The organism is Streptomyces sp. NPDC042364 (assembly GCF_056437585.1).
Window position 1 is genome coordinate 1 of the sequence record NZ_JBWKAJ010000036.1, and the last position, 52,044, is coordinate 52,044.

Sequence of the window (52,044 nt, forward strand, 5' to 3'; positions counted from 1 at the left end):
CACCTGGCACATCGCACCGGCCAGTACATGACTGGAGGGGCTGTCCGGCCTGACGGCCGGACAGCCCCTCACCAAGATCTTCATCGACCTTCTAGCGGCGGCCGTTCGGCCGCTTGTCCGGGCCGCCGGTCAGCGCGGGCGGGTGGGCGGCACCCGCCTCCAGGAACGATTCCGCGCTCGCCACCGCCTCCCGGGCGGGCAGGGCGCGGAACACCCAGGTGCGGTACGACCAGAACCGGAAGAGGGTCGCGACGCCGATGCCGAGGAACTTGAAGATGTTGCTCTGCAGGGGGCTGTCCCAGCCGAAACCGTAGGTCGCGGTGTAGAGGACGCCGTTCTCGATGACCAGCCCGACCACGCTGAACAGCAGGAACAGGCTCAGCTCCTTCGTGCGGCCGCTCTTGTCCCGGTCCCGGTAGGTGAAGTAGCGGAACCCCACGTAGTTGAAGGCGATGGCGACGACCGTGGCGATCACACTGGCCCGGACGACCTGGAGGTCGGTGAGGTGCCGGACGAGGTTGAACACGGCGAGGTTCACCAGCAGCCCCGCACCGCCCACCGCGCCGAACTTGGCGACCTCACGGACGAGGAGGTCGATCCGTCGGCGCAGGACGCCGCGGGGCTTCGCGTGAGGCCCCGAGGTGGTACTTCCCATCGTCTGCCGGCCCCCGTCGCTCGGTGGTCTGTTCGTACCTCGGTCGGTACCAGGTCGGTGCTGTCGGTCCGAAAACAGTTGATCTTCGATCGAAAACAACTGGTTCCGCCATGCTAACCAGCGCCCCTGGCCATCGCCTGTGCAGCACGTCTCCGGCGCGGCCCGTGCCGTGACCGGGGCGGGAGAAGGGTACGGAAACCGGACACCGGGGAGTGGCCGATTCCGTGGCCGATACTCTGGGGGTGTGACGTTCCCGGTAGTCGGCATGGTCGGCGGCGGTCAGCTCGCTCGTATGACACACGAGGCTGGCATCCCGCTCGGCATCAGGTTCAAGCTCCTCAGTGACACCCCTCAGGACTCCGCGGCCCAGGTCGTCGGTGATGTCGTCGTCGGCGACTACCGCGATCTGGACACGCTGCGTGCGTTCGCGCAGGGCTGCGACGTGATCACCTTCGATCACGAACATGTACCCACCGAGCACCTACGGGCGCTGGAGGCGGACGGCATCCCCGTCCGCCCGGGCCCGGACGCCCTCGTGCACGCCCAGGACAAGGGCGTGATGCGGGCGAAGCTCGACGCGATCGGCGTGCCCTGCCCGCGGCACCGCATCGTCGCCGACCCGGCGGACGTGGCGGCCTTCGCGGCGGAGCTCGAAAGGGGCGGGCCCGAAGGGCCCTCCGGCAAGGGTGGTGGGGGGCGACGGGCGGGCGGGTTTCCGGTCATCCTCAAGACCGTCCGCGGCGGCTACGACGGCAAGGGCGTGTGGGTCGTCCGCTCCGCCGAGGACGCCGCCGAGCCGTTCCGTGCCGGAGTCCCGGTCCTCGCCGAGGAGAAGGTCGACTTCGTACGGGAGCTCGCCGCCAACGTCGTACGGTCGCCGCACGGCCAGGCCGTCGCCTACCCGGTCGTCGAGTCCCGGCAGGTCGACGGGGTCTGCGACACCGTGATCGCCCCGGCGCCCGGCCTCGACCGGGCCCTCGCCCTCCAGGCGGAGGAGATGGCCCTGCGCATCGCCAAGGAACTGGACGTCGTCGGCCACCTCGCCGTCGAGCTGTTCCAGACCCGCGACGGCCGCATCCTGGTCAACGAGCTGGCCATGCGCCCCCACAACTCCGGCCACTGGAGCCAGGACGGCGCCGTCACCTCGCAGTTCGCCAACCACGTACGGGCCGTCCTCGACCTCCCGCTGGGCGACCCGCGCCCCCGCGCGAAGTGGACCGCCATGGTCAACGTCCTCGGCGGCGACTACCCGGACATGTACTCCGCGTACCTGCACTGCATGGCCCGCGACCCCCAGCTCAAGATCCACATGTACGGCAAGGACGTGAAGCCCGGCCGCAAGGTCGGTCACGTGAACACCTACGGCGACGACCTCGACGACGTGCTGGAGCGCGCCCGTCACGCCGCCGGATACCTGAGAGGCACGATCACCGAATGAGCCCGGTCGTAGGCATTGTCATGGGGTCGGACTCCGACTGGCCCGTCATGGAGGCCGCCGCGCAGGCCCTCGACGAGTTCGAGATCGACTACGAGGTCGACGTGGTCTCCGCGCACCGCATGCCGCGCGAGATGGTCGCCTACGGTGAGGAGGCCGCGGACCGGGGCCTCAAGGTGATCATCGCCGGCGCGGGCGGCGCCGCCCATCTGCCCGGCATGCTCGCGTCCGTGACCCCGCTGCCGGTCATCGGCGTGCCCGTACCGCTGAAGTACCTCGACGGCATGGACTCGCTGCTGTCGATCGTGCAGATGCCGGCCGGTGTGCCCGTCGCGACCGTGTCCGTGGCCGGCGCGCGCAACGCCGGACTGCTCGCCGCCCGCATCCTCGCCACTCAGGACGAGGAACTTCTGGGCCGCATGCGGGAGTTCCAGCAGGAGCTGAACGACCAGGCCACCGAGAAGGGCAAGCGGCTGCGCACCAAGGTCGAGGGCTCGGGCAACGGCTTCGGCTTCGGCAAGTGACGGGCGCGTGACCGCGAGAGCCGCGACGACCCGGGCGACCGGGAGGACGGGGGAGCACGGCAAGTGACGGGGACGACGGGGGAAGAGGAAGTGACCGGGATGACGGGGACGGCTTCGCTGGAGGAGGCACGGGAGCTGCTGCGCGAGTTCCCGGTCGCCGACGGGCACAACGACCTGCCGTGGGCGCTGCGCAAGCAGGTCCGCTACGACCTGGGCGCCCGCGACATCGCCACCGACCAGAGCGCCCATCTGCACACCGACCTCGCCCGGCTGCGCTCCGGCGGCGTCGGCGCCCAGTTCTGGTCCGTGTACGTGCCCTCTGACCCGGCCTTCCTCCCCGGCGCCGTCCCCGCCACGCTCGAACAGATCGACTGCGTACGGCAGCTGATCGACCGTTACCCGGCGCACCTGCGGTCCGCGCTGACCGCCGCGGACATGGAAGCGGCCCGCGCGGAGGGCCGCATCGCCTCCCTGATGGGCGCCGAGGGCGGTCACTCCATCGACAACTCCCTCGCGACGCTGCGCGCGTTGTACGCGCTCGGCGTCCGCTACATGACGCTCACCCACAACGACAACATCGCCTGGGCGGACTCCGCCACCGACGAACCGGCGGTCGGCGGCCTGTCCGCCTTCGGCCGCGCCGTCGTCCGGGAGATGAACCGCGAGGGCATGCTCGTCGACCTCTCCCATGTGGCCGCGACCACGATGCGAGACGCGCTGGACGCCTCGGCCGCACCGGTGATCTTCTCCCACTCCTCGTCCCGGGCCGTCTGCGACCACCCCCGCAACATCCCGGACGACGTCCTGGAACGCCTCCCCGCCAACGGGGGCGTGGCCATGGTGACCTTCGTGCCCAAGTTCGTGCTCCAGGCCGCCGTCGACTGGACCGCCGCCGCCGACGAGAACATGCGCGCCCACGGCCTCCACCCCCTCGACACCACCCCCGAGGCCATGCGGGTCCACCGCGAGTTCGAGGAGCGCAACCCGCGCCCCGTCGCCACGGTCGCCACGGTCGCGGACCACCTGGACCACATGCGCGAGGCCGCCGGCATCGACCACCTCGGCATCGGCGGCGACTACGACGGCACCGCCTTCACACCGGACGGCCTGAACGACGTCTCCGGCTACCCCAACCTGATCGCCGAACTCCTCGACCGCGGCTGGTCCCGGACCGACCTCGCCAAGCTCACCTGGCAGAACGCGGTACGCGTCCTGGGCGCCGCGGAGGACGTCGCCCGCGACCTGCAGTCCCGTACGGCCCCCTCGAACGCGACCCTGGAGCAGCTGGACGGGTAACACCCGGCCGGCGGTACGGCCCCCGTCCGGCGGGGCGGGGCGACATACCCCCGAACGCGCCACCCACCAGGAATCCGGGCGGCCCCCGTGGCACGGTGACGGTACTGCGTTCACCGATCGGCTACGGAGGTCCGCCATGGCAGACCTGCAGGACGAAGTGCAAGCGACGACGGAGGCGGGGCGGCTCGACGGGCCGCCCGCCGCTCCCGCGAAGCGGAAGCCGAAGCCGAGTCGTCGCTTCCGTCCGGCGGAACCGATAACCCGGCCGGACGCCACCACGGCGCACGACACCGCCGACGCGGAGGGCCCGGGCACCTCCGAGCGTCCCGAGGGCCCCGAGCGCCCCGAGCGCCCCGCGGAGCCCGACGGGCTGGAGCAGGCACACGCCCTGCTCACCGACCATCCCGTGGCCGACGGCTACAGCGGGCTGCCCCGCGCGCTGCGCCACCTTTCCTGGTACGACCTGGAACTCGGCGAGCACGCCGTGGACACGGATGTGCCGCGCATGCGCAAGGGGCACATCGGGGCCCTGTTCTGGTCCCTGCACCTCTCCGAGCCGCTCACGGGCGACCGGGCCGTGGGCGTCACCCTCGAACAACTCGACCTGGCCCGGACGGTGGTCCACGACCACCCCGAAGGCCTGCGGCTCGCCCGCACGGCGGGGGAGATCGCCGACGCCCGCCACCACGGCCGCGTCGCCATCCTGCTCGGCCCCGCCGGCGCCCCCGCCCTCGGCGACTCCCTCGCCATCCTGCGCGCCCTGAGGACGCTCGGCCTGACCGCCCTCACCCTCGCCGGGGTCTCCTGGGCGGGCGAGACCGGGCTCAGCAGGTTCGGCGAGGAGGTGGTCCGCGAGATGAACCGCGTGGGCGTCCTCGCCGACCTCTCCGGCGCCTCCGAGCCGACCGTCCGCCGGACCCTCGTCGTCTCCCGCGCCCCGGTGCTGTGCACCCGCTCGGCGGCCCACGCCCTGCGCCCCCACCCCGCGAACCTCACCGACGAACTCCTCGCCGCGCTGGGGAAGGCCCACGGCCTGTGCATGGTGCCGCTCACCGCCGAACAGACCGGTCCGTCCGTCCGAGACGTCGCCGACCACCTCGACCACGTCCGCTCGATCGCCGGACCCGAGTGCGTCGGCCTCTCCGGCAGCTACGACTCCGGCGCCGTCCACCCCGAGGACCTCACCGACGCCTCCTGCTACCCCCGCCTCGTGGCCGAACTCCTCCGCCGCGGCTGGTCCGCCGCCGACCTCGCCCTGCTCACCTGGGGCAACGTCCAACGCGTCCTGCGCAGCGCCGAGTTCACGGCGAAGGCGGCCCGGGAACGCCGCCCCGCCTCGACGGCGAAGATCACCGACCTGGACGGCTGACCCCGGGCCCGGCCGGCGGGCTCAGGCCCGGCACAGGCAGAACGGATGCCCCGCCGGATCGGCGTACACCCGGAACCCCCGCTCCCGGTCCGCCGCGTCCAGCGGCTTCGCCCCGAGCGCCAGCACCTCCTTCTCCGCCGCGTCCATGTCCTCCACGTTCACATCGAGATGGAACTGCTGCGAACGCGACGGCGACGGCCACTGAGGCGGCACGAAGCCCGGCGCCTTCTGGAACGCCAGCCGGACACCCCCGTCCGGCACCCTCAGATCCACCCAGTCGCCCTCACCGGAGACCTCCCCGCCGACCAGCTCGGCGTAGAACCCGGCGAGCGCCGCCGGGTCGGGACAGTCCACGACGACGACATCCAGCTTGGCGATGGCCATGACCGCTCTCCTTCGCTCTGCGACCTGGTTACCTGTAGAGGCGGGTAACCAGTAACGGTTACTGCATGCTTCCCTATTGGCGGTAACGTCGCAACCATGAGTGAGAGAGCACCCGCCCCCGGCGGCCTGGCCCTCATCGAGAGCCTGGTGAACACGCTGGACCTGGAGTCGGGTGCCGACGCCCTCGACACCCCGCAGGGCCGGGCACGTCTCGCCCTGACGGCGGCAGAGGACCTCGCGGACGTGCGGGAGCTGCGCGAGTCCCTCCGGGCCGTCTGCCTCGCGCACGCGGGACACCCGCCGCACCGAGCGGTGACCCCGCTCGGCGACCTGCTGGCCGCGGCACCGCTCCTCGTCGACGTCTCCCCAGGCGACGGCTCGGCCACCCTGCGCCCCGCCGCCGACCCGGCACCGCTCCTCGCCCGGGTGGCCGCGGCCGTCGCCGAGGGCCTCACGGCGGGCACCTGGCAGCGCCTCAAGGCATGCGAGGCCGCCGACTGCCACTGGGCCTACTACGACCGCAGCCCCGCCGGACGCGGCCGCTGGTGCTCCATGCAGGTGTGCGGAGCCCGCGCGAAGATGCGCCGCTACCGCGCCAAGTGAACGGGATGAGCCGGAGATCACCCCCTGAGCCACCGGCGAAGTAAGCGCTTCGCACCCGTCGGCGGCCCGAACGGTGGAGAATGAGGACAGACGCCGTTCCGGCCGACTGAGCCTCGGCCGGAACGGCGTCGCCCGCTACCGGCTCGGGACGGCGTCGCCCGCTACCGGCCGGCCCGGAACGGCGTCGCCCCCTACCGGCCGACCCGGGACGCGCCGCCGTCCGGCCCGCGCGTCAGGCGGTCGGCCGCCCCATCGCCCGGTACGTCCAGCCGGCCCGCCGCCACAGCTCCGGGTCCAGCGCGTTGCGCCCGTCCAGCACCAGCCGCCGCGCCGCGACCTCGCCGAGCGCCTCCGGGTCCAGCTCCCGGAACTCACGCCACTCCGTCAGGTGCAGCACGATGTCGGCGCCCCGCACCGCCTCCAGCGCCGAGTCGGCGTACCCGAGCGTCGGGAACAGCCGGCGCGCGTTGTCCATGCCCTTCGGGTCGTACACCGTGACCTGCCCGCCCTGGAGGTGTATCTGCCCGGCCACGTTGAGCGCGGGGGAGTCCCGCACGTCGTCGGAGTCCGGCTTGAAGGTCGCGCCGAGCACCGCGACCCGCCTGCCCAGGAAGGGGCCGCCGCCCAGCGCCTGCCGGGCCAGCTCGACCATCTGGCCGCGCTGGCGCATGTTGATCGAGTCGATCTCCCGCAGGAACGTCAGCGCCTGGTCCGCGCCCAGCTCGCCCGCCCGCGCCATGAACGCCCGGATGTCCTTCGGCAGACAGCCGCCGCCGAACCCGATACCGGCCCGCAGGAACTTCCGCCCGATCCGGTCGTCGTGCCCGATGGCCTCCGCCAGCTTGGCGACATCGCCCCCGGCGGCCTCGCACACCTCGGCCATGGCGTTGATGAAGGAGATCTTGGTCGCGAGGAAGGAGTTCGCGGACGTCTTCACCAGCTCGGCGGTCGGGAAGTCCGTGACCACGAACGGAGAGCCCTCCGCGACCGGTGTGGCGTACACCTCGCGCAGCAGCTTCTCCGCCTTCTCGCTGCGCACACCCACCACGATCCGGTCCGGGTGCAGCGTGTCGTTCACCGCGAAGCCCTCACGCAGGAACTCCGGGTTCCAGGCCAGCTCGGCGTCCGCCCCCGCGGGTGCGTGCTCGGCGAGGTAGGCGGCCAGCCGGTCGGCGGAGCCCACGGGCACCGTCGACTTGCCCACGACCAGCGCCGGGCCCGTCAGATGCGGGGCGAGCGAGGCGAAGGCGGCATCGACGTACGACATGTCGCAGGCGTACTCGCCGTGCCGCTGCGGGGTGTTCACACACACGAAGTGGACGTCGCCGAAGGCCGCGACCTCGGCGTAGTCCGTCGTGAAGCGCAGCCGCCCAGTGGAGCCCTCGATCCCGGCGACGTGCCTGCGCAGCAGCTCCTCCAGACCCGGCTCGTACATCGGGACCTCGCCCCGGCGCAGCATGTCGATCTTCTCTTCGACGACATCCAGCCCGAGGACCTCGAATCCCAGCTCGGCCATGGCCGCGGCGTGGGTCGCGCCGAGATAGCCGGTGCCGATCACGGTGATCTTGAGGGCCATGGATGCTCCTGGGATGTACGGCCGTAGGGGCGCTGCAAAATGCACGGCGAGTGCGCTGCCTGAGCATAGTCGGGGCGTGTCCGGGCCCCTCACCGGGCAGATTCCCCCTGGCAGCCCCGCCCGTCCCCGGACCTGTCGCCAAACTCACGTATCTCTCGGGTGGGCAAGCCCTTTAAAATTTGAGTTACTTAACGGTAGTTAGCATCGGGAGCGTGAGAGACCTTGGCCGGATCGGCTGATTTCGACCTGTACCGCCCGTCCGAGGAGCACGACATGCTCCGCGACGCCATCCGTTCCCTCGCCGAGGCGAAGATCGCGCCCTACGCGGCCGCGGTCGACGAGGAGGCCCGCTTTCCCCGCGAGGCGCTCGAAGCGCTCGTCGCGAACGACCTGCACGCCGTGCACGTGCCCGAGGAGTACGGCGGCGCCGGCGCCGACGCCCTCGCCACGGTCATCGTGATCGAGGAGGTGGCCCGCGTCTGCGTCTCCTCCTCCCTCATCCCGGCCGTCAACAAGCTCGGCTCGCTCCCGGTGATCCTCTCCGGCTCCGAGGAGCTGAAGAAGAAGTACATGGCCCCGCTCGCCAAGGGCGAGGGCATGTTCTCGTACTGCCTCTCCGAGCCCGACGCGGGCTCCGACGCGGCCGGTATGAAGACCAAGGCGGTCCGCGACGGCGACCACTGGATCCTCAACGGCGTGAAGCGCTGGATCACCAACGCCGGCGAGTCCGAGTACTACACGGTGATGGCCGTCACCGACCCGTCCAAGCGCTCCAAGGGCATCTCCGCCTTCGTCGTCGAGAAGTCCGACGAGGGCGTCTCCTTCGGCGCCCCGGAGAAGAAGCTCGGCATCAAGGGCTCCCCGACGCGCGAGGTCTACCTCGACAACGTCCGCATCCCCGCCGACCGCATGATCGGCGAGGAGGGCACCGGCTTCGCCACGGCGATGAAGACCCTGGACCACACCCGCATCACCATCGCGGCCCAGGCCCTCGGTGTCGCCCAGGGCGCCCTCGACTACGCCAAGGGCTACGTCCAGGAGCGCAAGCAGTTCGGCAAGCCCATCGCCGACTTCCAGGGCATCCAGTTCATGCTCGCCGACATGGCCATGAAGATCGCCGCCGCCCGCGCCCTGACCTACCAGGCCGCCGCCGCCTCCGAACGCGGCGACAGCGACCTCACCTTCCAGGGCGCCGCCGCCAAGTGCTTCGCCTCCGACGTCGCCATGGAGGTCACCACGGACGCCGTCCAGCTCCTCGGCGGCTACGGCTACACCCGCGACTACCCGGTGGAGCGCATGATGCGCGACGCGAAGATCACACAGATTTATGAGGGCACGAACCAAGTTCAGCGGATCGTGATGGCAAGGAACCTTCCCTAGCAGGGTTTTTGCAGGTCAGGAGCTGTTTCGAGCGTCCGGAGGGGCCCCCTCGGCTTTCAGCCCGTTGCGGCCCGATCAAGGCCGTTCCTGGGCGTCATGCTGGGGAAATCCTGGGCAGATGCCGGGCTGAAAACAGCCACTGACCTGCACAAACAACACAGCCCCCGGCGTGCTGCCGGGGGCTGTTGTCGTACGTGGATCAGGCGACCTCTGTCGCCTCCGTGGGGTCGTCCGCGCCGGGCGTCAGCATGGTTGCGATGGCTGCTCGGCCGCGCTGCTCGGCCCCTTCGAAGATGTAGTGGTAGTGCTCCCTGAGCACGTCAGTACTGCTGTGGCCCATCCAGTCGGCGACGTCGTTCTCGGGGACTCCGGCGTACAGCAGCCGCGACCCGTAGTAGTGCCGGAGCGAGTGAGCCTTGCAGTACTTCACCTGCCCCTTGCCCAGAGCCTCCATCCAGATCTTCGGGTAGAAGTACGACGCGTAGAGGTACCCAGTCCGCGTCACGTTGGGGAAGAGAAGCCGTTCCGGCCCCCATACGCCGTGGTTCTTGATGTGCCGCCGAAGCTCGAAGGCGACGTTTGGCGGGAGGGGGACGGAACGCCCTGGCTCGCCTTCGTCACGAGCCTTGATGTGCCGACGCTGGATGGCGCTGTTCTTCCCCGATGCGGTGTCTCCGTCCTCCGCAATCTGGAAGTCGACGCGAAGCGTCTCGGCCTTGAAGTCGATCTGATCGCGGGACACCGCCATGGCCTCACCCAGTCGCAGGCCGCACCCGGCCATGAGCCACAGCATCGCGCGGTATCGCGGAGGAGCGGCATCGAGCATCGCCAGGACTTCCCGCGTCGTGAGTCGCCGCGCGGTGCTCTTGTGCTCCCGGATCTCCTTGGCGCGGCTGCCCGCGCCCTTGACCTTCTTGCAAGGGTTCCGGCCGATGATCTCGTTGACGACAGCCCAGTCCATCATCCCGGAGAAGAACGAGAACCGCTGACGCCGTGTGCGAGCGGACAGCTTCCGGTCCTGCTCCATCCACAAGAGCCACTGCTCAACGTCAGCGACCTTCAGGGACACGATGGAACGGGCCTTGAAGAACGGCTCAAGAGTCGTCTTCTGGATGGACCGGTACTGCTTCTTGGTGCTGTTCTCCAGCTTCCTTTGATTCGTCCACTGCTCCCACACGGCCGTCACGGGCTGCTTGCCCAACCGGTCGTCCAGGTAGGTCCCGGCGTCGAGTGAACCGCCCCGGGTTTGATGGAGACATCGAAGACCCGGAAGGATGCCGATCATGGCTGCTCCCCGTAAGTACCCCGACGAACTGCGCGAGCGTGCGAAGCGGTTGGCGATCGAGGCCCGCAAGGATCCGGCCGGCCGTGCCGGTGCGATCAAGCGGATCGCCGATCAGCTGGACGTGCACCCCGAGGCCCTGCGCGGTTGGGTCAAGCGCGCCGAGACAGACGAGGGCATCGTTCCCGGCACCACCAGCACGGATGCCGCCCGGATCGCGGAGCTGGAGCGGGAGGTGAAGGAACTGAGGCGGGCGAACGCGATATTGAAGTCCGCCTCAGCTTTCTTCGCCGCGGAGCTGGACCGTCCACTGCGATGAAGGTCGCCTACATCGACCAGTACAAGGAGACGTTCGGCGTCCAGCCGATCTGCGATGTCCTCGCCGAGACGGACGCGCCGATCGCGCCGAGCACCTACTACGCCGTACGCAACCGCCCGGCCTCGGCCCGCAGCCTGCGAGACGAGGAGATCACCAGGGAGATCCGCCGGGTCCACGAGGCCAACTACGGCGTCTACGGGGCCCGCAAGGTCCACGCCGCCCTCCGGCGCGAGGGATTCGAGGTGGCTCGCTGCACGGTCGAGCGCCTCATGCGCGCGGCCGGTCTGCGTGGGGTGATCCGGGCCAAGAGCCCACGCACCACCCGCCCCGCACCCGAGACCGACCGGCCCGCCGATCTGGTCGAGCGGCAGTTCACCGCGAGTGCGCCGAACCAGCTATGGGTCGCGGACATCACCTACATCAGAACCTTTTCCGGCTGGGTCTACGCCGCCTTCGTCATCGACGTCTTCTCCCGCATGGTCGTCGGCTGGCAGGTCGCCACCTCCCTCTACACCGACCTCGCCCTCGACACGCTGGAGATGGCGATCTGGCGCCGCCGGCACACCGGCGCCGACCTCACCGGCCTCACGCACCACTCGGACCGCGGAGTCCAATACCGAGCTCTGCGCTACACCGAACGCCTCGAACATGAGGCCGCCGTGGCCTCGGTCGGCTCCAAGGGCGACTCGTACGACAATGCCCTGGCCGAGGCGTTCAACAGCCTGTTCAAGGCCGAGCTGATCCGCAACAAGGGACCGTGGACCGGCATCAACGACATCGAGATCGCGGTCGCCGAGTACATCGACTGGTTCAACCAGCGCCGCCTCCACGGCGAGCTCGGCCACATCACCCCCGCCGAACACGAGGCCGCCCACTACCTCGCGGCCGAACCCCCTACGTCACTCCAGAAAACCAGCTAACGCAGTCTCCACGAAACCCGGGGCTTGACAGGCCGTCGCAATGCTTCCTGGTCGAAACGCTCTTTCGGGCCGGTCCACAGATAGCCGTGGTGGTGCAGCTGTTGTTCCCGTTCGGTGTCAGCGGTCGGAGGACCAGCCGGGCCCGACCCAAGAAAGCGGTCGGGCCCGACTGGCGGGGGAGGGGGATCAGACGTTCAGGCCGAACCGCGCCGGGTCGATACCGGCCGCGTCCAGCTCCTCCGTGGTGAACCGCAGCGGCTGCGCGTCCGGCCGCTTGCTGTCACCGAGGGCCCAGGCGTCCTCGCCGATCCGGGCCAGCGTCACGCACCCCTCGGAACAGGGGCCGCCGCACGCCTGGACGAACGCGGCCCCGTTGATGTCGAGCGCGTACAGGTCGGTTCCGTTCTGCATCACTGCACCTTCCTGCTCAACTAATCGCGGCCATGGCTGACCGCCGCCGCCCATACCGGACGGGAGTCTGTTCCCCTAGGTCAGTTGGGGACCGTGCGCGGAGAGGTCAATGGGGAGCTGTCGCGTGTCGTTGGGATGCCCGTAACGCTTGTGCAGCCGCATCGCCTCGACGGTCTCCAGCGCCTTGGCCGGATTTCCGGATCGATTGGCCGCGCGAACCCGCTTGCGGAGCGTTGCGCATTGGACGCACGACGCCGGGTCCACCTGACCTGTCCGGGGTGCAAGCAGGTTCAGCAGATCCTGAACGGACACGGAGTTCTCCCGAGTGATCTGGGGTTTCAGGCGCGCGTTACTTGTTGCGGAGGGGCCAACCACTCTCTTCCGCCGCCCTCGGGCCACAGGAAGGCAACAGAGCGCTTCTGCCGTTCGCCCGGCAGCTCCCCAGGGTCCTCGTAGTCCCCCATCACGTCGCGGAGGATGCCGATCCTTCCGGAGGCGTCCTGGACCCGCTTACCGATGTCCTCGGCCGTGACGCTCACGGCTGGTTCCCCGCGTGCTCGTCTCTCTGGTGCTGACGCATCCTCACGTTGGCGTCAGATACGGCGCTGTAGTCACCGCCCGAGCGGGCGTTCTCGCGGGCGACCGAGTGAGAAAGGCACGCGGGGCAGCCGGGCACGGGTGACGGCTCGCGCGGCAGCTCCGACAGGCACGTCCCCGCCGTGGGTTCGGTCGCAGGACCGGACGTTCTCTCTTCGCTCTCCATGCCGCCATCTTCGGCGGGTCATGGATGCATCTCTAGCCTGTTTCCTGTTCCTTCAAAAAGTCGTTCCGGATACCCTCGATCAGATTCCGCATATCCGCGCCGGCCAGCGCCACCTGCTCGAATCTTTCGAACTTATCAACGTACAGACTTACATCCCGGGGGTCTGTGACGACCACCTCTGCGTGAACCGTTTCTATAGTGACCATTCGGTCGTCACGGATGACGAACGCGTGATTAGCGATGTCCTGCTGCTGAATCGCCAGCGGAACTACACGGATGTCCACATGGGGTAGTCGAGATATGGAAGCGATGCGGTCCAGCTGTGCAGCCATCATCTGTGCCGGGACGATTCGCCAGCGTAGAACTGGCTCCGTGATAACGAACCGGAGCGACTTGGCGTTGTCGTAGAGAATCGCTTGTCGTTCAAGTCGTCCGTTGATTGTCCGCGTGAGGGCGTCCTCGCTCAGATCGTGGCGTTTCAGAATGGCCCGGATGTATTCGGGCGTCTGGAGTAGTCCAGGCACGAGTGCGGGTTGGAACAGCCGCAGCGTCGACATCTGGGCTTCCAGGGCCTTGGCGGCCTGCTGGCCCTTGTGAACCCCGATGCGCTTCAGGAGCCGCCACGCTGTCGCCTCGGTTGCCGATGCTCGGGCCGCCTCGGTGTATTCGGCCTTGACCTCATCCGATACGCCGATGGCTGTCAGGATGCGCTCAACGTCCGTTGCGCTGGGTGCCAGCTTGGCATTTTCGATCTTCGATAGCTTGGACGGAGACATGAGAGCGCTGCGGGCCACCGCTTTGGCTTCCTTTCCGGATGCCACTCGCAGCGCCCGCAGTGCGGCCCCAAGCTGTGCTCTGTTCACGTCCCGTACTTGGCCCACCATTCGGGAAAGGGCTCCGCGTGGGCAAGTGCCGCGTCACGGTACCGCGCGAATTCCGCCGTTCGTTCTGACGGCAGCACTTCCGAGCCGAGATACTTCCCGTTTCCGTCGTAGTTCATCACGGCGACGGATGCCGAGTCGAAGAACCAGAAATCCGGGACGTTCTCCAGAGGGTTGGGCTTCTCGGTGATGTCGAGAATGAAGAACTCTTCGCCACCGGTCATGTTCTTCCGGTACCCCCACCCAAGTTCGAACCTAAGATAGTCCGAGAGCGGGCGGGTCAGAATGTGGACCCGGTAGACCCTCTTGCCGTTTTCGGTGTGTGAACGGAGTTCTTCGACCCAGCCCGCGTTGTACTCGTCCGGCTGCGGCTGCCCGGCCAGGAACGCGTGATAAGCGTCCACGCTCCCGGACTTGCTGTAGTCGTCCAGGGTTTCCAGGCGGAATGCCTCACGCTCGAACGAGTCGAAGAGGTCACCGAGGGTCTTAGATGAGGTTGTCACGAATGGCCTTCTGGATCAGTTCCATCGGGATCTCGACCAGGGTTTCGTGTGCGGGAATCTGAAGCCCGTGGTCGGTCGGTGTCTCGCCCTGAACCAGGAAGGTGCCGCGATCCGTCGCGTAGATCGTCGGACAGTCCTTGATGTCGCACGTGCTGACTAGCTTGGTGACCTTCATGGTCCGGGTTCCCCTCTCCCGTGCCGCTGCCAGTGCCTCGCATCTGGGTTGATGCTCCCGAGGGTGAGACACGCGGGTCAAGCGATCACGGTTGACGGAACAGGAAACCGCGTAACCTGCGCCGAGCTTGCTCATCTACCGCGCGGCCGGTGGTGGTGCCTCCAGCGCGGCCCCTACCTGGGCAGACCGTAGACGATCATGGGGAAATGCTGGGTAGGGCCCTCTGGCAGGGGTGTTCGTGCAGGTCAGAGCCGTATGACCTGTAAAGCACCCAGATTTACGAAGGCACGAACCAGGTCCAGCGGATCGTGATGGCCCGCAACCTGCCGTAACGGCTGCGGCGCGACCTTGTGAACGGCCCCCGGCACCCTGCCGGGGGCCGTTGACATGTGGGGTGAATGGTGCGGATTGTTTGCGTCCGCCCGATGGCGGGCGGGAGCGGGGAGGCGTAGGACGGAAGTGCACGGGGTCCGCCCCGGACCCCGCTCCCACCCCTGGAGGAGCCATGCAGGAGACCGGAAGCATGACCGCGATGAGCAAGGAGATGCAGGAGTGCGTCAACGCGTGCATGTCCTGCCACACCGTGTGCGAGGAGACCATGAGCTCCTGCATGCAGGCCGGCGGTCAGGCCCAGATGCAGATCATGCGCGCGCTGATGGACTGCGCCGAGATGACCCGTATGTGCGCGGACATGATGATGCGCCGCTCCCCGATGAGCGCCGAGATGTGCGCGATGTGCGCCCGCGCCTGTGACATGTGCGCCGAGGCGTGTATGTCCATGCCCGACGATCCGCAGATGATGCGCTGTGCCGAGGCGTGTCGCCGCTGCTCCGAGATGTGCCGGGCGATGTCGGGCGCGACGGCCTGAGACGAGGCCGGTACGACCCCCACGACCGAGGGGCACCCCGTACGGGATGCCCCTCGGCCATGTCGTGTCGTGAGACGGTGGGTCAGTTGCCCGACACGGTCACCGTCTCGTCGCTCTTCAGCTCCTCCACCAGCTTCTTCACCTTCGCGGTGTCCCACTGGAGGTTGCCGTTGGCGGCGTTGCCCGAGATCGGCATGTTCATGGACTTGCCGTCGCCGCCCGTGACGCCCTTCATCGCCCAGAACATGTCGGCCAGGTCGAACAGGCTCATGTCCTCGTCGACGATCAGCGTGTCGAGGCCGGCGCTCATCGTCGGGTACAGCTTGAAGGGGTTCAGGACCGTGCTCGGCGTCGCCGTCTGGCTGGCGAGGGCCGCGAGGAACTTCTGCTGGTTCTTCGTACGGTCGAGGTCGCTGCCCGCGAGGGCGTAGCGGGTGCGGACGAAGGCGAGGGACTGCTCGCCGTTCAGCGTCTGCCTGCCCGCCTCGAAGTCGGCACCGGACTTGGTGTCCTTCAGGCCGCCCTTGGGGATGTCGATCTCCACACCGCCGACCGCGTCGACGATGTTGGCGAAGCCGGCGAAGCCGATCTCCACGTAGTGGTCGATGCGCAGTCCCGTGTTGGCCTCGACGGTCCTCACGAGCAGCTCCGGCCCGTCCTCGGCGTACGCGGCGTTCAGCTTCACCTGGCGGCCGGTGCCCTTGTAGGTCTTGCCGGACTCGGAGCCGACGAATGTGGGGATCTCCACATTGGAGTCGCGGGGCAGCGAGATCAGCGTCGGGCCGCCCGAGCCCGTGTGCAGGATCATCATCGAGTCGGTGCGCTTGCCGTCGGCGGACCCGGTGTGCAGTTCCTTCTTCTGCTCGGCCGACAGGCCAGCGCGGCTGTCGGAGCCGACGATCAGGTAGTTGGTGCCCTCGCCCTCCTCCGGCCGTTCGATGACCTTCGACAGGTCGACCTCGCGGTTCAGCTTGGAGTCGGCCCAGAAGTAGGTGCCGATCGTCGTGCCCAGCAGCACGACGGTGACGGTGATCGCCGTCCACTTGATACGGCGCCGCCAGTTCGGCGCCGGGCGCTCACCCCGGCCGTCGTAGCCGCCGGGACCGCCCGCACCGCCGCCGCCGTACACCTGGCCGGTGTTGTAGCCGCTGTCGTACGCGTTGCCGTACGGGTCGTGGCCGCCGCCGTGGTTGTCGTACGCGTCGCCGTACGCCGGCTGCTGTGGCACGCCGCCCTGAGGGGGTGCCGACGGGCCGCGACGGACCTGGCGCATCACGCGCGGCCCGTCGGGGTGTGCGCTGGCGCTTCCTTGTCCGTACCCGCCGCCGCGGTTGCTGTCGGACCATCCCTCGGGCCAATCGTTCATGCGCCCCAGTGTGCCGGGCTCCCCCGTGGGCCGTACAAGGGTCCTCGGAATTTCGCAGCGGTGCTGTTGCCAAGCTGATGCAAAGCGGACCTTACGAGGTCACGCATAAGGTGGAGGACATGACAGAGCAGGCCCCCGCAGCGGAATCCGGTATACCCGGCAAGCCGACCTCGGCGTCCCGGACCACCCTGAGCCACATCATGACCCACAACGACACCAACCTGCTGGGGACGGTGCACGGCGGCGTCATCATGAAGCTGGTCGACGACGCGGCGGGCGCGGTGGCCGGGCGCCATTCCGGTGGGCCCGCCGTCACCGCCTCCATGGACGAGATGGCCTTCCTGGAGCCGGTCCGCGTGGGCGATCTGGTCCATGTGAAGGCGCAGGTGAACTGGACGGGGCGGACGTCGATGGAGATCGGTGTCCGGGTCCTGGCGGAGCGGTGGAACGAGTCGACGCCGCCGCAGCAGGTGGGGTCGGCGTATCTGGTGTTCGCCGCGGTCGACGCCGACGGCAAGCCGCGCCGGGTGCCGCCGGTGCTGCCGGAGACGGAGCGGGACCGGCGGCGCTACCAGGAGGCACAGATCCGTCGGACGCACCGGCTGGCCCGGCGCAGGGCCATCCTGGAGCTGCGGGAGAAGAGGATCGCGGACGGGCTGGGGGACTGAGCCGTCGCCGGCCGACCGGGGCCCGAGGGCTCGGGGGCCTCGCGGAGGGCTCGTGCGGCGGGGCGTGTCCCCGGGCTCGTGAAGCTCCGTCGGGAATCCCTCAGGAGCAGGCGACCTCGTCACCCTTCACCACACCGGACTCTCCCTGGCCGGCGTCCTCGGCCCGTACCTTGCGGACCTTCTTGAAGTCCGTGCCGGCGATCACCTTCAGGACGGGGCCCTGCCCCGGGGCCTCCCGCAGCTCCGCGCCCGGCAGGGCCGTCGCCAGGGACCGGGCCGAGCGGTCCCAGCGCGGGTCGTGGAGGACGATCGTCCGGCGGACGTCGGTGCGCTCGGCGTTCACGGGCTTGCGGGTGGTGCGGAAGCCGGTGGCGGCCAGTTGGCGGTCGACCTCGCGGCCGAGAGCGGCGACGGCGGTGCCGTTCTCGACCTGGACGCGGATCTGCTGCGGGGCCACCTCGACCAGGACGCGCTTGCCCCGGGCCCGGTAGGGGGCGAGGGGGCGGTCGTCGCGGAGGGCCTTGAACAGGCGGCGCGACTTGGCGGCGTCCCACAGGAGGGTCGAGCCGAGGCCCTTGACGACGTGGCCCATGCGGCCGATGGGGACGGTGGTGAACTCGGAGGAGGCGGGGGTGAGGCTCCGCATGGCCCGGCCGAGGTCGATCAGCTCGCCGGTGCCGAACTCCTTGTCGGCGCGGACCGAACCGAGGACGGCCCGGGTGATGTCACGGAACTTCATCGGGTTGAGGAGCACCCCGGAGGACGTGGCCTGTGCCATCAGGGCGGCCATGAATCGCTGCTGGCGCTTCATACGGCCCAGGTCGGAGGAGCCGTCGGCGTGGCGGGAGCGGACGTACTGGAGGGCCTGTCCGCCGTCGAGGTCGTGGGAGCCCGCGGGCAGGTCGAGGCCGGTGTAGGAGTCCTTCAGGGGGCGGGCGGTGCAGATCCTGACGCCGCCGAGGACGTCCACGGTCCGCATGAAGCTGGCGAAGTCGACCTCGACGTAGTGGTCGATCTTCACCTTGGTCATGCGCTCGACCGTGCGGACCGTGAGCTGGGGGCCGCCCTCCGCGTACGCGGCGTTCAGTTTGATCGGGTGGGCGGGCCGGGTCTTCCCGGTGGTGTGGTCGGTGTGCGCGGGCGCCTCGGCGTAGGAGTCGCGCGGCAGGCTCACGACGCTGGCCCGCTCCCGGTCCTCCGAGATGTGGACGATCATCATGGTGTCCGTGCAGTGGCAGGGGGCGCCGCCGAGCCGGTAGGCGCGCCGCTCCGCCTCGGTGATGCGGTCGCGGCCGTCGGTGCCGACCAGCAGGACGTTCGTGCCGTGGCCGGCCTCGGGGCGGTTCTTCATGTCCTTGAAGGGGTCGACGCGGGCGATCTCCTCGTCGAGGCCGGTGACCACCGCGTGCCCGATGCCCGCGGCGGCCAGCACCACCACCGACAGCGTTGTCGCCGCCCGCATGGCCCAGCTTTGTTTCCCGGGGCGCACCGGGGGCCTGGGCTGCCGCGGACGCGCGGGGCGGCGGGGCGGTGTGGGCACGGGGGACACCTCCGCGGAACCGGTCGGGGCAGACGTGGGAACGCTGAGCACCGTAGGCGCAGTCGCTCCGCGGCCCGTACCGGCGACCGGGCGGCGCGCGTCGCTGTCCCCCGTTCGCGGTAACGTGAGCCCCCTATGAACGCCAAGCCCGACGTGCGGCTCCCCGCCGTGTCTGTGATCATGCCCGTCCTCAACGAGGAGCGGCATCTGCGCGGGGCCGTCCAAGCGATCCTCGCGCAGGAGTACGCCGGCGAGATGGAGGTCGTGATCGCCCTCGGTCCGTCCACGGACCGTACGGACGAGATCGCGGCCCAGCTCGTGGCCGAAGACGCGCGTGTGCACACCGTGCCGAACCCCACCGGTCGTACGCCCGCCGCGCTGAACGCCGCGATCAAGGCCTCCCGGCATCCGATCGTGGTGCGTGTCGACGGCCACGGCATGCTCTCGCCGAACTACATCGCCACCGCCGTGCGGCTCCTGGAGGAGACCGGCGCGCAGAACGTCGGCGGCATCATGCACGCCGAGGGCGAGAACGACTGGGAGCGCGCGGTCGCGGCCGCCATGACCTCGAAGATCGGTGTGGGCAACGCCGCCTTCCACACGGGCGGGCAGGCCGGTCCGGCCGAGACGGTCTACCTGGGTGTCTTCCGGCGTGAGGCGCTGGAGCGGCAGGGCGGCTACAACGTGGAGTTCATCCGTGCCCAGGACTGGGAGCTGAACTTCCGGATCAGGGAGGCGGGCGGCCTCATCTGGTTCTCGCCGGAGCTGAAGGTGTCCTACCGGCCCCGGCCCAGCGTGAAGGCGCTGGCCAAGCAGTACAAGGACTACGGGCGCTGGCGCCATGTCGTCGCCCGCTATCACCAGGGCTCCATCAACCTGCGCTACCTCGCCCCGCCGACCGCCGTGTGCGCGATAGCCGCCGGTCTGCTGGTGGGCGGGCTGCTCACGCCGCTCGGCTTCATCGTGCCGGGAGGCTATCTCGCGGCGATCGTCGCGGGCTCGGTCCCCGCGGGCAGGGGTCTGCCGGTCAAGGCGCGGCTGCAGATCCCCGTCGCCCTCGCCACGATGCACATGTCCTGGGGCTTCGGTTTCCTGACCAGCCCGAAGTCGCTGGCGAAGAAGGTCATCGCGTCCCGCCGCCCGGCCGTGCTCACCGAGAGCTGAACCCGACCACACACATGTGGGGCCTCTCCCGGGGTTCGGGAGGGGCCCCACACTCGTTCACCGTTCACCGTTCACCGGGTGAAGCCGGCTGCCGGGCGACGTGGGACTACCAGGTGAAGTTCGGGTTGACCTTCATGCAGGCCTTGTCGTCCGCGCCGTTCATCGCGTCCGCCGACTTCGGGGTCTTGTCGTCCCGCTTCTCGGCCTTGTACGCGTCGCCCTCGCGCCAGTCGGCGCCGACGACGAGCGTGACGCCGCTGACGTTCGTCGACTTCTCCACCTGGCTCAGCGGGATGCCGAGTGCCCTGGCGACCGCCTGGGCGTCGCCCTCCAGTTCGGCGCTCGGATAGCGCACGACCGTCTTGTCCTCGGTGATGGCGGTGGTCGCGTCGGCCGAGGCCTTGGCGAAGCCCTCCTCGACGAGGAGCCCGGACACGGTGTGGGCCCGGCCGGGGGCCGCCCCGAGGGTGGAGGTCAGGGTGCCGTTCTGCACCAGTACGCCGATCTCGTCGTCCGGCGCCGCCGGATCGTCGGAGGTCAGGTCCTCCGTGGTGGCCTTCTTCGCGTCCTTGCCGTCGAGCGCGATGTCCTCGCGCACCAGGCGGAAGAGCTTCTCCGCGTCGCCCTCCTTGGGCACCACGCGCGCGCCGACGTAGGTGAACGGCATCGTCGTCATCGTGATCCGGGCCGGCTCGACCTTGCGCAGTTCCTTGCTGAGGTCGTAGAGCTTCGCCACGTCGCCGAGGCCCTCGTCGACGGTGAGCGCCCGGGTGGCCTCCTCGGCCAGCCTGCGCAGCTTGTTCGGGCTGCTGAGCGTGGCGTTCTCACGCAGCTCGCGGACCATCGAGTTCATGTACATGTGCTGCGCCTTGGCGCGGGCGATGTCGCTGCCGTCCTCGAAGCCGTAGCGGGTGCGCAGCCACTGCAGGGCCTGCTCGCCCTTGATGGACGTGGTGCCCTTCTCCAGCTTCAGGCCGGAGCCGTGGCCCTGGCTGTCCCGGGACTCGATGTTGTCGGTGACGCACACGGGTACGCCGCCGATCGCGTCGGCCATCGAGACCACACCGGCGAAGTCGACCATCATGAAGTGGTCGATGTGGATGCCGGTCAGCTCCTGCCAGGTGGCGACCGTGCAGCCGGGTCCGCCGCGGCCCAGGGACTCGTTGGTCATCGTCCGGCTGGTCGCCCCGTACACCTTGCCGTCGTCCGGGTCGGTGCACTTGGGGATGTCGAGCAGGGTGTCGCGGGGCATGCTGATGACCGACATGTTGCTGCGGTCGGCGGACAGGTGCAGCAGCATCTGGACGTCGGCGAGCGGAGGGCCGCCGAAGGTCTCCCGGGCGCCGCCGAGCTTCTGGTTCTCCTCGGTGTCCCGTGCGTCGGAGCCGATGAGCAGGATGTTCAGCGGGGTCTGGCCGGCCGCGTTGGGGGTGGGCTCGGCGATCTTCGTGTCGCCGAGGTTCAGCTTCTCCTTCTTGATGTTGTGGTTCAGGTGCCGGTAGTAGAGGTAGCCGGCCCCCGAGGTGCCGAGTATCACGACCGCCAGCACCGTCGCCGACCAGCGCAGCACCCGCCTGCGCCTGCGCGGCGCGGGCGCACCGGCCCGTCTGCGCCCTGCGGCGCCGCCCTGACTGCCACCGTCGCGCCCCCGCTGTTCCGGGACTCCGGCGTTCCCGTCGTCGCCGGACGAGCCGTCCGCCGATCCGAGGCCACCGCCCCGCTCGCCGGGTTCCTCGACGCGCGGCCGCCCCCCGTCCCCGCGCACGTCGCTCCGTACCATCTCCCTGCCCCTCCCCACCCTGCTGTGCCGACGGGGCCGCCCCCGCCTCCTGTTGGACTTCCGAGACCCCGACTGGGATGTACGCATGCTCTTGTGAACCCGTCATGCGTCCCGCCCGGATGACATCGGGTACCCGCAGACGCCGACCGGGACCGCGTTCGTGTGCCCGGTCGAACACCGGGTGTGGACACGGACACGGGCCGGTACGGCGGCGGGTGCCGTCGTATGACAACCGGAACCCGCCGGGTGGGCGCACCCTCGCGCCAACCCGGCGTTCTCACTGCACGTGCGCCCTGATAGACGCGGGAAGACCCCGTCAGGTCATCAGCCGGCGCACTTTTCCTTGTCCGCGGTGTTCTTCTCGACATCGAGGTCCGCCGCCGACGCACCGCTCAGCTTCACCCCGGCGCCCTTGAAGTCCTCGCCCAGGGTCAGCACCATCGCGGGCAGTCCCTGGGAGTTTGCCTCGCTGTTGCCCTCACCGGGCTTCAGCGCGGACGCGGACAGCCCCATGAGGTCGGCCAGCTTGCGCGCCTGGTCGGCCTGGTCGGGGTCGTACTCGAGGGTCGTCTTCGACAGGGTCTTGCCGGCGTTGCCGAGCTGGCTCGACTTCGTCACGCCGACCTCGTTCTGCAGCCAGCTGAGCGTGGCCTGCGCGCTGCCGGCCTTGGCACCGCCGTTGTAGACGTTGACCCGGACGTCGGAGGCCTTGGCGCGCGCGCCCTTGAGCTTCGCGGCCTGCTTCTCCTTGGCCTTCTTCTTCACCTCGCTGAGCGAGACGTCGTCGCGGATGAGCTGGAACAGCTCCTCCGCCTTGCCCGGTGTGGGCAGCACGGTCGCGCGGTCGGTGTTGTCGACGACCGGCACCGTGGTGAAGGTGATGTTCTTCGTCTCCACCTTGCCGACCTCCTTGCCGAGCGAGCCCAGCTTCTGGATGTCGGCGATCTGCGAGTCGACGGACAGCGCCTTGGTTGCGGCCTCCGCCAGGTCGATGACCTTGCCCGCGTCGGTGAGGGTGTCCTCGGACTTCATCTGGCGGATCATCGAGCTGAGGAACTGCTGCTGCAGCTTGATCCGGTCCAGGTCGCTGCCGAAGCCCACGCTGTAGCGGGTGCGCAGGAACGCCAGTGCCTGCTCGCCCTCGATGACGTGCTTGCCCTCGGAGAGGTCGAGCTTCGACTTGGTGTCCTTGATGGGCTTGGCGAGGCAGACCTCGACGCCGCCGATCGCCGTGGAGAGCGTCTTCACGGCGTTGAAGTCGGCGACCATGAAGTGGTCGGGGACGATCCCGGTGAGTTCCGTCACGGTCCGCATCGTGCAGCTGGGGGTCCGGCCGCTCTGTCCGAGGCTGGTGTTGAACCGGGCGTCGGGGGAACCTTCGATGATCTTCTTGGTGCCGTCCTCCTGCGTCGTCTCGCAGTCGGGGATGTCCACGATCATGTCCCGCGGAATGCTCATCGCGGTTGCGTTCGTCCGGTCCTTGGAGACGTGCAGCAGGATCGTGGTGTCGGCGTGGCCGACGCTGTCCTTGTCGCCGTAGCTCCCGTTGCCCTTGCCCGTGCGCTTGTCCGTGCCGATCACCAGGAGGTTGATCGCCCGGTCCTTGCTGAAGCCACCGGTGCCGGCGCCGTCGTCGGGGATGGAGGTGATGTTGTCGTTCAGGTGCTGGTAGTACAGATAGGCCGCGGCGCACACGACGACCAGCACGAAGGCCAGGGTGCCGCCCGTCCACACCAATATCCGCTTGCCGGTGGACTTCTTGGGTTTGGTCCTGCTCCGGCCGCCCCGGCGGCCCGGCAGCGGGTCCTCCTCGGGCGTGCCCCGTCGACGCCGCGGCCCCGGTACGACCTCGGGCATCTCCCGGGTGTCCGGAGCCGCAGCCGATCGCGCGGAGGTGCCGGCCGCTCTGGCGCCCACCCCCGCGGGCGTGGCCCTGCGGGGCCTCGGCACGCCCGACTGCGGACCGGAAGGGGTCAGTCGCAGTTCGTATTCACCGGTGTTCGGGTTGAGTACCCACTGGTCTGCGGGATCGATGTCTTCCGCCCGCCCACGGCCTTGCGCGTCCACGGTTGTCTGATTCCTCCGTCGGGGCCACGCGGCGTCTTCCCCCTCAAAAGACGCTCGGGTCTCGCTGCAAGTGGTGCGTGACCGGGAAGGCCTGACACACCGGATCGCTCACACTAGCCGCCCGATCAGGCGCCAAGCGACGGCGGTGACAAATTGCACGCCCCTACAAGCGGGCAATCTGCCCATTTCATAGAGCATTTGTTCCTCGTGTTGACGTGCGTTTTACCTGAGGGGGACGGATCCGGTCACTCGCAGGCCTCTTCGGCGGCCGTGCGACCGCGGAACGTGGGCAACGGATCGGGTGTGAGCGAAGACCCGCCCGAAGTCTCTTCCGCGTGACCCTCGGGCGCACCCTCCGGGAGTTCCCTGGCCACGGCCACGGGTGCGTCGGCGCGCAGTCGGGCGAAGAGCCGGTGGGCCGCCGGCTCGACGAGTTCGTCACGATTGGCGTTGTGTGCGTACGACTTACGAGGAACCGTCAGGAATTGCACCTTTTCCATGGGGATGGCGCGCATTCCGCGGACGAGGTCGTACAGACCGCGCAGACTCGCCAGGCCGGGGTCCGTGGTGAGCGACGAGGTGGCCGCGTCGAGCACCGGATAGAGCTTCACCGGGTTCAGCAGGACGCCGTTGCTGCGTACCTTCGCGGCCAGTGCCGCGAGGAACCTCTGCTGCCGGTCGATCCGTTCGGTGTCGCTGCCGTCGCCCAGCGTCTTGCGGGCCCGCACATAGCCCAGCGCCTGCTCGCCGTTGAGTCTCACCCTGCCCGCCGGCAGCCGGAGCTTGGCGGCCTTGTCGCGGATGGGGGCCTCTATGCACACCTCGACCCCGTCCACGGCGTCGACCATCTCCTTGAAGCCGCTGAAGTCCACGACGATGTGATGGTCGATGCGGATATCGGTCATCTTCTCGACCGTCCGGATGGTGCAGGCCGAACCCCCCACCTGGAAGGCGTAGTTGAACATCGCGAACCTCGGTTCGGTCCGGGTGCCGTCCGCCTTCCGGCACCCGGGCACGTCCACCATGAGGTCCCGCGGCAGCGACACCGCCGTCGCGCTCCGCCGGTCGGCCGCCAGATGCAACAGGATGGTCGTGTCCGACCGCTCGGTGCCCGAGTCCCGACCGTATCTGCCGTTGTCGCTCCCCGAGCGCGAGTCCGACCCGATCACCAGGATGTTCTGCGCGTCCCGCACCAGAGAGGTGGGTCGCTCCTTCTCGAACCGGGCCAGCTCGTCCGCCGCCCTCGTGTCGGACGTGATGTTCCCGTCGAGCTTCCGATAGGCGGCCCAGCCGACCGCCACGCCCCCGACCACGAACGCCGCTGCCCCCGCCGCCGTCCACCGCAGCCACCGCCGCCGGCGGCGGCGCAGGAGCCCGCCCCCGGTGGCGGAACCGCCCGCACCGGGCCCGAGCACCCTCGTCCTGCCTCCGACGTCGTTCACTTCCGGCCACCCCTCACGGCGTACGAGGTACGAGCGAGTCGTGCTCTTACGACGATGGCGTGCGAGGAGGGAGGGGGCGGCCGGGGGTAGGCCGAACGGGGGACGGGACGATGCCGGGCCGCACGGCGGGCGCCCGGCCGGCGCTGACGCGAGACGGCGGGTACCGACGCGAGACGGCCGGCCTATCGCGAGACGGCCGCCCTATCGCGAGACGGCGGAGACCCGCTCACTCTCGATCCGCTTGGCCAGCGCATCCTCCCCCAGGGCCTCCAGATGCCGGCACAGCACCACGGAACCGCCCGTCGCCAGCGGGCCGTACAACCCCGCGAGCAGCCCCTCCCATGTGCCGTACCCCACTCCGGACAGCAGCCGCGACCCCGGCCCCGTGAGCCCGATGCCGCCCGCCTCGGCCCGTGCCCGCTCCACGACCTCCGCCCCGCTGAACTCCCGCCCGGCCACGACCAGCGCCGGCTCCTCGGGGTCCACGGGGGCGAACGGAGCGAACCGGTCCCCCTGCGACGGCACCTCGACGGCGTAGTCCATGAACCCCGCAGGCGTCTGCGGGAACCGTCCCCCGAGCGGTCGCAGTGCGAGGGCGACCCGCTCGCCGGAGCACGCCCGGGCCTCCTCCAGCGTGTCCGGTCCGCTCACCACGAGGTCGGCCGCCCCCGGATCCCCGGCGATGTCGGCGACGACCCCCACCGACGAACACGCCAGCAGCCACACCGCCGTCTGCCAGTGCGCGGGCAGCAGCAGTGCCAGCCGGTCGCCCGGCTGCGCGGCCAGGTCGCCCTGGAGCAGATTCGCCGTCTTGGCCACCCAATTGGCGAAGGTGGCCACGGACAATTCGACGCGTTCGCCCGTGGCGTCGTCGTAGAAGGTCACCAGGGGGCGCGCGGGGTCCGCGGCGAGCGCGGATCGCAGCAGGTCGGCAGGGGTGCGGTCGGTGGCGTTCACGCGCGTAAGCGTACGCGGGGCCCGGCGCCGGGCGAGCCGGGGCAGGACCGGAGGGGCCACCGGTTCGGCGCAGCGCCACCCACCGGTTCGGGGGAGCCGAGCCGACGGTCCGTCAGTTCCCCGATGGACAGATATGTATGACTATGTCCAAGATCGGGCGTATGCGTAGCTCTCGTTTCCTCGCTTCCTCGATCGGCGTCACCTGCGCTGCGGCCCTCGCTGTTTCGGCCGCACTGCCCGCGTCGGCCGCGACCCCCGCCCTCGCCAGACCCTCCACCTCCGAAAAACCCACGACTTCCGCAGGAGTCACCCCGGTCGACCCCGCGGTCCTCGACAGCGCGGCCGCACCGCTGTCCGGCAGCACCCAGTCGCTCCCCCTGGTCCCGCGCGCGACGGACCGCGGTTTCGGCGCGCACGCCACCGAACAGGGCCTCGGACGACGGGACGTACGGTCGTTCTCCCTGGTCGGCGTCGTATGGGACGACCCGGACTCCGAACTGCACGGCCGCGTCCAGGTCCGTACGCGGGCGCGGGGCACCGCCCGCTGGTCCGGCTGGCAGGACGTCGAGACACACAACCAGGAGCACGCCGCCGACCCGGACACCGCCGAACGCACCTCCAGCCGGGTGCGCGGCTCCACCGCCCCGCTGTGGGTGGGCGAATCCGACGGCGTCGAGGTCCGCGTACGCGCCGAGGCCAGCGGTCGTACGGCCGTGCCGGGCGTCCAGATGCTTCCGGACGGCCTACGCCTGGAACTGGTCGACCCAGGTCCGGGCGTCCCGGAGGCCGGGGCGGCCCAGGGGGCCGTCGTCCCGATGGCCGGGCCGGCCGCCGCCCCCCCGCCCGGCGGCGCGCCCGCGGACACCGCGCGCTTCGTCGGGCTGACCGTCGACTCGGCCGCCTCGTCCGCCGTCAACGCCGATCTCACGCCGATCGGCTCCACCGTGATCCCGGCGTTGTCGCGCGAGGGGACGGAGGCCGAGCTGGCCGCGCTGGAGCCGGGTATGAAGCCCTACATCGGGCCGCGTCCGCGTATCGTCACGCGTCGCGGCTGGGGCGCCGACGAGAAGCTCCGTGAACGCGACTTCCTCTACACCAAGCGGGTCCAGGCGGCCTTCGTGCACCACACCGCCTCGGGCAACAACTACAGCTGCGCTCAGGCGGCTTCCGTCATCCGCAGTATCTACCGCTACCACGTGGTGAGCAGCGGCTGGCGAGACATCGGCTACAACTTCCTCGTCGACAAGTGCGGAAACATCTACGAGGGGCGCGCGGGTGGCGTCGCGAAGGCCGTCATGGGAGCCCACACCCTCGGATTCAACTCGAACAGCATGGGGATCGCGGTCATCGGCAGCTACGGCTCCACCACGCCGCCCCGGGCCGCTGTGACGGGGATCGCGCAACTAACCGCGTGGAAACTCGGTCTTTACCGGGCGAACCCCAAGGGCAAGACCGACCTCGTCTCCGGGGGTAGCAATCTCTACGCAAAAGGCAAGAAGGTACGACTGCATGTGATCTCCGGCCATCGTGACGGGTTCGCGACCGAGTGCCCGGGGGGGCGCCTTTACGGAAAGCTCGGTGCGACCCGCTCGGAGGCCGCCCGCTACCAAGGGCGGTAGTACGGCGGCAGGTTGAAGGGGGGAATCCAGGGGCTCCGGCGCCCGGCCGGAAACCGGTGAGCCGACCGGCGGCCACCGCACGGCAGAACAGCAGGACCGAGGGCACGACCGTCGTGCCCTCGGTGGAACGACCCCGCCGACCTGCGAAGCGGCAGTCGGCGGGGTCGCGCACGACCACGAAGGCGCCATCGAACGGTCTGCATACACTGGCCGGCCGAAAGACAGTTCGGCCGGTCCCGGCAGGAAGCAGAGACGACAGGTGACAGAAGCGATTCTTCTGGTCGGCGGCAGAGGCACCCGACTGCGTCCGCTCACGGTGCACACTCCGAAGCCCATGCTTCCGGCGGCCGGAGTCCCCTTCCTCACACACCAACTGGCGCGGGCGAGAGCGGCGGGCGTCGACCACATCGTCCTCGCCACCTCGTATCTGGCCGAGGTCTTCGAACCCCACTTCGGCGACGGCTCCGCCCTCGGCCTCCACCTCGAGTACGTCACCGAGGAGGAGCCCCTCGGCACCGGCGGCGCCATCCGCAACGCGGCCGCTTACCTCCACTCCGCCCCCGAGGACCCCGTCCTCGTCTTCAACGGCGACATCCTCACCGGCCTGGACATCCGCCGCCTGGTCGGCACCCACCGCACGACCGGCGCGGACATATCGCTCCATCTGACCCAGGTCACCGACCCCCGCGCCTACGGCCTCGTCCCCACGGACGAGTCGGGCCGGGTCCTGGCGTTCCTGGAGAAACCCCAGACCCCCGAGGAGATCGTCACCGACCAGATCAACGCGGGGGCCTACGTCTTCCGCCGCTCGGTCATCGACACCATCCCGGCGGGCCGCCCGGTCTCGGTGGAACGCGAGACGTTCCCGGACCTGCTGGCGGCGGGCGCCCACCTCCAGGGCATGGTCGACTCCACGTACTGGCTGGACCTCGGCACCCCGGCGGCCTTCGTCCGGGGCTCGGCGGACCTCGTCCTGGGGCGCGCCCCGTCCCCCGCGGTGCCCGGCCGCTGCGGTGACCGCCTCGTCCTGCCCACCGCCCGGGTGGCCGGCGACGCCAAGCTCACCGGCGGCACGGTCGTCGGCGAGGGCGCGTTCGTGGGAGAGGGCGCGCGGGTCTCCGGCAGCACGGTGCTCGCGGGCGCCGTCGTCGAACCCGGCGCCGTCATCACCGACTCCCTGATCGGCGCCCGCGCCCGCATCGGCGAACGCTCCGTCCTCACCGGCACGGTCGTCGGCGACGGCGCGGTCATCGGCGCGGACAACGAACTCCGCACGGGGGTGCGCGTCTGGTGCGACGCCCGGATCCCCACGGGGGCGCTCCGCTTCTCGTCGGACGAGTAGGGCGCCTCATCGCTCGGGGGTGCGGGTTCGTCGGCGGGTGCGGGTGGGTCGTGGTTTCCCGCGCAGTTCCCCGCGCCCCTGAAGGACGCCCGCCAACGAACCGCCCTAGCTCAAAGGCGCCCGATGTCCCAGCGAGGCATCTTCGGCGTACGCCGCCCCGGCACCCGCCCCGACAACAGAATGAACCGGGCGGCCCGATGCCGCTGCCCCGCATACGGCTCCAGCAGCGACAGCATCACCGAGTCGTCGGCGTCCCGGTCCCCCGCCAGCGCGAACCCCACGATCCCCGGCAGATGCAGATCCCCCACGGTCACCGCGTCCGCCGCCCCATGGCTGCGCTGCACCGTCTCGGCCGACGTCCACGGCCCGATCCCCGGGACCAGCTCCAACCGCGCCCGCGCGTCCTCCGGTGACATCCCCACGGCCTCCTCCAGCCGCCCCGCCACCCGCACCGCCCGCAGAATCGTCGACGCCCGCTTGTCGTCGACCCCCGCCCGATGCCACTCCCAGGACGGGATCAACGCCCACTCCCGGGCCGTCGGCGGCACGGACATCCCCGCGGGCGCGGGCCCCGGCGCCGGCTCCCCGTACTTCCGTACGAGCAGCCGCCACGCCCGGTACGCCTCGTCCGTCGTGACCTTCTGCTCCAGGATCGAGGGGATCAGCGACTCCAGCACCAGTCCGGTCCGCGTCAGCCGCAGCCCCGGACGCCGCCGCCAGGCGGCCGCCACGATCCGATGCCGGGGCACGAACGCGTCGGGTTCGTCCAACGCCCCCAGCAGGGCCGGCAGCCGGTCGAGCAGCCACTCGCTCCCCGGACCCCAGGCCGCCGCCTCGACGACCCCGGTGCGCACGGCGACCCGCAGGGTCCCGGCCCCGGCCGGCGTACGGCAGACCCGCCACACGGCCCCGTCGGCGGTCGCTCGGAACGTCGGATCGCCGGACCCCCGTTTGAGCGGCCCGAGCACCAGCCCCAGATCGAACGGCCCCTCGGGCGTCCACGTCCGCCGAAGCCCCGGCAGGGCCGCGGGCCGGGGCACCCCGCCGGGCACCACGACATGCCCACCCCGCACGGTCGTGCGAGTGGGCCGGGGGGAGAAACGTCCGGCCACGATGAGGTCCTAGGGGCTAGTCCGGTGCCCTATGAGCGTAGAGGGCGCTGATGCCGTCAGGGGCGCGGGGAACCGCCCGAGCAACCATGAACGACGCCGCACACGCGCCCTGAACCCGCCCCCGCACGAGTCGTGGGCGCGCGGTCCCCTTCCAGCTCACCGCACCTCGATGAACGCCCCCGCATCCCGCTCCCCCCGGGCCGGAGGCTCTCCCGCCGGGTGCCCGACGGCCACGGCCCCCATCGGATCCCAGCCCTCCGGCAGCCCCAGCACCTCCCGGACGACATCCCGGCAGAACATCGTCGAGGACACCCACGCGGAGCCGAGCCGCTCCCCGGCCAGCGCCACCAGGAAGTTCTGCACCCCGGCCCCGGCGGCGACGACGAACATCTCCCGCTCGGCGCCGTCCCGCCGTGCGTCCCCGTAGGTGTGCGACCCGTCCATCACCAGACAGGGCACGACGAGGTACGGCGCGTTGCGCAGTACGTCCCCCCGCCGGACCCGCTTCGCGACGGACTCCTCGCTCTTGCCGTCCCGCCGCAGATCCGCGATCCAGGCGTCCCGCATCGCGTCGAGCAGCCGCACCCGCGACTCCTCGGACTCCAGCAGCACGAACCGCCACGGTGTCGTGTGGTGCGGTGCCGGCGCCGTGACGGCGGCGGCCACGGCACGCCGTACCGCACCTGGGTCGACCGGCTCGTCGGTGAACGCCCGCACGGTGCGCCGCTGGGTCACCGCCAGCCGTACGGCCTCGGAGGTCCCCATCCGGAACATGTCGTCCCGGGCGCCCCGCACCAGGGCCTTGGTGCCCTCGCCGCCGTCCTCGGCGACGACATGTGCGAGCCCTCGCACGACGGCCACCGGCAGCCCGGCGGCCTTGCCCTTCACCAGGTCACCGGCGGCGGCCAGCTCGTCGGCTGTGGCGACGACGGTCGCGCTCAGCGGATTGCCGTGCGTGTCCGTGCCGCCGCGCAGGTCGTCGAGGACCCGCACCCCGGCCGCGCCGACGGCGACGTCGGTGAGTCCGCTGCGCCAGGGCCGCCCGAAGGTGTCGGTGACCACGACCCCGACATCGACCCCGAGCGCGTCCCTGATGCCGTCCCGGACGGCCCGTGCGGAGGCGTCGGGGTCCTCGGGCAGCAGCAGTACGGTCCCGGAGGGGGTGTTGGAGGCGTCGACGCCGGCGGCGGCCATCACCAGGCCCTGCCGGTTCTCCACGATCCGCAGCGCACCGCGCCGGGCCACGACCCGCACGGTCTCGGCGTCGATCGCGGCCTCCCGGTCGGCCGCCTCGACCATCCGGCCCTCGGCCTTGGACACGATCTTCGAGGTGACGAGCAGCACGTCCCCGTCACGCAGCCCCGGCTCGGCCGCGGCGATCAGCTTGGCGAGGTCGTCCCCCCGCTGGACCTCGGGTATGCCGGCGACGGCCCACACCCGGTACCCGGCGGCCGAGGACGCCTCTCGCGCGGTCTCCTCGCTCACGCGCCCCGTACCTCCTCCGCGAGCGCCAGCGCCGCTCGGGCCATGGCCGCCGTGGCGTCCAGGTCGGTCATCATCAGGGGGACCGCCCGGCAGCGGATGCCCGCGGCCTCGACGCGCTCGACGGTGCCCGCGTCGACGGTGTCGACGAGCCAGCCGTCGAGCAGCCCGGAGCCGTAGTGCTCGGCGACTGCCGCGGCGGTGGACTCGACGCCGACGGCGGCGAGCACCTTGTCGGCCATGCCCCGCACGGGCGCGTCGCCGACGATGGGGGAGAGCCCGACGACCGGCACCCCGGCCTCGGCGATCGCCTCCCTGATGCCGGGCACGGCCAGGATGGTGCCGACGGACACGACGGGGTTGGACGGCGGGAAGAGGATCACGTCCGCCTCCGCGACGGCCTCCAGGACCCCGGGCGCGGGCTTCGCCTGCTCGGCGCCGACCGGCACGATCGCCTCGGCCGGCACGGAGGCCCGCAGCCGCACCCAGTACTCCTGGAAGTGGACGGCCTTGCGCTCGCCGTCGAGGTCGACGGCGACATGGGTCTCGACCCGGTCGTCGGTCATGGGGATGAGCCGCACACCCGGCTGCCACCGGTCGCACAGGGCCTCGGTGACCGCGCTCAGCGGGTATCCGGCGCCGATCATCTGCGTCCGCACGATGTGCGTGGCGAAGTCCCGGTCGCCCAGGCCGAACCACTCCGGTCCGACGCCGTACGCCGCGAGCTCCTCCTTCAGATGGAAGGTCTCGTCGGCCCGGCCCCAGCCCTGCTCCTCGTTGATGCCGCCGCCGAGCGTGTACATCACCGTGTCGAGGTCCGGGCAGACCTTCAGGCCGAAGAGGTGGATGTCGTCCCCGGTGTTGCCGATGACCGTGATGTCGGCCTCCGGCGCGGCCCGCTTCAGGCCGCGCAGGAACCGGGCACCACCGATGCCACCCGCCAGAACCACAATGCGCATGGGAGCCAGTCTCGCAGGCGGGTACGACAACGGGCCGCCCGGCCACCCGCGACGGCGAACGGTTCCGGCCGACGGCCACGGCGGCGCGGCACCGGCGGGAACGGTTCCGGCCGACGGTCGCCGCCGCCCGGCGTCAGGCCGTGACGGCCGCCGTCGCCGTGGCGCAGGCCTTGGTGTGCATCGGCATGTCCGTCAGGCCCGGGTAGTAGACGTGCAGGCTTATGGCCGGTTCCAGCGTGTCGTTGACGACCTCGTGCACATAGCCCGGCGCGAAGACCCGCTGCGCGCCGGCGCCCAGCGTCCGCGTCCCCCGGTCGGTGTGCTCGGTCAGCGTGCCGTCCAGCACGGTGAGCACACCCGACGACCCTCCGTGGTCGTGCAGTCCGCTGCCCTGACCCGGTACCCAGGACAGCAGCCACACCTCGTACCCGGGGCCGGTGCGCAGCCGGTGGTACCAGCGCGTCGTCGCGTCGTACTCGACGACGTGCTCCCACTGGGCGCGGTCCTCGGCGAGGGAGCGGGCCAGTCCGGCGAACTCGGCCACGGTGACCGGGTGTTGGCGCGGCGGCTGGAGGAGGTGCGGGACTTCGAGGATGTCGCCGGCGATCTGGAGGTCGCTGTCGCTGTTCATGGGGTGAGGTGGTCCTCGGCGGAGAGTGCGGGGGGTGGCCGGGTGTCGCGTGCCGTCCGCCCGGATCACGGGCGGGGCGGATGCCCGGGTGCGGGCGGAAGGGAGCAGCAGCCGAGCCTCGATGGGCTCAGTGGCAGCCGGAGCGCGTTGGGCTCAACAGCTGGGACAGCAACAGCTACAGCGAGCGCGGGCAGCACCGAGGGACCCGGCGGAGCGGGTCGGGGTGAGTGCCGAGTTCGCGAGCATGCCCACTAGGACAGCGGTTCACACCTCTGCTGTCAACTTCACGTCCGTTATGTGGATGCCGCTTCACCTCTTCCGGTGCATCACCCCGGTGAAAGGTTTGTGCACGGGGAGTCGGGGACACATGGCGCACAACCCGATACGGGTGAGTGCGAACGGACCGGAACGAGATCGAACTCCTGGACGTCTTCCCTCGTAAGAGAGGGAGACCGTACGGGACTTCCGCCCGCCGCCAAGCTGCTGTCAGGTTTATGCCGATTTGAACACTTTCCGCATAGCCTTGGTTCCGCAGAGTGAATAAGGGGCCCAATAGCAGATCTCGGCTTGACTCGCCCGTAGCAGCACACTTGTAATTTCACTCGTGTCGTTCAGCCGGAATCGGTAACGGCCGCACGACGGGGACGCGAAAGACGGACGAGGGGCGCACATGACCGAGCTCGTGCAGCAACTGCTGGTCGACGACGCGGACGAGGAACTCGGCTGGCAGGAGCGCGCACTGTGCGCCCAGACCGACCCCGAGTCCTTCTTTCCCGAGAAGGGCGGCTCGACCCGCGAGGCCAAGAAGGTCTGCCTCGCCTGCGAGGTCCGCTCCGAGTGCCTCGAATACGCCCTCGCCAACGACGAGCGCTTCGGCATCTGGGGCGGTCTGTCCGAGCGTGAACGCCGCCGCCTCAAGAAGGCCGCCGTCTGAGCGCGTCGCAGCCCTCGCCGCACGCGCCTCCGCACACCGCGCACCTCAGGAAGTCGGCAGCCCGACGCACGTCCCAGCGGAACCGGATGACGAACGGCCCGTCGCAGGTGGCTTGTCCACAGGCGGCGGGCCGCCGTGCTGCTCAGCCGTTAGTGTGGGCCCTCGTCCGAGACGTCCCGCTGTCCACGCCGGACACAGACGTCCACCGCAGTCCATCGAACCGGGGCCCGTACCTCGATGTCCGTGCACAGCCACACCGCAGCTCACGACGCTGCCACCCCTGAGTTCCCACGTCATGTGGTGACCGCGGTCCTCGTCGCGCACGACGGCGCCCGCTGGCTGCCCGACGCGCTCGCCGGACTGCTCGGCCAGGAGCGCCCCGTGCAGAGCGCCATGGCGGCCGACACCGGCAGCGCGGACGACTCCGCCCAGCTCCTCGCCGACGCCCTCGGCCCCGACCGTGTCCTGCACCTCGCCCGGCGCACCGGCTTCGGCCAGGCCGTCGAGGAGGCCAACCGCAGCGCGGGCGTGCTCACCCAGGACGACCTGGCGTACCTGCGCCGCCCCAGCGGCTGGGACCCGGTCACGCGCACCTGGCGCGACGACGCGTACGACCTGCCCGAGCTCCCGCACGGAGAGCCGGTGCAATGGCTGTGGCTGCTGCACGACGACTGCGCCCCCGAGCCCGACGCCCTCGCCCAGCTGCTGCGCGTCGTGGAGAACGAACGCGAGCTGGGCCGGGACGACGTCGCCGTCGTCGGCCCCAAGCTGCGCGGCTGGTACGACCGCCGTCAGCTCCTGGAGGTCGGCGTCACCATCGCGGCCTCCGGCCGCCGCTGGACCGGCCTCGACCGCCGCGAGCAGGACCAGGGCCAGCACGACCACGTCAAGCCCACCCTCGCCGTCTCCACCGCCGGCATGCTGATCCGCCGCGACGTCTTCGAGGAACTCGGCGGCTTCGACCGCCGGCTGCCCCTCATGCGCGACGACGTCGACCTGTGCTGGCGCGCCACCGCCGCCGGCCACCGCGTCCTCGTCGCCCCCGAAGCGGTCGTACGGCACGCCGAGGCGTCCTCACGCGAGCGCCGCACCGTCGACTGCGTGGGCCGCTCCGCCGCCTCCCCGCACATGGTCGACAAGGCCGGCGCGGTCTACACCCTGCTCGTCAACTCCCGTACCGCGCAACTGCCCTGGCTGCTGTTCCGCATCGTCCTCGGCACCCTGCTGCGGACCGTCGCCTACCTCGTCGGCAAGGTCCCCGGCCAGGCCGTCGACGAGATCCGCGGACTGCTGAGCGTGCTGCTGCGGCCCGAGCGGATCATCGCCGGACGCCGCAGAAGAGGCGGGGCGCAGGTCGACAAGGGTGAGCTGCGCGCGCTGTTCCCGCCGCCCGGCGCCACCGTCCGCGCCACCGTCGAGCAGGCGGCCGGCGATCTCTTCGGCCGCTCCGACACCGAGGCCCCCTCGGCCGGACGGCACGGCGGCGCCGTCGAGTCCGGGCCCGGCGACGACGACGCCGACTTCCTGGAGGTCGAGCAGTTCGCCCGGCTCAAACGTCTCGCGCGCAAGCCGGGCCCCCTGCTCTTCCTCCTGCTGCTGCTCGCCTCGCTCGTGGCCTGCCGCGCACTCCTCGGCGGCGGCGCGCTCGCGGGCGGCGCCCTGCTGCCCGCGCCCGCCGACTCCGGCGAACTGTGGGCGCGCTACCTGGACGCCTGGCACCCCATCGGCGCGGGCGGCGCCGAGGCCGCGCCGCCCTACCTGGCGATCGTGGCGATGCTCGCCTCGCTGCTGTTCGGCTCGACCGGGCTCGCGGTCACCGTGCTGCTCGTGGCCTCCGTGCCGCTGGCCGGCTGCACCGCGTACTTCGCCTCCCGGCCCCTCGTCGAGTCCCGGCTGCTGCGCGCCTGGGCGGCCGTCGTGTACGCCTTCCTGCCCGCCGTCACCGGCGCCCTCGCCGGGGGGCGCATCGGCACCGCCGTCCTCGCCATCCTGCTCCCCCTGATCGCCCGCGCGGGCGCCGCCGCGGCAGGGCTCACGAACAGCACGGGGGCGCGCGGAAGTTGGCGCGCCAGCTGGGCGTACGCGCTGCTGCTGACGATCACCACCGCGTTCACCCCGATCGTGTGGCCCATCGCGCTGCTCCTCGGCCTGGCCGTGCTCGTCGTGCGCCGCCGCGAGATCACCGCCTACGGCCCGCGCTTCCTCGCCCAGCTGGGTACCCCGCTGCTGATCCTGGCCCCCTGGTCGCTGACCCTGCTGCCGTTCGGCTTCTTCCAGGAGGCCGGTCTGGAGTACGGGGCGAGCGCGGCCTCCCCGACCGATCTGCTCGGCATCAGCCCCGGCGGACCCGGCACGGTCGGCGGCCTCACGCTCATCGGCGTCGTCCTCGCCGCGCTGGCCGCCCTGCTGCGCTCGGAACGCCGCACGGCGATCGGGACCGCCTGGACGGCCGCCCTGGTGGGCCTCGTCCTCGCCGTCCTGTCCAACAACTCCACCTGGGCGGGCCCCGCGACCCTGGTCTACGGCATCGCCCTGCTCGCCGCCGCCACCCTGGGCGCCGACGGGGCACGCGCGCGGGTGGCCGAGCAGAGCTTCGGCTGGCGTCAGCCGGTGGCCGCGCTGATCGCGCTCGCCGCCGCCGTCGGCCCGCTCCTCGCCGCCGCCGGCTGGATGATCGGCGGCGCCGACGGGCCCCTGGAGCGCCGCGACCCCGTCCAGGTCCCCGCGTTCGTCGCCGAGGAGAGCGGCACCCGGGACCAGGCCCGCACCCTCGTCCTCTACGGCGGCTCGACCGCCGAGGTCTCCTACACCCTGGTCCGCGGCTCCGGCGTCCGCCTCGGCGACGCCGAACTCACGGCCGCCGCCGGGGAGAACGAGCAGCTCGACAAGGTCGTCGCCAACCTCGTCGCCGGCTCCGGCGCCGACCAGGCCGACCAACTCGGCGGCTTCGCCGTGCGCTACGTCCTCGTCCGCAAGGGCGCCCCCCGCGAGATGAGCCGCGTCCTCGACGCCACACCCGGGCTGAGCCGGCTCAGCCAGCAGGACGGCGGCGCCCTGTGGCGCGTGGACCGCGAGGTCGCCCGTGTCACCGTCGAGGCGGGCTCCGGCGAGCCGAAGTCCGTCGCGGCCGGCCCCGTCGATGTGCACACCACCCTCCCGGCCGGCGGCTCGGGACGCGTGCTGCGTCTCTCCGACACCGCCGACGAGTCCTGGACCGCCACCCTCGACGGCAAGCCGCTCACCCCGACCACCGTCGACGGCTGGGCCCAGGGCTTCCGACTCCCCGCCGGGGGCGGCAGGCTGGACGTCACCTTCGACGAGCCCGTGAGCCACACCGGCCGGCTGTGGGCGCAGGGCTCGCTCGCCGTCGTCCTCGTGGTCCTGGCCCTGCCCGGCCGCCGCCGGGACGTCGACGACGACCTGCCCGACGAGCCGGTCGCCGTGCCCGCCCAGGACATCACCGGCGACGGCCGCCGTGCCCGCCGTCTGCGCGCGCAGGCGGAGGCCGAGGCCGACCAGTCCGCGGAGACCCCGCCCCTGCCCGCCGAGGAGGCCCCGGTGGCCGTCCCCGTCCCGCAGCAGCAGGCGTACGGCGAGTGGGACGCCCCGAGTTACGCGGGCGCCGAGTACGACCAGCAGTACCAGGCCGCCCAGCAGTACCAGGCCGCCCAGCAGTACCCGGCGGGTACCTACGACCAGCAGCACTACCAGGCTGACCCCTACCAGGGCGGCCAGTACGACCCGTACGCCTCCTACGGGGGCGACGCGCCCTCCTACGACCAGGCGTACACCCAGGGCTACGACGCGACGTACGACCCGTCGCACGGCACCGGCGCCGACCCCGAGCGCCCCGACGGGAGCCAGCAGTGAACCGCACGACCCTGTCCCTGATCGCCGGCACGACCGCCCTCGCCGCCGTCACCGGGTTCGCCGTACTCAGCGCGCCCGACGCCTCCGGCGGTGACACCACCGTGGAGGCGGCCGCGCAACTCCCCGTCGAGCGCACGAGTCTGCTCTGCCCCCAGCCGAGCGCCTCGGACATCGCCGAGACCGCGTACACGTCCTTCACCCCCGTCACCAAGGGCACGTCGGGCAAGGGCGGCGCCCAACTGTCCGCCGCCGGCCAGGAGTCGGCGGAGACCGACAAGAAGGGCAAGGCCGCCGAGCCCGTCCTGGAGCCCAAGGCGCCGGGCAAGCCCGTCACCGCAAGCACCGACGGCGGTGACCAGCCCGCGCTGATCGGCCTGGCCGAGGGGAGGTCCGCGCCCGGCTGGACCGTCCAGGAGACCACCGAGGTCGCCGCCGGAACCGGCCGGGGCCTGCTCGGCGTCAACTGCACCGCCCCGGACACACAGTTCTGGTTCCCGGGCGTCAGCACGGCCACCGGCCGCACGGACTACGCCCACCTCACCAACCCGGACGACGCCGCCGCCGTCGTCGACATCGAGCTGTACGGCAAGGACGGCGAGCTGAAGTCGACGGTGGGGGAGGGCATCACCGTCCGGCCCCGCTCCACCGAACCCGTGCTGCTGTCGACGCTCACCACGGAGAAGCAGGCCGACCTCACGGTCCACGTCAGCGTGCGCAGCGGTCGCGTGGCCGCCGCCGTTCAGGCCCTCGACGACAAGCAGGGCGGTGACTGGCTCGCCGCCGCGACCGACCCGGCCGGCAGTGCGGTCCTCCCGGGCATCCCGGAGGACGCCACATCCGTCCAGCTGATCGCCTTCACCCCCGGCGACAGCGACGCCGACCTGAAGCTCCGGCTCGCCTCGCCCTCCGGGACGATCACCCCGGCCGGCAACGAGACCCTGCACGTCAAGGCGGGTATGACCGCCACGGCCGACCTCGGAGCCATCACCCGCGGCGAGGCCGGATCACTCCTGCTGAGCCCCACAGACGAGTCGGTCCCGGTGGTGGCCGCCCTCCGCGTCGTACGAGGCAAGGGCGGCAACCAGGAGACGGCGTTCATCCCCGCCACCCGCCCCGTCGGCAATCGCGCCACGGTCGCCGACAACCGGGTCAAGGGCACGACCCTCGCCCTCACCTCCCCCACCCGCACCGCCAGGGTCAAGGTGACGGCGTCCGCGGGCAGTTCGGCCGGCGAGCCCGCGACCAAGACCTTCACCATCAAGGCGGGCACCACCCAGAACGTGGAGTTCCCGGCCCCGGCCGGCCTGAAGGGCACCTACGCCCTCACCGTGGAGCCCCTCACCGACACTCCCGTCTATGCCTCGCGCACCCTCGAAGCCAAGGTCGACACGGTCCCCGCCTTCACCATCCAGACCCTGCCCGACGACCGGGGAACGGTGGCGGTCCCCCAGGCCCGACAGGATGTGGCGGTACTGCAGGACTAAGGGTCGTCCCGTGATTCCCGGTGGATCTGCGCCGCGCGCCCGCCGGGAATCATGGGACAACCCTTGGGCAGCAGGGGTGCGGGGAGCCCGCGAGGAACCACGCACCACCCGCACCCGTCGAACACACGCTCCTCCGGGCCACCAGGCGACCGAGGCGGGTTCGCAGGGGCGGCAGCCCCCGGAGGGCGGGACGGCCAGGGGCGGCGGGGCGGACCATGGTGGGCGTCCCCCGGCGGATCAGTCCTCCCCGTACCGGGGATCCACGGTCTCCGGGTTCAGCCCCAACAACTCGGCGACCTGCTCCACGACCACCTCGTGCACCAGCGCCGCCCGCTCGTCCCGCCCCTTCGTCCGGATCTCCACCGGCCGCCGGTACACGACCACCCGCGCGGCCCGTCCCTCCCGCGCCGGCACGATCCCCCCGAGCGGCACCGCCTCGTCGTTCCACACCCCGTCGGCCGGCCCGTCCAGCCTCGGCACCTCGAGCACGAGGAAGTCGATGTCGGCCAGCTGCGGCCAGCGCCGCTCCAGCCGCTCCACGGAGTCCCGCACGAGGTCCGCGAAGACGTCCGCGCGACTCGCCGCGAGCGGTACCTGCGGCGGCGCGACGGGGCCGCGCATCCCCCTGCCGTGCCGATCTCGACGGCGGGGTCCGGGCGCGGAGGCGGCGGGCGGCGGTACGAGGTTGTCCATCACCTGCGAAGCGTAGTCCCGACGAGGTCCACGCGCCCGGCTCCACACCCCGGCCCGCACAACCGGCCAGACGCCGCTGACCTGGCACGTCCAACCGGCGCGCCGAACGGGGCTGGCCCGGAGGCCCGTCCGGCCTGTCACCGGATGACCATTCCAGCCAAGGTTGGGCTCGATTCCACTCTCTCCCGGACCGGATAACCCGCAGTAAATGGCCTGGTTTGTAGCGAAATTTGACCGACTTCGAGGGCGTCCGGCATCCCGGACGGCGGGTTACCCGCAGGTCAGCGAGGTGGGTTCGCGGAGGCATGTGGGGCGTCTCACAGTGCGACACGGGGGAGTGACCTGGTGGGGAGTCGTCGCGGCCCGCTCAAGAGTGCGGTACCGTCCAACATCGTGAGCCCTGTACGTCGCTGTTCGCGAACCGCTTGCGGCCGTCCCGCCGTCGCGACGCTGACGTACGTCTACGCCGACTCGACCGCGGTCCTCGGCCCGCTCGCCACCTACGCCGAACCCCACTGCTACGACCTGTGCGCCGAGCACTCCGAGCGCCTCACCGCCCCGCGCGGCTGGGAGGTCGTACGACTGCTGGACGCCTCGGCCCCCGCCCGCCCCAGCGGTGACGACCTGGAAGCACTCGCCAACGCCGTGCGCGAGGCGGCCCGCCCGCAGCAGCGCGCCGCCGAGGCCGGCGGCAGCGCCCGTACGGCCGACCCGATGGAGGTCGCCCGCCGGGGGCACCTCCGTGTCCTGCGCTCACCCGACAACTGACGTCCCTGCTCGGTGACGTCGCCATCCGGCGGCTCCGCGTACGCGTTGTCCGGCGCCGTGCGGGCGGGCGACCCGCGGGCGGACGGGCGGATCAGGACGGCGGGTCAGGACTGCGATTCCCCGAAGTCGTCCACATCCCCGGAGGTCACACCGCGGGCCGTAACACCGGGCGGGTAGTTTGGGGCGATCCGGTGAGGACTTCAGAAGGGTTTGGCCGTGGCTGCTGATCTGTCGACGATCGTGAAGGCGTACGACGTACGCGGTGTGGTCCCGGACCAGTGGGACGAGACCCTGGCCGAGCTCTTCGGAGCCGCCTTCGCCCAGGTCACCGACGCGGACGCCATCGTGATCGGCCACGACATGCGGCCCTCCTCGCCCGGCCTGTCCCGCGCCTTCGCGCGCGGCGCGGCGGCACGCGGTGTGGACGTCACCGAGATCGGCCTGTGCTCGACGGACCAGCTCTACTACGCGTCGGGCGCGCTGAACCTCCCCGGCGCGATGTTCACCGCCTCGCACAACCCCGCCCGGTACAACGGCATCAAGATGTGCCGCGCCGGCGCCGCCCCCGTCGGCCAGGACACGGGCCTCGGCGAGATCCGCGCCCTGGCCGAGGCCTGGAGCGAGTCCGGGGCGCCGGAGCCGGCCGCGACACCGGGAACGATCACGCAGCGCGACACGCTGGAGGACTACGCGGCCTACCTCCGCGGCCTCGTCGACCTCACCTCGATCCGCCCCCTGAAGGTCGTCGTCGACGCGGGCAACGGCATGGGCGGTCACACGGTCCCCACGGTCTTCGCCGGCCTGCCGCTCGACCTCGTACCCATGTACTTCGAACTGGACGGCACGTTCCCGAACCACGAGGCCAACCCCCTCGACCCGGCGAACATCGTCGACCTCCAGCAGCGCGTCCGAGAGGAGGGCGCCGACCTCGGCATCGCCTTCGACGGCGACGCCGACCGCTGCTTCGTGGTCGACGAGCGCGGCCACCCCGTCCCGCCCTCCGCGGTCACCGCCCTGGTCGCCGCCCGCGAACTCGCCAAGCGCGGCGGCAAGGGCACGATCATCCACAACCTGATCACCTCCTGGTCCGTCCCCGAGGTGGTCAAGGAGTGCGGCGGCACACCCGTGCGCACCCGCGTGGGCCACTCCTTCATCAAGGCGGAGATGGCCCGCAGCGGCGCGATCTTCGGCGGCGAGCACTCCGCCCACTACTACTTCGCCGACTTCTGGAACGCCGACACGGGCATGCTGGCCGCCCTCCACGTCCTCGCGGCTCTCGGCGGCCAGGACGGCCCCCTCTCCGACCTCGTCGCCCAGTACGACCGCTATGTGGGCTCCGGCGAGATCAACTCCACCGTCGCCGACCAGACCGCCCGCCTCGCCGCCGTCAGGGCCGCGTACGAGGGCCGGGAGGGCCTGACCCTGGACGAGCTCGACGGCCTCACCATCTCCGCCCCGGACTGGTGGTTCAACGTCCGCCCCTCCAACACCGAGCCCCTCCTGCGCCTGAACGCCGAGGCCCGCGACGAGCCGACGATGACCAAGCTCCGCGACGAGGTCCTGGCGATCATCAGAGGGTGAGCCGGCCGCACCCGGCCGCCGGGCGCCCGATCGGAGAGGCCCGGCGGTGCCGGGCCCCCGAGGAGGGCAGGTCCGGCCCCAAGTGACCCCCGCCCTGCCGCTCAACCCCGGCGCGGACCCCCGCCCGGCGGTACTCTGACCAGGCCGCACCGCACGACCCCGCACAACAGAACCCCGCCCCCGAAGGGACCCTGACATGCCGCTCGAAGCCGGCCTCCTGGAGATCCTCGCCTGCCCGGCGTGCCATGCCCCCCTCACCGAGGAGGACACCGAGCTGACCTGCACCGGTCAGGACTGCGGCCTCGCCTACCCCATCCGCGACGGCATCCCCGTCCTCCTCGTCGACGAGGCCCGCCGCCCGGAGTGACGGGCGCCCGAGTCCGGCTCGGGGCACCCCGCGAGGCGTAATCCCGCCCGGGTAGGGAAACCCGGCGAAGAGGCGAAAAAGGGCACCCGGCGAATCGGAGGCTGCCGCCCATGCTCGACGAATCGCTGCTAGACACCCCCGACGCCCTGTCGGAGGCCGACCGGGGCGGTCTGCTCCGCGGCGCCGCCGAGGCCGGAGCCCGGGTCCGCACGGCCCTCCGCCTCGGCACCGAGGCCGGCATCGCCGACCTCAAACCCGACGGCCGCCCCCGCGCCCTGATGATCGCGGGCCCCGGCATGGCTTCCGCGGGCGTCGCCGACCTGCTCGGCGCCCTGGCCGGCTCCAGCTGCCCGATCACCCGTATCCACCCCACCGGCGTGGCCCCCGCCGGGGGCGCCCTCCGCTGGGAGCTCCCCGGCTGGGCCGGCTCGGTCGACCTCCTCCTGATCGCCACCGCCGACGGCGCCGAACCCGGCCTGACGCTCCTGGTCGACCAGGCCTACCGCCGCGGCTGCACGGTCGTGGCCGTAGCACCGCCCCGTACGCCCGTCGCCGACGCGATGGCAGGCGCCCACGGCCTCTTCGTACCGATGGCGACCGCCCCGTACGAGCTGGAAGTACCCCTCGGCGCCGCCGCCCCCGGCATCCTGTGGGCCCTGCTCACCCCGATGCTCGCGCTCCTCGACCGCACGGGCCTCGTCGCCGCCGCACCGGACGACCTGGCGAAGGTCGCCGACCGCCTCGACCACGTCGCCGAACGCTGCGGCCCCGCCATCGCCACCTACAGCAATCCCGCCAAGACACTCGCCGCGGAGTTCGCCGACGCGCTCCCGCTGATCTGGACCGAGGGCCAGGCCGCGGGCCCCGTGGGCCGCCGCTTCGCCTCCGCGCTCGCCGAACTCGCGGGCCGCCCCGCCCTCGCCGCCCAACTCCCCGAGGCCCTCGCCTCGCACGCGGTGGTGCTCTCCGGCCCCCTGGCCGCGAGCGCCGACCCCGAAGCCTTCTTCCGCGACCGCGTCGAAGAGCCACCCGCCCTCCACGCACGCGTACTCCTCCTCCGCGACCGGCCGACCGGCGGTCTGACCGCGGCTCAGGCCGCCCGCGAACTCGCCCTCAGCCACGAGACCGCCATCAGCGAGCTGGAACCCGAGGAAGGCAGCGACCTGGAAACCCTCGCGGAGATGATCGCCATCACGGATTTCGCCGCCGTTTACCTGTCGCTCGCCTCGGGAGCCTGATCCTTACCCGGACCTCCCGGCACACCCCCGAACGGCGTACGGAGAAGAACAGACCATGGACCGCCTCGACAACACCGTCCGCCCCTACGCCTGGGGCTCGACCACCGCCATCCCGCACCTCCTCGGCGTGGCCCCCACCGGCGAACCGCAGGCGGAGATGTGGATGGGCGCCCACCCCGGCGCCCCCTCGCGCACCGCGCGCGGGCCTCTCACCGAGGTGATCGACGAGGCACCGGAACGCGAACTGGGAGCGCGCACGGTCGCCAGGTTCGGCCCCCGCCTGCCGTTCCTGCTGAAGATCCTCGCCGCCGGCGCCCCCCTCTCCCTCCAGGTCCACCCCGATCGCGAACAGGCCAGGGAGGGATACGAGGACGAGGAGCGCCGCGGCATCCCGATCGACGCGGGCCACCGCAACTACAAGGACGCCAACCACAAGCCCGAACTGATCTGCGCCCTCACCGAGTTCGACGGCCTGTGCGGCTTCCGCGACCCGCTGCGCGCCGCCGACCTGCTCGCCGCCCTCGACGTCGACTCCCTCAAGCCGTACGTCGACCTCCTGCACGCCCACCCCGAAGAGGCCGCGCTGCGCGAGGTGCTGACCGCCGTCCTGGGCGCCGAACCCGAGGCGATGGCCGAGACGGTCACCGACGCCGCGGCCGCCTGCGCCCGACTCGGCGGCGACCACGCCCCGTACGCCGACATCGCCCACCACTACCCGGGCGACCCCGGCGTCATCGCCGCCATGCTGCTCAACCACGTACGCCTGCAGCCCGGCGAGGCCCTCTTCCTCGGCGCCGGCATCCCGCACGCCTACCTCGACGGCCTCGGCGTCGAGATCATGGCCAACTCCGACAACGTCCTGCGCTGCGGCCTCACCCCCAAGCACGTCGACGTCCCCGAACTCCTGCGCGTCGTCCGCTTCGAGGCGACCGACCCCGCCGTCCTGCGCCCCGAGGCGGCCCCCGACGGCGAGGAGGTCTACGAGACTCCCATCGACGAGTTCCGGCTCTCCCGCTACGTCCTCCCCGAGGCCACCGCCCCGCACGACCTGACCCTGCCCACCCCGCAGATCCTCCTCTGCACGGCCGGTTCGGTCCGCGCGGGCGAACACACCCTCGCCCCCGGCCAGTCCGTGTTCGTACCGGCCGACGACAAGGCCGAGGTGTCCGGACCGGGCACCCTGTTCCGCGCGACCGTGGTCGCCTGAACCGTGTGAACCCCGCCCGATCCACGGCCCGACGCACCGACGCCCGGCCGGGCTGCAACAATGCCCCCTGCAAAAGGCGGGCAAAGCCCGGCCGGTGACGGACGGAAGCGTGGGTACCCATCCCCACGCACAGACACATGCGTAGGCGAAGGGACACCCCGGACAGATGAGCGCGTCAGGCGGCACCAAGGCGATCGTGGCGGCACTCGCCGCCAATCTCGCCATCGCGGCAGCGAAGTTCGTGGCCTTCCTCTTCAGCCACTCGTCCTCGATGCTCGCCGAGTCCGTGCACTCCCTCGCCGACTCCGGCAACCAGGCCCTGCTGCTCCTCGGCGGCAAGAAGGCCAAGCGCGAGGCAACCCCGCAGCACCCCTTCGGCTACGGCCGCGAGCGCTACATCTACGCCTTCCTCGTCTCCATCGTCCTCTTCTCCGTCGGCGGCATGTTCGCCCTCTACGAGGGCTACGAGAAGATCAAGCACCCGCACGAGATCGAGGCCTGGTACTGGCCGGTCGGCGTCCTGGTCTTCGCGATCATCGCCGAGTCGTTCTCCTTCCGGACCGCCATCAAGGAGTCCAACGTCCTGCGCGGCAGGAAGTCCTGGAAGGAATTCGTCCGCCACGCCAAGGCCCCCGAACTGCCCGTCGTCCTCCTGGAGGACCTCGGCGCGCTCGTCGGTCTGATCCTCGCCCTCGGCGGCGTCGGGCTCGCCCTGATCACCGGCGACGGCGTCTGGGACGGCATCGGCACCCTCTGCATCGGCGTCCTGCTCATCCTGATCGCGATCATTCTCGCCGCCGAGACCAAGTCGCTCCTCCTCGGTGAATCCGCCGGCGTCGAAGAGGTCGAGAAGATCGCGGCGGCCGTCGTCGACGGCGACACCGTCACCCGCGTCATCCACATGCGCACCCTCCACCTCGGCCCCGAGGAACTCCTCGTCGCCGCCAAGATCGCCGTCCGCCACGACGACACGGCCGCCGAGGTCGCCCACGCGATCAACGCCGCCGAGGCCCGCATCCGCGAAGCCGTCCCGATCGCCCGCGTCATCTACCTCGAGCCCGACATCTACAGCGAGGCCGAAGCAGCCAAGGGTCCCGACCCCGACGCCACCCCCGGCGGCCCCACCCCTGCCGCCGAGCACTGACCCCCACACCTCCTCGGTACCGGGCCCGCCGCATCACACGGCGGGCCCTTTCCGGTCCCGCTCAGGGCAGGGCCGCAGGACGGACACCCCTGGCCACAGGCCCGCGGATTCCCGGTCGGCTCCCGGTCGGCTCACACAACGGCTTGATCCGTTCCCAGACGGACTGGGGCTGCACGGGTCGACCGGTGTAGCTTGGGACGGAGCCAGACGTCGCTGCTGATGGCGGTCGGGCGGTCCCAGCGAGGACCGACCGAGGGAGAGAGGGCCTCCGACGGACTGCGCTGCGCGCACGCGGGCATGCCTGTGTCCTCTTCGGGCACCCCTGTGTCCGCCGCCGCGCAGACCAGCCGTACCCACCCTCGACCCGACACCGAGGAGCAGCTCTTCATGACCACTGTCGACAAGCGACAGGACTTCAAGGTCGCCGACCTCTCCCTGGCCGAGTTCGGCCGCAAGGAGATCACCCTCGCCGAGCACGAGATGCCCGGCCTGATGGCGATCCGCAAGGAGTACGCAGCGGCCCAGCCCCTCGCCGGCGCCCGCGTCACCGGCTCCCTCCACATGACCGTGCAGACGGCCGTCCTCATCGAGACCCTGGTCGCCCTCGGCGCGCAGGTCCGCTGGGCCTCCTGCAACATCTTCTCCACCCAGGACCACGCCGCCGCGGCCATCGCCGTCGGCCCGAACGGCACCGTGGACGACCCGCAGGGCGTCCCGGTCTTCGCCTGGAAGGGCGAGACGCTGGAGGAGTACTGGTGGTGCACCGAGCAGGCGCTGACCTGGCCGGACAGCCCCACCGGCGGCCCCAACATGATCCTCGACGACGGTGGTGACGCCACCCTCCTCGTCCACAAGGGCGTCGAGTACGAGAAGGCCGGCGAGGTCCCCTCCGTCGACACCGCCGAGAACGACGAGCACCGGGTCATCCTCGAGCTCCTCAACCGCACCATCACCGAGGGCTCCCAGAAGTGGACCCAGCTCGCCTCGGAGATCCGCGGCGTCACCGAGGAGACCACCACCGGCGTCCACCGCCTGTACGAGATGCAGCGCGACGGCGTCCTGCTCTTCCCGGCGATCAACGTGAACGACGCCGTCACCAAGTCGAAGTTCGACAACAAGTACGGCTGCCGCCACTCCCTGATCGACGGCATCAACCGCGCCACCGACGTCCTCATCGGCGGCAAGACCGCCGTCGTCTGCGGCTACGGCGACGTGGGCAAGGGCTGCGCGGAGTCCCTGCGCGGACAGGGCGCCCGGGTCATCGTCACCGAGATCGACCCGATCTGCGCGCTCCAGGCCGCCATGGACGGCTACCAGGTCACGACCCTCGACGAGGTCGTCGACAAGGCCGACATCTTCATCACCACGACCGGCAACAAGGACATCATCATGGCCAGTGACATGGCCAAGATGAAGCACCAGGCCATCGTCGGCAACATCGGTCACTTCGACAACGAGATCGACATGGCCGGCCTCGCGAAGGTCCCCGGCATCGTCAAGGACGAAATCAAGCCGCAGGTCCACACCTGGACCTTCCCCGACGGCAAGGTGATCATCATCCTGTCCGAGGGCCGTCTGCTGAACCTGGGCAACGCCACCGGCCACCCGTCGTTCGTGATGTCCAACTCGTTCGCGGACCAGACCCTGGCCCAGATCGAGCTGTTCACCAAGCCCGACGCGTACCCGATCGGTGTCTACACGCTGCCCAAGCACCTCGACGAGAAGGTCGCCCGCCTTCACCTCGACGCGCTCGGCGTGAAGCTCACGACGCTCCGCCCGGAGCAGGCCGCGTACATCGGCGTAGAGGTCGAGGGTCCGTACAAGTCGGACCACTACCGCTACTGATCACGCACACGCGCTGACGCACTCCCGCGGCAGCTCACAGGCAGGCCCCCGCACCCCCGTGCCGGGGGCCTGCCCGTTCGGTCCGCGGCCACGTCGGGCCGGATCAGCCCGTCAAGACCCAGGACGCCCATGCCCCGCGGCCGGTATTCGCTGCACGACCCGCACGACCACACCCTCCTCGCCGAAGAGCACTTCCACTGCGCGCCGGGTCCCTCCGGCTGGCGCTACGTGTCCCAACTGACCACCCCGTCCGGCGACCACGCCGGCTCCGTCGATCTCGCCCTCGACGAACTCGGCCGCCCCATCCGCCTCGAACTCCACGCCGCGAGCTGGCAGGTCCGCGGCGCCGCCCTCGACGGCGTCACCTGGGTACGCACCGACCCCACCGGTACGCACGCCACGGAAGGCAACGTCCGCGCCCATGCCTTCACCGGCACCTCCCCGGCGTTCCTCGTCGCCACCGCCCGTCTGCTGCGCCTCACCCCTTCCGAGCCCGCCACCCGCGTACGTCTCGTCGCCTTCACCGACCCGGTCCTCGCCCCGCGCACCGTGGACCAGTCCTGGGCCTTGGTCGCAAGAGAAGCACACGGCACTGACAACGACCCCCTGACCGTGGACGAATACCAGGTCACAGCCCTGGACACGGGGGAGCGGCACACCGTTCACATCGCCGGCGACGTGGTCCTCGCGGCCCCCGGGCTCGAGCTGGAACACCTGGAGTCACCGCCGACGACGTTCGACTGACGGAGACCGGCACGGGACAGCCGCCCCTAGGCCGCCGCCAACCATTTAGGTGCGCACCTACGCCGGTGGCGCGAACCCGGTGCTCGGCCGCTCGGCGGGCGGCTGCCGCGTCTCCTCGACGGGAGTGGAAGCCCCGGGCGGAGCGGGTGTGGCAGGGGCAGGAGCGGTTGGAGGGGCGGGAGCAGGGGCGGGCGTCGGCGCACCGGGAGCAGCAGCTCCGCCGGCAGGCGCGAAGCCCCCGGCGGGCGGCACATACCCGGGCCCCGCAGGCCCGCCCCACCCTGCCCCGGGGGCCTGCCCGCCCGGTAGCCCGCCGGCGCCCACGGCACCGCCGAACGCGCGGCGCGCCTCCCGAGTCTGTCGCTCATGCACCACGGCCGCGAGGTAGGCGCCCGGCGGCACCCCGTACGGCGCGGGTGTCCCCGTACGCGCCGCGAGATCCGAGGCGAGACGTTCCGCCATCGCCGCACCGACGTGCGGGTCCAGCTGTCCCATACGCGTCAGGTACTGGCGGATGGCCAGCCACAGCGCATCCGGAACGGAGGACAGGTCGAGCCCGGAGAACTGCCCGGCCAGCCAGGGCGGCGGCGGAGGCATGAACGACGACTTCCCCGCCGGCACCCGTTCCCGCACCACCAGCGTTCCCGCGAACACATCCCCCAGCCGTCGCCCGCGCGCGGACACCAGCGAAGCGATACACGCGATGACCCCGAAGGTCATCAGGATCTCGACGACCCCGACGGCACCGCGCACCAGGGCATGCCGGAACCGGATCGGCCCACCGTCGTCCCGCACCACCCGCAGCCCGAAGGCCAGCTTCCCCAGCGAACGCCCATGGCTCAGCGTCTCCACCGCGATCGGCCCACCGACCAGGAGGAGCAGAAAGCTCGCAATGGCCGTCGCCATCTGCGCGGCCTCGTCGAGACCGGCCGTCGCAAGGGCCAGGAGCAGGGTCACCAGGAGGTAGACGACCATCGCCACGACCAGGTCGAGCAGCACGGACAGCGCCCGGCTCGGCAGCTTCGCGGGACGCAGCTCCAGCGCCACCGCCTCACCCGTCACTAGCTCACTCACACCCGTAGTCCTTCCGGTTCCATCCCCTGACCTGCCCCGAGACCGGCCAGTCTGCCAAGCTGAAGGCACATCGCGCCGCAGTACGACCTGTACGACAAGCTGACACGCCGTACGAGAGGGACGAGGAGCAGCAAACCCGATGGACCTCGATGTCTTCGTGTCCGCCCATCGCGCCGAGTGGGACCGTCTCGACGCCCTGCTCCGGCGCCGGCATCGCCTCAACGGTGCCGAGGTCGACGAACTCGTCGCCCTCTACCAGCGCACGGCGACCCACCTGTCACTGATCCAGTCCAGTGCCCCGGACCCCCAGCTCACTGGCCGTCTCAGTCGGCTCGTGGCACGCGCGCGCAGCGCGGTCACAGGGGCCCGCCGTTCCTCATGGCGCGACGTGACCCGTTTCCTGACCCACGGCTTTCCCGCGGCGGTCTACCGCGCACGCCACTGGTGGGTCCCCACCGCGCTCCTGTCGACCCTCGTCGCGGCCCTCCTGGGCTGGTGGATCGGGACGCATCCCGAAGTCCAGGCGTCGATCGCGGCCCCCGACGCCCTTCGCGAGATGACCCGCCCCGGAGGTCAGTACGAGACGTACTACTCCAGCCATCCCGCGGCCTCCTTCGCCGCCCAGGTGTGGACGAACAACGCCCAGGCCGCCGCGATGTGCCTGGTCCTCGGCATCTTCCTGCTACCGGTCCTCTGGATCCTTCTCCTGAACATGCTCAACCTGGGCGTGGGTATCGGCCTGATGTCCTCGGCGGGCAGACTCGACGTCTTCCTGGGTCTGGTCCTTCCGCACGGCCTGCTGGAACTGACCGCGGTCTTCGTCGCGGCGGGCACGGGCCTGCGCCTCGGCTGGACCCTCATCGACCCGGGCCCCCGTCCCCGCCGTTCGGCCCTGGCCGAGGAAGGGCGAGCCGCTGTGGGGATGGCGCTGGGCCTGGCGCTGGTCCTGTTCATCTCCGGCGCCATCGAAGGGTTCGTCACTCCGTCCGGTCTCCCGACCTGGGGCCGGATCAGCATCGGTGTCCTCGCCGAACTCGCCTTCCTCGCCTACGTCTACGTCCTGGGCGGACGCGCCGCGCGGGCCGGCGAGACGGGCGACGTCGAGGAGCACGAACGCAGCGCCACGGTGCCCACGGCAGCCTGATGTGCATCCACCCCCGTCGGGCTGTTAGTCTCGACCTCGTTCCCGCGAGAGCCGTTGACACGGCGTTCGTGGGGAGGTAGATTCGAACAGTTGCCTAGAGGTGGACATGCCCCGGGTGACAGTGAGTAACTACCGGTTCCTTGTGGACGAGATTCACGAGTGAGCCCGCCCCGATGATTCAGAGAGAGCGGCCGGCAAGGCCGGTCAAAAACTTCTGATAAAGTCGGACTCGCCGAAAGGGAGCCGCAAGGCAAACAAATAGGCAAAAGCCCTCCAGCGGCTACCGGAAATGAATTCCGACCGGAAACGGAACGGAAAACGGATCTGGTAAGGTTGGAAACGCAAGACCGAAGGGAAGCGCCCGGAGGAAAGCCCGAGAAACGCTCGGGTGAGTACAAAGGAAGCGTCCGTTCCTTGAGAACTCAACAGCGTGCCAAAAATCAACGCCAGATATGTTGATACCCCGTCTACCGGATCT

The 52,044-nt window shown here is 70.9% G+C and carries 46 protein-coding genes and 1 other annotated feature; of the genes, 24 read left to right on the forward strand and 22 right to left on the reverse strand.

The annotated features are described in order from the left end of the window. Positions 1-91 precede the first annotated feature (91 nt). Positions 92-655: a GtrA family protein gene (locus AC067N_RS37450; protein WP_478683420.1), complete on the reverse strand. Its 564-nt coding sequence runs from the start codon at positions 653-655 to the stop codon at positions 92-94. A 244-nt stretch (positions 656-899) separates the two neighbouring features. On the opposite strand from AC067N_RS37450, the gene AC067N_RS37455 reads away from it, so the two are divergent. From AC067N_RS37455 to AC067N_RS37470, 4 genes are all read left to right on the forward strand, one after another. Further along, positions 900-2,093, forward strand: coding sequence for a 5-(carboxyamino)imidazole ribonucleotide synthase (locus AC067N_RS37455; protein WP_478683421.1), 1,194 nt, complete (start codon positions 900-902; stop codon positions 2,091-2,093). Then, positions 2,090-2,614: a 5-(carboxyamino)imidazole ribonucleotide mutase gene (gene purE / locus AC067N_RS37460; protein WP_478683422.1), complete on the forward strand. Its 525-nt coding sequence runs from the start codon at positions 2,090-2,092 to the stop codon at positions 2,612-2,614. The genes AC067N_RS37455 and purE overlap by 4 nt, the downstream gene beginning before the upstream one ends. Before the next feature lie 99 nt (positions 2,615-2,713). Beyond that, on the forward strand, positions 2,714-3,910 hold the full coding sequence (locus AC067N_RS37465; protein ID WP_478683423.1) for a dipeptidase: 1,197 nt from the start codon (positions 2,714-2,716) through the stop codon (positions 3,908-3,910). Between the two features lie 136 nt (positions 3,911-4,046). Next, a complete protein-coding gene (locus AC067N_RS37470; protein WP_478683424.1) occupies positions 4,047-5,279 on the forward strand; it encodes a dipeptidase in 1,233 nt (410 codons plus the stop codon). A gap of 21 nt (positions 5,280-5,300) precedes the next feature. On the opposite strand, the gene AC067N_RS37475 is transcribed toward AC067N_RS37470, so the two are convergent. Further along, positions 5,301-5,663: a VOC family protein gene (locus AC067N_RS37475; protein ID WP_478683425.1), complete on the reverse strand. Its 363-nt coding sequence runs from the start codon at positions 5,661-5,663 to the stop codon at positions 5,301-5,303. A 96-nt stretch (positions 5,664-5,759) separates the two neighbouring features. Between AC067N_RS37475 and AC067N_RS37480 the strand changes: the two genes are divergently transcribed. Beyond that, positions 5,760-6,266: a CGNR zinc finger domain-containing protein gene (locus tag AC067N_RS37480; protein WP_478683426.1), complete on the forward strand. Its 507-nt coding sequence runs from the start codon at positions 5,760-5,762 to the stop codon at positions 6,264-6,266. A gap of 232 nt (positions 6,267-6,498) precedes the next feature. On the opposite strand, the gene AC067N_RS37485 is transcribed toward AC067N_RS37480, so the two are convergent. Further along, positions 6,499-7,842, reverse strand: a complete 1,344-nt coding sequence (locus AC067N_RS37485) for a UDP-glucose dehydrogenase family protein (protein ID WP_478683427.1) — start codon at positions 7,840-7,842, stop codon at positions 6,499-6,501. Positions 7,843-8,064: 222 nt separating this feature from the next. On the opposite strand from AC067N_RS37485, the gene AC067N_RS37490 reads away from it, so the two are divergent. Continuing rightward, entirely contained in the window at positions 8,065-9,222 is a 1,158-nt protein-coding gene (locus AC067N_RS37490) for an acyl-CoA dehydrogenase (protein ID WP_478683428.1), read from the forward strand. A gap of 199 nt (positions 9,223-9,421) precedes the next feature. Here AC067N_RS37490 and AC067N_RS37495 read toward each other — a convergent pair whose 3' ends face one another. Further along, positions 9,422-10,507, reverse strand: a complete 1,086-nt coding sequence (locus tag AC067N_RS37495; RefSeq protein WP_478683429.1) for a tyrosine-type recombinase/integrase — start codon at positions 10,505-10,507, stop codon at positions 9,422-9,424. On the opposite strand from AC067N_RS37495, the gene AC067N_RS37500 reads away from it, so the two are divergent. Continuing rightward, positions 10,506-11,743, forward strand: a protein-coding gene (locus tag AC067N_RS37500) for an IS3 family transposase (protein WP_478683430.1) whose coding sequence is annotated in 2 segments (ribosomal slippage) — positions 10,506-10,785 and positions 10,785-11,743 — 1,239 coding nt in all. Because the reading frame shifts where the segments join, the coding sequence is not laid out codon by codon here. The two genes, AC067N_RS37495 and AC067N_RS37500, sit on opposite strands and share 2 nt — an antisense overlap. Further along, positions 10,784-10,912, forward strand: a sequence feature (AL1L pseudoknot). (Overlaps the previous gene by 129 nt.) Positions 11,744-11,929: 186 nt before the next feature. Here the strand turns inward: AC067N_RS37500 and AC067N_RS37505 are convergent. The 5 genes from AC067N_RS37505 to AC067N_RS37525 form a co-directional block, all read right to left on the reverse strand. Next, the gene (locus AC067N_RS37505) at positions 11,930-12,154 is read right to left on the reverse strand and encodes a DUF397 domain-containing protein (protein WP_358991799.1); all 225 of its coding nucleotides are present in this window, start codon (positions 12,152-12,154) and stop codon (positions 11,930-11,932) included. 75 nt (positions 12,155-12,229) lie between these two features. Continuing rightward, positions 12,230-12,466, reverse strand: a complete 237-nt coding sequence (locus tag AC067N_RS37510) for a hypothetical protein (RefSeq protein WP_162252504.1) — start codon at positions 12,464-12,466, stop codon at positions 12,230-12,232. A gap of 483 nt (positions 12,467-12,949) precedes the next feature. Beyond that, positions 12,950-13,780, reverse strand: coding sequence for a helix-turn-helix domain-containing protein (locus AC067N_RS37515; protein ID WP_478683431.1), 831 nt, complete (start codon positions 13,778-13,780; stop codon positions 12,950-12,952). Beyond that, positions 13,777-14,301 (reverse strand): DUF6879 family protein, encoded by a 525-nt coding sequence (locus tag AC067N_RS37520; RefSeq protein ID WP_478683432.1) that lies wholly within the window; start codon positions 14,299-14,301, stop codon positions 13,777-13,779. Before AC067N_RS37520 ends, AC067N_RS37515 begins: the two co-directional genes overlap by 4 nt. Then, entirely contained in the window at positions 14,285-14,476 is a 192-nt protein-coding gene (locus AC067N_RS37525; RefSeq protein ID WP_030115393.1) for a hypothetical protein, read from the reverse strand. Before AC067N_RS37525 ends, AC067N_RS37520 begins: the two co-directional genes overlap by 17 nt. Before the next feature lie 505 nt (positions 14,477-14,981). Here AC067N_RS37525 and AC067N_RS37530 point away from each other — a divergent pair. Beyond that, positions 14,982-15,344: a four-helix bundle copper-binding protein gene (locus tag AC067N_RS37530; RefSeq protein ID WP_478683433.1), complete on the forward strand. Its 363-nt coding sequence runs from the start codon at positions 14,982-14,984 to the stop codon at positions 15,342-15,344. An 82-nt stretch (positions 15,345-15,426) separates the two neighbouring features. Here AC067N_RS37530 and AC067N_RS37535 read toward each other — a convergent pair whose 3' ends face one another. Then, a complete protein-coding gene (locus AC067N_RS37535; protein ID WP_478683434.1) occupies positions 15,427-16,710 on the reverse strand; it encodes an LCP family protein in 1,284 nt (427 codons plus the stop codon). Positions 16,711-16,829: 119 nt separating this feature from the next. Between AC067N_RS37535 and AC067N_RS37540 the strand changes: the two genes are divergently transcribed. Further along, a complete protein-coding gene (locus AC067N_RS37540; RefSeq protein WP_478683435.1) occupies positions 16,830-17,378 on the forward strand; it encodes an acyl-CoA thioesterase in 549 nt (182 codons plus the stop codon). Between the two features lie 100 nt (positions 17,379-17,478). On the opposite strand, the gene AC067N_RS37545 is transcribed toward AC067N_RS37540, so the two are convergent. Continuing rightward, the gene (locus tag AC067N_RS37545; RefSeq protein WP_478683436.1) at positions 17,479-18,918 is read right to left on the reverse strand and encodes an LCP family protein; all 1,440 of its coding nucleotides are present in this window, start codon (positions 18,916-18,918) and stop codon (positions 17,479-17,481) included. 135 nt (positions 18,919-19,053) lie between these two features. On the opposite strand from AC067N_RS37545, the gene AC067N_RS37550 reads away from it, so the two are divergent. Continuing rightward, a complete protein-coding gene (locus AC067N_RS37550; protein WP_478683437.1) occupies positions 19,054-20,082 on the forward strand; it encodes a glycosyltransferase family 2 protein in 1,029 nt (342 codons plus the stop codon). Positions 20,083-20,188: 106 nt separating this feature from the next. On the opposite strand, the gene AC067N_RS37555 is transcribed toward AC067N_RS37550, so the two are convergent. The 4 genes from AC067N_RS37555 to AC067N_RS37570 all read right to left on the reverse strand — a co-directional run bounded on the left by AC067N_RS37555 (position 20,189) and on the right by AC067N_RS37570 (position 26,328). Beyond that, positions 20,189-21,862 carry an LCP family protein gene (locus tag AC067N_RS37555; RefSeq protein WP_478683438.1) on the reverse strand — a complete coding sequence of 558 codons (1,674 nt, stop codon included), beginning with the start codon at positions 21,860-21,862 and terminating at the stop codon, positions 20,189-20,191. Between the two features lie 324 nt (positions 21,863-22,186). Next, a complete protein-coding gene (locus AC067N_RS37560; protein WP_478683439.1) occupies positions 22,187-23,929 on the reverse strand; it encodes an LCP family protein in 1,743 nt (580 codons plus the stop codon). Positions 23,930-24,174: 245 nt separating this feature from the next. Then, positions 24,175-25,371: an LCP family protein gene (locus AC067N_RS37565; protein ID WP_478683440.1), complete on the reverse strand. Its 1,197-nt coding sequence runs from the start codon at positions 25,369-25,371 to the stop codon at positions 24,175-24,177. A gap of 201 nt (positions 25,372-25,572) precedes the next feature. After that, positions 25,573-26,328, reverse strand: coding sequence for a TIGR03089 family protein (locus AC067N_RS37570; protein WP_478683441.1), 756 nt, complete (start codon positions 26,326-26,328; stop codon positions 25,573-25,575). A gap of 143 nt (positions 26,329-26,471) precedes the next feature. Here AC067N_RS37570 and AC067N_RS37575 point away from each other — a divergent pair, with 143 nt between their 5' ends. Together AC067N_RS37575 and manB are read left to right on the forward strand one after the other, a co-directional pair. Further along, a complete protein-coding gene (locus AC067N_RS37575; protein ID WP_478683460.1) occupies positions 26,472-27,947 on the forward strand; it encodes a peptidoglycan recognition protein family protein in 1,476 nt (491 codons plus the stop codon). A gap of 259 nt (positions 27,948-28,206) precedes the next feature. After that, entirely contained in the window at positions 28,207-29,289 is a 1,083-nt protein-coding gene (manB, locus tag AC067N_RS37580; RefSeq protein ID WP_478683442.1) for a mannose-1-phosphate guanylyltransferase, read from the forward strand. A gap of 110 nt (positions 29,290-29,399) precedes the next feature. Here the strand turns inward: manB and AC067N_RS37585 are convergent, their stop codons facing one another. The 4 genes from AC067N_RS37585 to AC067N_RS37600 all read right to left on the reverse strand — a co-directional run bounded on the left by AC067N_RS37585 (position 29,400) and on the right by AC067N_RS37600 (position 33,473). Beyond that, on the reverse strand, positions 29,400-30,401 hold the full coding sequence (locus AC067N_RS37585; protein ID WP_478683443.1) for a DNA-3-methyladenine glycosylase family protein: 1,002 nt from the start codon (positions 30,399-30,401) through the stop codon (positions 29,400-29,402). 156 nt (positions 30,402-30,557) lie between these two features. After that, the gene (locus tag AC067N_RS37590; protein WP_478683444.1) at positions 30,558-31,886 is read right to left on the reverse strand and encodes a coenzyme F420-0:L-glutamate ligase; all 1,329 of its coding nucleotides are present in this window, start codon (positions 31,884-31,886) and stop codon (positions 30,558-30,560) included. Then, positions 31,883-32,842 (reverse strand): 2-phospho-L-lactate transferase, encoded by a 960-nt coding sequence (gene cofD, locus AC067N_RS37595; protein WP_478683445.1) that lies wholly within the window; start codon positions 32,840-32,842, stop codon positions 31,883-31,885. The genes AC067N_RS37590 and cofD overlap by 4 nt, the downstream gene beginning before the upstream one ends. Before the next feature lie 133 nt (positions 32,843-32,975). Then, positions 32,976-33,473, reverse strand: coding sequence for a cysteine dioxygenase (locus AC067N_RS37600; protein WP_478683446.1), 498 nt, complete (start codon positions 33,471-33,473; stop codon positions 32,976-32,978). Positions 33,474-34,143: 670 nt separating this feature from the next. Here AC067N_RS37600 and AC067N_RS37605 point away from each other — a divergent pair. The 3 genes from AC067N_RS37605 (at position 34,144) to AC067N_RS37615 (ending at position 39,761) form a co-directional block, all read left to right on the forward strand. Then, positions 34,144-34,407: a WhiB family transcriptional regulator gene (locus AC067N_RS37605; RefSeq protein ID WP_003975777.1), complete on the forward strand. Its 264-nt coding sequence runs from the start codon at positions 34,144-34,146 to the stop codon at positions 34,405-34,407. 237 nt (positions 34,408-34,644) lie between these two features. Next, complete coding sequence (locus AC067N_RS37610; RefSeq protein ID WP_478683447.1) at positions 34,645-38,277, forward strand: glycosyltransferase family 2 protein; 3,633 nt, start codon at positions 34,645-34,647, stop codon at positions 38,275-38,277. Continuing rightward, positions 38,274-39,761 (forward strand): DUF5719 family protein, encoded by a 1,488-nt coding sequence (locus AC067N_RS37615; protein ID WP_478683448.1) that lies wholly within the window; start codon positions 38,274-38,276, stop codon positions 39,759-39,761. The genes AC067N_RS37610 and AC067N_RS37615 overlap by 4 nt, the downstream gene beginning before the upstream one ends. A gap of 237 nt (positions 39,762-39,998) precedes the next feature. On the opposite strand, the gene AC067N_RS37620 is transcribed toward AC067N_RS37615, so the two are convergent. After that, positions 39,999-40,454, reverse strand: a complete 456-nt coding sequence (locus AC067N_RS37620; protein WP_478683461.1) for a metallopeptidase family protein — start codon at positions 40,452-40,454, stop codon at positions 39,999-40,001. A 345-nt stretch (positions 40,455-40,799) separates the two neighbouring features. On the opposite strand from AC067N_RS37620, the gene AC067N_RS37625 reads away from it, so the two are divergent. The 8 genes from AC067N_RS37625 to AC067N_RS37660 all read left to right on the forward strand — a co-directional run bounded on the left by AC067N_RS37625 (position 40,800) and on the right by AC067N_RS37660 (position 49,348). Further along, on the forward strand, positions 40,800-41,222 hold the full coding sequence (locus tag AC067N_RS37625) for a DUF3499 domain-containing protein (RefSeq protein ID WP_478683449.1): 423 nt from the start codon (positions 40,800-40,802) through the stop codon (positions 41,220-41,222). A 216-nt stretch (positions 41,223-41,438) separates the two neighbouring features. Next, positions 41,439-42,803, forward strand: coding sequence for a phosphomannomutase/phosphoglucomutase (locus tag AC067N_RS37630; RefSeq protein ID WP_478683450.1), 1,365 nt, complete (start codon positions 41,439-41,441; stop codon positions 42,801-42,803). A gap of 196 nt (positions 42,804-42,999) precedes the next feature. Further along, a complete protein-coding gene (locus tag AC067N_RS37635) occupies positions 43,000-43,170 on the forward strand; it encodes a Trm112 family protein (RefSeq protein ID WP_478683451.1) in 171 nt (56 codons plus the stop codon). 110 nt (positions 43,171-43,280) lie between these two features. Next, positions 43,281-44,408, forward strand: a complete 1,128-nt coding sequence (locus tag AC067N_RS37640; protein WP_478683452.1) for an SIS domain-containing protein — start codon at positions 43,281-43,283, stop codon at positions 44,406-44,408. 55 nt (positions 44,409-44,463) lie between these two features. Beyond that, positions 44,464-45,615 carry a mannose-6-phosphate isomerase, class I gene (gene manA / locus AC067N_RS37645; protein WP_478683453.1) on the forward strand — a complete coding sequence of 384 codons (1,152 nt, stop codon included), beginning with the start codon at positions 44,464-44,466 and terminating at the stop codon, positions 45,613-45,615. A gap of 166 nt (positions 45,616-45,781) precedes the next feature. Then, positions 45,782-46,759, forward strand: a complete 978-nt coding sequence (locus AC067N_RS37650; RefSeq protein ID WP_478683454.1) for a cation diffusion facilitator family transporter — start codon at positions 45,782-45,784, stop codon at positions 46,757-46,759. A 387-nt stretch (positions 46,760-47,146) separates the two neighbouring features. Further along, positions 47,147-48,604 carry an adenosylhomocysteinase gene (gene ahcY, locus AC067N_RS37655; protein WP_478683455.1) on the forward strand — a complete coding sequence of 486 codons (1,458 nt, stop codon included), beginning with the start codon at positions 47,147-47,149 and terminating at the stop codon, positions 48,602-48,604. Between the two features lie 129 nt (positions 48,605-48,733). Further along, positions 48,734-49,348 (forward strand): hypothetical protein, encoded by a 615-nt coding sequence (locus AC067N_RS37660; protein WP_478683456.1) that lies wholly within the window; start codon positions 48,734-48,736, stop codon positions 49,346-49,348. Positions 49,349-49,405: 57 nt separating this feature from the next. Here AC067N_RS37660 and AC067N_RS37665 read toward each other — a convergent pair whose 3' ends face one another. Further along, positions 49,406-50,422: an RDD family protein gene (locus tag AC067N_RS37665; protein WP_478683457.1), complete on the reverse strand. Its 1,017-nt coding sequence runs from the start codon at positions 50,420-50,422 to the stop codon at positions 49,406-49,408. A 139-nt stretch (positions 50,423-50,561) separates the two neighbouring features. Between AC067N_RS37665 and AC067N_RS37670 the strand changes: the two genes are divergently transcribed. Further along, positions 50,562-51,566 carry a stage II sporulation protein M gene (locus AC067N_RS37670; RefSeq protein WP_478683458.1) on the forward strand — a complete coding sequence of 335 codons (1,005 nt, stop codon included), beginning with the start codon at positions 50,562-50,564 and terminating at the stop codon, positions 51,564-51,566. A 204-nt stretch (positions 51,567-51,770) separates the two neighbouring features. Here the strand turns inward: AC067N_RS37670 and AC067N_RS37675 are convergent. Further along, the coding region (locus AC067N_RS37675) for a hypothetical protein (protein WP_478683459.1) at positions 51,771-52,044 on the reverse strand (274 nt) is incomplete at its 5' end.

Coding starts and splice junctions, on each gene's coding strand:
- AC067N_RS37450 (WP_478683420.1), bottom strand. CDS start 655: ATGGGAAGTACCACCTCGGGGCCTCACGCGAAGCCCCGCGGCGTCCTG.
- ahcY (WP_478683455.1), top strand. CDS start 47,147: ATGACCACTGTCGACAAGCGACAGGACTTCAAGGTCGCCGACCTCTCC.
- AC067N_RS37475 (WP_478683425.1), bottom strand. CDS start 5,663: ATGGCCATCGCCAAGCTGGATGTCGTCGTCGTGGACTGTCCCGACCCG.
- AC067N_RS37605 (WP_003975777.1), top strand. CDS start 34,144: ATGACCGAGCTCGTGCAGCAACTGCTGGTCGACGACGCGGACGAGGAA.
- AC067N_RS37535 (WP_478683434.1), bottom strand. CDS start 16,710: ATGAACGATTGGCCCGAGGGATGGTCCGACAGCAACCGCGGCGGCGGG.
- AC067N_RS37495 (WP_478683429.1), bottom strand. CDS start 10,507: ATGATCGGCATCCTTCCGGGTCTTCGATGTCTCCATCAAACCCGGGGC.
- AC067N_RS37635 (WP_478683451.1), top strand. CDS start 43,000: ATGCCGCTCGAAGCCGGCCTCCTGGAGATCCTCGCCTGCCCGGCGTGC.
- AC067N_RS37660 (WP_478683456.1), top strand. CDS start 48,734: ATGCCCCGCGGCCGGTATTCGCTGCACGACCCGCACGACCACACCCTC.
- AC067N_RS37670 (WP_478683458.1), top strand. CDS start 50,562: ATGGACCTCGATGTCTTCGTGTCCGCCCATCGCGCCGAGTGGGACCGT.
- AC067N_RS37555 (WP_478683438.1), bottom strand. CDS start 21,862: ATGGTACGGAGCGACGTGCGCGGGGACGGGGGGCGGCCGCGCGTCGAG.
- AC067N_RS37600 (WP_478683446.1), bottom strand. CDS start 33,473: ATGAACAGCGACAGCGACCTCCAGATCGCCGGCGACATCCTCGAAGTC.
- AC067N_RS37550 (WP_478683437.1), top strand. CDS start 19,054: ATGAACGCCAAGCCCGACGTGCGGCTCCCCGCCGTGTCTGTGATCATG.
- purE (WP_478683422.1), top strand. CDS start 2,090: ATGAGCCCGGTCGTAGGCATTGTCATGGGGTCGGACTCCGACTGGCCC.
- AC067N_RS37620 (WP_478683461.1), bottom strand. CDS start 40,454: ATGGACAACCTCGTACCGCCGCCCGCCGCCTCCGCGCCCGGACCCCGC.
- AC067N_RS37640 (WP_478683452.1), top strand. CDS start 43,281: ATGCTCGACGAATCGCTGCTAGACACCCCCGACGCCCTGTCGGAGGCC.
- AC067N_RS37485 (WP_478683427.1), bottom strand. CDS start 7,842: ATGGCCCTCAAGATCACCGTGATCGGCACCGGCTATCTCGGCGCGACC.
- cofD (WP_478683445.1), bottom strand. CDS start 32,842: ATGCGCATTGTGGTTCTGGCGGGTGGCATCGGTGGTGCCCGGTTCCTG.
- AC067N_RS37480 (WP_478683426.1), top strand. CDS start 5,760: ATGAGTGAGAGAGCACCCGCCCCCGGCGGCCTGGCCCTCATCGAGAGC.
- AC067N_RS37650 (WP_478683454.1), top strand. CDS start 45,782: ATGAGCGCGTCAGGCGGCACCAAGGCGATCGTGGCGGCACTCGCCGCC.
- manA (WP_478683453.1), top strand. CDS start 44,464: ATGGACCGCCTCGACAACACCGTCCGCCCCTACGCCTGGGGCTCGACC.
- AC067N_RS37470 (WP_478683424.1), top strand. CDS start 4,047: ATGGCAGACCTGCAGGACGAAGTGCAAGCGACGACGGAGGCGGGGCGG.
- AC067N_RS37465 (WP_478683423.1), top strand. CDS start 2,714: ATGACGGGGACGGCTTCGCTGGAGGAGGCACGGGAGCTGCTGCGCGAG.
- AC067N_RS37610 (WP_478683447.1), top strand. CDS start 34,645: ATGTCCGTGCACAGCCACACCGCAGCTCACGACGCTGCCACCCCTGAG.
- AC067N_RS37530 (WP_478683433.1), top strand. CDS start 14,982: ATGCAGGAGACCGGAAGCATGACCGCGATGAGCAAGGAGATGCAGGAG.
- AC067N_RS37525 (WP_030115393.1), bottom strand. CDS start 14,476: ATGAAGGTCACCAAGCTAGTCAGCACGTGCGACATCAAGGACTGTCCG.
- AC067N_RS37540 (WP_478683435.1), top strand. CDS start 16,830: ATGACAGAGCAGGCCCCCGCAGCGGAATCCGGTATACCCGGCAAGCCG.
- AC067N_RS37575 (WP_478683460.1), top strand. CDS start 26,472: ATGTCCAAGATCGGGCGTATGCGTAGCTCTCGTTTCCTCGCTTCCTCG.
- AC067N_RS37505 (WP_358991799.1), bottom strand. CDS start 12,154: ATGCAGAACGGAACCGACCTGTACGCGCTCGACATCAACGGGGCCGCG.